Below are 55,454 nucleotides of genomic sequence, written 5' to 3' on the forward strand. Positions count from 1 at the left end.
GACGGCAAGTTGCTGCGGGCCGGCGACAGCGGCCCCGAAACCGTCGATGCGGCCGAACTGCACAAGGGGCGCGTCGCGATCTTCGGACTGCCCGGCGCCTTCACCGGCACCTGCACGAACGCGCATATGCCCAGCTTTGTCCGCACCGCCGACCAGTTCCGCCAGAAGGGCGTGGACCGGATCGTCTGCCTGACGGTGAACGACCCCTTCGTCTGCGCCGCCTGGGCGCAGGCGACCGGCGCGTCCGAGGCGGGGATCGAGGTACTGGCGGATGCCGATGGCAGCATCACCAAGGCCCTTGGGCTTGATTTCGACGCCCCGCCCGCCGGTCTTTACGGCCGCTGCAAGCGGTTCGCGGCACTGCTGCGCGATGGCAGGGTCGAGGTGATGGATGTCGAGGATTCGCCCGGCACGTGCAGCGTCAGCGCGGGCGAGGCCCTGCTGGAAAAGGTCTGAACCGCGCCGATCCCCGCGCGGGATCGGCGATCCGCACCTGTTTCGGCGCGCGGCCTAGCCCTGTTTGCGGAACGGGCCCCAATCGGTCAGCGCCTCGATCTCGTCGCCCATCGCCTCGCGTTCGCGGTCCAGATAATCGGCCAGCGCCCGCAGGAACCCCTCGTCCCGGACCCAGTGCAGCGAATGGATCGGGGCGGGCAGGTAACCGCGCGCCAGCTTGTGTTCGCCCTGCGCGCCGGCCTCGACCCGCGCCAGACCGTGGGCGATGGCATGGTCGATGGCCTGATGATAGCACAGTTCGAAATGCAGGAAGGCGTGATCTTCGACGCACCCCCAATAGCGTCCGTAAAGCGCATCGGGGCCGATGAAGTTCAGCGCCCCGGCAATCGGACGCCCGTCGCGTTCGGCCAGAACCAGCAGCACATCGTCGCGCATGGTCTGCTGCACGCAGTCGAAGAATTCGCGCGTCAAATAGGGCGTGCCCCATTTCCGCCCGCCCGTGTCCTGATAGAACCGCCAGAACGCGTCCCAGTGTTCGGGGCGCAGATCGTCGCCGCGCAGATGCCGGATCGTGCCGCCGAAATCCTGCGCGCGCTGACGTTCCTTGCGCAGCGCCTTGCGCTTGCGCGAGGACAGCTGCGCCAGAAACTCGTCATAGCTGGCATAGCCGCGATTGAACCAGTGGAATTGCTGCGTGACGCGCGGCAGAAACCCCGCATCGGCGCCCAGATCCGCCTCGTCCTCGGTGCAGAAGGTGACATGCACGCCCGACGCGCCGCCGCGTTCGGCCAATTGCGTCATGCCGGCCAGCAGGGACCGTCGGATATCGGGGTCGGGCGACAGCAGGCGCGTGCCGGATGCGGGGGTGAACGGGACCGCGCATTGCAGCTTGGGATAATAATGTCCGCCGGCCCGCAGATAGGCCTGCGCCCAGGCGTGGTCGAAGATGTATTCGCCCTGGCTGTGCGATTTCGCATAAAGCGGCGCGGCGCCGACGATCCGGCCCTCCCGCTCGATCGTCAGGTGCAGCGGCTGCCAGCCGGTCCCCCGCCCGACCGAACCCGAAACCTCCAGCGCGTGCAGAAAACGATGCGTCGTGAACGGATTGCCGTCTCCAAGCGCATCCCATGTCTCGGCGGGGATGGCGGCAATGTGGGGATGGGTGTTCAGGGTCAGCGCGGCGGTCATGCGAGGCAAGCTAGGCATTGCGCGCGGGTTTGTCAGCCCGCCGCGTGATCACGGGATGCGGCGTCGGGCACCGGCGGGGCAAACGGTGCTGCGCCGGTGCGCCCGATGACGCGGCGCGGGGATGCTCCGCCGCGCCGCCGGTGCCGGGGCGCCGTGGCACGGGTCACACCGCCGGGCGATACCCTTCGAAGGTGACGTTGTCGGCGATCATCCGGGCCGCGGCCTCTTCCTGATGCGACTGGACGGTCCAGCACAGGACCGGCACACCCTGCGCCTTCAGCGCATCGACGCGCGGATTGGTCAGGTCGGTCTTGTCGTGCGAGATGAAGGACGCGCCGATATCGGCAAAATCGTCGATATCGGCCAGACGCGCGCGGGTCTCGTCGTCCAGCGCCGGCCAGTCCTCGGCCGCAAAGCCGCAGGTGGTGATGCCCACCGGGATCTGCGGCGCCAGGTCGTGAAACGCCTTCACCACATGCGGGTTGAACGACATCACCGCGACCGGACCCTCATAGGACTTCAGCTGGTCGGCGACATGGCGGTGCACGTCGCCGAATTGCGGGCCAAGCCGGCCATCCTGATCCTTGATCTCGATCAGCAGCGGCACCTGCCCGTCGACCAGCCGCAACAGCGAGGCCAGCGTCGGGATCGCGTGATCCGTATCAAGAAGCCGCATCCGCGCCAGATCGTCGGGGTCGATATCGGCGATGAACGCCTCATCCCCGGCCAGCCGCGCCAGGTCATAGTCGTGAAACACCATCGGCACGCCGTCGGCGGCGGGCTGGATGTCCACCTCGATCGCGTATCCGGCCTCGATGGCGGCCTTGGCGGCGGCCAGGCTGTTTTCGGGCACGCCCGGCCCGTGCAGGCCGCGATGGGCGATGGGGATGCGGACAAGCTGCGGCGGCAGAACGGCCATCAGGCGACCTCGAAGATCGCTTCGACCTCGACCGCGACCCCAAGCGGCAGCGAGGCGGCCGACACGGCGGCGCGGGCGTGGCGGCCGGCGTCGCCGAACACCTCGACCATCAGGTCCGAACAGCCGTTGATGACCTTGGGCTGATCGGTGAAATCGGGGGTCGAGTTCACGAACCCGGTCAGCTTCACAACCCGTTTCACGCCGTCCAGATCGCCGATGGCCGCTTTCAGCTGCGCGATCAGCGACAGGCCGCAGCGGCGGGCGGCGGCGGCGCCGTCCTCGACCGACATGCCGTCGCCCAGCTTGCCGGTGATCAGCCCGTTCCCGTCGGCGCTGATCTGGCCCGAGACGAAGATCAGGTTGCCGCTTTTCACGAACGGCACGTAATTCGCCGCCGGTGCCGGCGCGTCGGGAAGGGTAATGCCTTTTTCGGCCAAGGTCGCTTCGATGCTCATGGGGTCCTCGTAAAGCTGCGCATCCGGAAGAAGGATTCGCACGTAGCCTAGCGCGGGCCGGGTCAGGCGACCAGAGCTTCGGCGCGTTTCAGATCGACGCTGACCAGCTGGCTGACGCCCTGTTCGACCATGGTGACGCCGAACAGCCGGTCCATCCGCGCCATCGTCACCGCATGGTGGGTGATGATCAGAAAGCGGGTGTCGGTGCGGCGCGTCATCTCGTCCAGAAGATCGCAGAAACGGCTGACATTGGCGTCGTCCAGCGGTGCGTCGACCTCGTCCAGCACGCAGATCGGCGCGGGGTTGGCCAGGAACACGGCAAAGATCAGCGCCAGCGCGGTCAAGGTCTGCTCGCCCCCCGACAGCAGCGACAGGGTGGACAGCTTCTTGCCCGGCGGCTGGCACATGATTTCCAGCCCCGCCTCCAGCGGATCGTCGGATTCTACCAGCACCAGCCGCGCCTCGCCACCGCCGAACAGGGTGGTGAACAGCGTGGTAAAATTCGCGTTCACCGTGTCGAAGGCCGACAGCAGGCGTTCGCGCCCCTCGCGGTTCAGGCTGCCGATGCCGGCGCGCAGCTTGCGGATCGCCTCTTCCAGATCGTGTTTTTCGGCCGCCAGCCGGTCGCGTTCCTGTTCCAGTTCGCGCTTGTCCTCGTCGGCGCGCAGATTGACCGCGCCCAGCCCGTCGCGCTGCGCGCGCAGCCGGGCGATGCGATCCTCAAGCGCGGCGGCGTCGGCTTCGGTATCGGCCTCGCCCAGATTGTCGCGCAGGGCCTGCGGCGTGTCCTCGGTCTCCTCGTGGATGCGGGCGCGGGCGGCAGCCTCGGCGTCGCGGGCCGCCTCGGCGCGCGCCTCGCGGGCGGCGCGGGTTTCGCGCGCTTCCGAGGCCGCGCGTTCGGCGTCGCGTTCCGCATGGGCCGCCGCCCGGGCGGCGCTGTCGGCGTCGGCCAGTGCTGCGCGCGCACGGGTCACGCGCGCCTCGGCCTCGGCCTCGCGTTCGGTCAGGCCGGCGCGCCTGTCGGCCAGGATCGCCGGCTGCGCCTCAGCCTGTTCCATCTCGGCGGCGGCGGCATCGCGGCGCGCGGCCAGTTCGGCGGCGCGGGTGCCCGCCTGTTGCAGGCGCCGTGTCCAGCCCGATTCCTCGGTCGCGATGTCCTGCAACCGCTTGATCCGGGCATTGCCCTCGCGGCGCAGCTCGTCCAGCGCGGCGCGGCGGGTCATGGTCGCGATGCGCGCGGCCTCGACCCCGGTGCGGGCATTCTCGACCGCCGCCGCCGCATCGCTGCGGTCGGGCAGATCGGCCAGCGCGCGTTCGGCCTGCACCAGCCGGGCGCGGGCGTCCTGCGCGTCGTGCCGGTGCCGCGCCAGTTCCGCCTCGGCCGATTCGGCGCGGCTGGCAGCCATCGCCAGATCCGATTCCGCCCGCGTCGCCGCGCGCGCGGCATCCGACAACAGGCGCTCGGCCTCGCGCCGCGCGTCGCGGGCGGATTTCTCGCGCCCCGACAGATCGGCAAGCCGGGCGCGGGCGGTATCGTGCGCGTCCGCGGCGTGGGCGGCGCGGGCCTCGGCTGCCTCGGCTTGTCGGGCGATGTCGCGCAGCTGGTTGACCTTCTGCAGATGCAGCGCGGCCGAGGATGCGGCCTCGCCCGCCATCACCCGCATCCCGTCCCAACGGAACAGATCGCCGTCGCGCGTCACCAGCCGCTGCCCCGGCGCCAGCCCCGCCTGCAGCGCGGCCCCCGCCGCCGCATCCGCGACCAGCCCGGTCTGCGACAGCCGGCGGTCCAGCACCGCCGGCGCCTCGACATACGCGGCCAGCGGCGAGGCCTCGTCGGGCAGCGCCTGCACTGCGCCCCCGTCCGGCAGCAGGTGCCAGCCCGTCTCGCCGTCCCCGGCCAGCCCGGCGCGCAGATCGTCGCCAAGCGCCGCCCCGAACGCGACCTCATAGCCGCTGGCGACCTGCACCCGGTCAAGGATCGCGTCGCCCCCCGACCGGCCGCGTTCGACCAGCCGGCGCAGCGCCGCCATCTCGGCCGCCAGCGCGCCGGATTCGCCTTCGGCCTCGGCGCGGGCGGCGCGGGCGGCGGCCTCGGTCGTTTCGGCCTCGGCGCGCGCGGCCTCGGCCCCGGCCAGCGCGTCTTCGGCGGCCTCGGCGCGGGCGCGGGCGGCTTCCTGCGCCGCGTCGGCGGTGCGCAGCGCCTGTTCGGCCTCGGTGCCTGCGGCGGCGGCGCGTGCGGCGGTTTCGCTGGCCTCTGCCGCCGCACGCTCGGCCCGGTCCAGCATCGCCCGCAGATCCGAAACCAGCCGTTCCGCCGATTGATGCCGTGCGGCCAGCCGCGCCGATTCGTCGGTCAGTTCCGCCAGCCGCGCCTCGACCTCGCGCAGCGCCTCGGCGGCCTCGTCGGCCTGCGCGGCGGCCATGTCCAGCCGGTCGTCATGCCCCTGCCCGGCCTGGTCCATTTCGGCCTTTTCGCGGGCCAGCCGTTCGACCACCTCGCCCGCATCGCGGTTCAGCGCCTCCTCGCGCTCGATGTCGCGATCAAGCTGGGCGATCCGCGCCGTCAGCGCGCGCACCGCGTCCGCCGCCCGCGTCTCGGCCTCGTCCAGCGCCTCGCGTTCGACGACCAGCCGCGACAGGATTGCCGCCGCCACCTGTTCCTCCTCGCGCAGCGGCGGCAATGCCGCATCCGCCGCCTCGCGCCGCGCGCCGGCCTGCTGCGAGGCCAGTTCGGCCGCCCCGGCCGTTTTCACCGCCTGCGCCAGCGCCTCGGCCGCCGCCAGCCGCGCGGCCTCGGCCTCGGCCCAACGGCGATACAGCAACACCCCCTCGGCCAGCCGCAGCGCCGCCCCGATCTCGCGATATTTCGCCGCCGCACGGGCCTGACGCGCCAGCGAGGCGGCCTGCGTGGACAGCTGGTCCAGCGTGTCGTCGACGCGCGACAGGTTGGTGGCGGCGCCGTTCAGCTTCAGTTCGGCCTCGTGACGGCGCTGATACAGGCCGCTGATTCCCGCCGCCTCTTCCAGGATCCGGCGGCGGTTCTTGGGCCGCGCGTTGATCAGTTCGCTGATCTGCCCCTGCCGCACCAGCGCCGGCGAATGCGCGCCGGTCGAGGCGTCCGCGAACAGCATCTGCACATCGCGCGCCCGCACGTCCTTGCCGGCGATGCGATAGGCCGAGCCGGCGTCGCGGGTGATCCGGCGCACGATGTCGAACCGGTCCTCGTCGTTGAACCCGGCGGGCGCCAGCCGGTCGCGATTGTCCAGCGTCAGCGACACCTCGGCATGGGCGCGCGCCGACCGGCGCGAGGTGCCGGCGAAGATCACGTCCTCCATCCCCTCGCCGCGCATGGCGGTCGGGCGGTTCTCGCCCATGACCCACCGCAGCGCCTCCAGCAGGTTCGACTTTCCGCAGCCGTTCGGCCCGACCACGCCGGTCAACCCTTCGCGGATCACCAGATCGGTCGGATCGACAAAGCTTTTGAAGCCGTTCAGGCGAAGACGGTCGAATCGCACCCCGGCACTCCGTTCTTGCTGCGCTCGATTGGCGAAGTGTTCCCGCTCGACCGCTACAAGTCAACCGAAACCCCATATATGGCGGATGCCGGGCGGGTGCCCACAAGATGCACCGGACGATTTGCGCCTCATGGCCACTGGCCTTGGACGCAGGGTGAAGATAGCGTCGCGCCATGATCGCGACCCTGGCCATCATCCTGACCTTCCAGCTTGTCGGCGAGATCGTCGCGCAGGCGCTGGACCTGCCTTTGCCGGGTCCCGTCGTTGGGCTTCTGCTGCTGGTCGGGACCTGCCTTGCCCGGCCCGCGCTGGCGCAGCGGATCAGGCCCGCGACACTGGGATTGCTGCAACATCTGTCGCTGTTCTTCGTGCCGGCGGGCGTCGGCATCGTGGCGCATTGGGACCTGCTGCGGGATGAGGGGGTGGGGCTGGCGCTGGCGGTCGTCGGATCGACGGTGCTGGCGATCGGCGCGGGCGCGCTGGCCTTTACCGCCGTTGCGCGGCTGACCGGGTCCGAGGACCCGTCCGCGCTGAAGGACGGGCGCGATGGCTGATCCGCTGCTGATCTGGTCCTATCTGGCCGAGGGGCCGCTGCTGTGGCTGACGGCGACGCTGGCCGCCTATCTGATCGGGGATGCGGTCTTTCGCGCAACCCGCCGGAAAAGCTGGGCAAATCCGGTTCTGATCGCGATCATCCTGCTGGCGATCCTGCTGATGGCGACGGGCACCGACTATGCCACCTATTTCGAGGGGGCGCAGTTCGTCCATTTCATGCTGGGGCCGGCAACGGTGGCCCTGGGCCTGCCGCTTTACGACAATCTGCCGCGGGTGAAGAAGGCGGCGTGGCCGATGCTGGCGGGGCTGGTCGCGGGGTCCACAGTGGCGGTCGTGTCGGCGCTGGCGATTGCGAAAGCCTTTGGGATTCAAGGCTCTGTGTTGGCATCCCTGGCGCCGAAATCGACCACCGCGCCGGTCGCCATCGGGATCGCGGAACGGATCGGAGGCCAGCCCACCGTGACCGCCGCACTTGTCCTGCTGACCGGCATCTTCGGCGCGATCGTGGTGACGCCGCTGCTGAACCTTCTTCGCGTAAAGGACTGGCGCGCAAGGGGTTTTTCCGTGGGCGTGGCCGCGCACGGCATCGGGACCGCGCGCGCCTTCCAGGTGAACGAGACGGCAGGCGCGTTTTCGGGCATCGGCATGGGGCTGAACGCGGTGCTGACGGCGATCATCGCGCCGCTGGCGCTGCGGCTGTTCGGCGGCTGAGCCGTTGCGCAACAGCGCGCGTTGCAGGCGCGCGGCGTCTGCGCCGCAGGGCCGGCGGGCCGGCGGGGCCAGCAAATGCTGGGATTTCGGCTGCACAAGGCGTGCAGCAGGGCGGCACAGCGCGTGCACAATGTGTGCACCGGCAACGCACGGTGGCGCGTGCGTCGCGCCCTGCCTCGGCCCAGTTTCTGACGCGGTCGTGATGTATTTCGCCGAAGACTTCCCATATAGAGGGCAGAGCACGGCACATCCGCCCGGGCGTCACACAGAGAACGCGATCATCGCCCGCCACAGGTGCCAGACCAACCGCAACGCCCTTCGTCATGCCACAGGGACCGCCCCGGTCCGCTGGCCCGGCGTCGATGCGCGCCCGTGCGCGGGTGCGATGAACCGGCCCGCCGCTGCGGCCGCGTCATGCCGCATCCACGTTCCGCAAGAATTTTCAGGGAGATCCGCGTGACACGCAAAAGCAAACCCAGCCCGCTGTTCGGCCAGTATTTCAAAGCGCCCGAAACCCTTCAGGACCGTACGACGGCGGCCGCAAGGCTGATCATCGACGAGGACCGCACCCGCCGCGAAGAACTGTCGGCCAAGCTGCGCAAGGCGCGACTGGAACGCGACGAACAACAGGCCGCCGAAGCCGAGGCCGAGGCGCCGCCGAAAAAGCGCGCCTCGCGGAAGAAATCGGGCTGACGCGGAGGAGTTCGTGCGGTGGCCCGGTAAGTTGCTGGCGGTCGATGCCGCGACGACCCGGCCGAGCATCCCGATAGGGTTCGACCGATGAAACCGGATGTCGTCGTTCATTGCGACTGGAGCAAGGACGCCGCCAAAAGATGGCAGGCGAAGGCAACCAGAGACGGCGGTTCGTGGCGCCTGGAACTGCCGCAGCGGGTCGGATCGACCGAGGATGTCCTTGACCGGATGAGAGAGGGCGCAAAGCCCGGTCGCCTGTTCGCGGGCTTCGATTTCCCGATCGGCCTTCCGCTAACCTATGGCGCCCGGACGGGTCTGGACGGCTTTCGCGAGGCCGTCGAGGCGTTCGGCTGCGCGGGGGCATGGCAGGACTGGTTTGCCGTTTGCGACGATGCAAGCCAGATCAGTCTGCACCGGCCCTTCTATCCGATGCGGCCCGGCGGACGGCGGCTTGCGCATCTGCTGGACGGTCTTGCGCTGGATGGCGTGTCGGCCCGCAGGCTTTGCGAGCGACGAACGGCCAGCAGGCCCGCGGCCTGCATGTTGTTCTGGACACTTGGCGGCAATCAGGTGGGGAAAGCGGCGGCGACCGGCTGGCAGGAAATCCTGAAGCCGAACCTGCCTCGGATCGGGCTGTGGCCCTTTGACGGCGACCTGCACAGCCTGCTTGCGCAGCGGGATATCGTCGTCGCGGAAACCTATCCCGGAGAGGTCTATGACCATCTGGGGATTCCGAGAAGACCGGTCTGGAGCAAACGAAAGCAGGCCGGCAGGGCAAGCGTCGGCGGCCATCTTCTGGCACGGACAACGCAGCGCGGTCATGGTCTGGCCGAGGGGCTGGCAGATGTCATCCGCAACGGATTCTCGGATCGCGCCGACGGCGAGGATCAGTTCGACGCGCTGGTCGGCCTTCTGGGGATGCTGGACGTGGTCGATGGGCATCGTCCGGAAGGTGCGCCAAGGGATCCGGCCATCTCGGGTTGGGAGGGCTGGATCCTTGGGCAGCAGCATCAGGCGGCATCTGGCTGAAGCCGTGCTTCGCTGCGCGACGTCGCCCGTCTATTTCCCCTTTGGCCTGAAGGCGGCGATCTTGTCGGGGTCCGTCTCGATCCGCGCCGCGCCCAGCAGGTCGAGGCAATAGGGCACGGCGGCGAAGACGGCGTTCAGGCAGGTGGCGATGGCCGAGGGTTTGCCGGGGATGGTGATGATCAGCGTGGCGTCGCGGCTGACGGCGGTCTGGCGCGACAGGATCGCGGTCGGCACCTCGCGCAGGCTGGCGCGGCGCATTTCCTCGCCGAAGCCCGGATATTCGCGGTGGGCCACGTCCATCACCGCCTCGGGCGTCTGGTCGCGGGGGGCGGGGCCGGTGCCGCCGGTCACCAGGATCAGGTCGGTGCCCGCCTCGACCAGTTCGCGCAGCCTTGCGGCCACGCCCTCGCGCCCGTCGGGGACGATGTGGCGCGCGATCTCGACCGGCGAGGTGATCGTGTCGCGCAGCCAGCTTTCGGCGCCGGGGCCGCCCTTGTCCTCATACTCGCCGGTCGCGGCGCGATCGGAGACGGTCAGGATGGCGATGCGGGCGGGGCGGGTCATGGGCGGGGCCTTTGTGTGTATCTGCCGGACTTCAGTAAAGGCCACGCCTGATCATAATCCATGATATGATTGTGTCTGGATTTCCAGTGCGCATCAATGCCGATCCAACCGTTCTTGAAGACCTTCCCGCACTCCGGACAACTGTTCGCGCTTTGATTCGTGCTCGTCGGCGAAGGCCATATCTTTCTTGCAGCCGCCTTGAAGGCTGCTACTCCAAGCTGCCCCCGCTCTCGCGCTTTGGAGCCGGGACGAGAAAGAATCTCGGCAATCGTGCCGTAAGGCGCTTCCCAGATTTCGATTGCGTCCAAGTCGTCATCAAGGAGAACCAGCATGACGACATCGCAGTCAGCGTTCTGTTTGATCGCGCCCACCCGCTGTCCCGGTGAGGGAGATCGTCCGACAACACGTCCCTTCACCTGAACGCGCTCTATCTTGCCGTCTTTCACACGCAGCGCATCGTAGCCTGGTGTCCGCGCGGACGCCAGTTCCAGCCCCAGCTTCTGTGCGACAACGTATTCGGCAATCTCACCAGTCACGCCCAATGGCTTACCGGTGATCCTCATATACTCGGATGCCAGCGGCTTGATCGTCGCAAGGATTTCTTCGACCCGTGTCTGCGGCATTCCAAAGCCCCTTCTTTGGCAAGGTCGGTAGCTGCATATAACGTAAACGAACGCTATTTCACCCGCGCGTTCCGGTTCGCCACCAGTTTCAGGCGCAGCGCGTTCAGGCGGATGAAGCCTGCCGCGTCCTTCTGGTCATAGGCGCCGGCGTCGTCCTCGAACGTGACATGGGCTTCGCTGTAAAGCGAGTGATCCGACCAGCGGCCGACGCAGGAGACGCTGCCTTTATACAGTTTCAGCCGGACGGTGCCGGTGACGTGTTCCTGGCTTTTGTCGATGGCGGCCTGCAGCATCTCGCGTTCGGGGCTGAACCAGAAGCCGTTATAGATCAGTTCCGCATAGCGCGGCATCAGGCTGTCCTTCAGATGGCCCGCGCCCGAATCCAGCGTGATCTGTTCGATGCCGCGATGCGCCTCCAGCAGGATCGTGCCGCCGGGGGTTTCATAGATGCCGCGCGACTTCATGCCAACAAAGCGGTTTTCCACGAAATCCAGCCGGCCGATGCCGTGCTTGCGGCCCAGCTCGTTCAAATCGGTCAGGATCGTGGCGGGCGACAGGTTCTTGCCGTTAATCGCCACCGCGTCGCCGCGTTCGAACGTCACCTCGACATATTCGGGCTGATCGGGCGCATCCTCGGGGGCGACGGTGCGCTGATAGACATGAGCCGGGGCCTCGACGGCGGGGTCCTCCAGCGCCTTGCCCTCGCTGCTGGTGTGCAGAAGGTTCGCGTCCACGCTGAACGGTGCCTCGCCGCGCTTGTCCCTGGCGATGGGGATCTGGTTCTGTTCGGCGAATTCGATCAGCTTCGTGCGGCTGGTCAGGTCCCATTCCCGCCAGGGCGCGATCACCCGGATGGCCGGGTCCAGCGCATAGGCGCTGAGTTCGAAGCGGACCTGATCGTTGCCCTTGCCGGTGGCGCCGTGGGCGACCGCGTCGGCGCCGTGCCGGTGGGCCAGTTCCACGAGACGCTTGGAGATCAGCGGACGCGCGATCGAGGTGCCAAGCAGATACAGCCCCTCATAGACCGCATTGGCGCGGAACATCGGAAAGACGAAATCGCGCACGAATTCCTCGCGCAGATCCTCGATATGAATGTTCTGGGGGGCGATGCCCAGCATCTCGGCCTTGGCGCGCGCCGGTTCCAGTTCCTCGCCCTGTCCCAGATCGGCGGTGAAGGTGATGACCTCGCAGCCATATTCGGTCTGCAACCATTTCAGGATGATCGAGGTGTCGAGGCCCCCGGAATAGGCAAGGACGACTTTCTTCGGCGCGTCGGACATGGCGGATCCCTTTGTCGAGTTTCGCGCCGGGATACGGCCAATCGCGCAGTCCCACAAGGGCGCGCTTGATCGCGGCGCGCGCGGCGGCAGGGGCGTGCGCGACATGCGCCGGTGAGGCGGGCGGGCGCGCTGACCTCTTGCCAAGCCGGCGCTTTCGCGGCATGGGCGTGGGCCATGGAAAACTTTGTCGCCTCTGTCCAGGATGCCGAGGCCGCCCTGCGCGACCTGTTCGACCCCACGCCGCTTCAGCGCAACGATCATCTGTCGGCGAAACACGGGGCCGATATCTGGCTGAAGCGCGAGGATCTGACCCCGGTGCGCAGCTACAAGCTGCGCGGCGCGTTCAACGCCATGCGCAAGCTGGTGGGCGGGCAGTCGGCTGCACGGGCGCATTTCGTCTGCGCCAGCGCCGGCAACCACGCGCAGGGCGTGGCCTATGCCTGCCGGCATTTCGCTGTGCGCGGCACGATCTTCATGCCGGTCACGACGCCGCAGCAGAAGATCCACAAGACCCAGATCTTCGGCGGCGACGCGGTCGAGATCGTGCTGAGGGGCGATTATTTCGACCAGACGCTGGCCGCCGCGCAGGCGTTCTGCGCCGAACGGCAGGCGCAGTTCCTGTCGCCCTTCGACGCCCCCGACATCATCGAGGGGCAGGCGACGGTCGGGCTGGAAATGCTGGGCCAGCTTGGCCGCGCGCCCGATCTGGTGGTGCTGCCGGTGGGCGGGGGCGGCCTGTCGTCGGGCGTCACCCGCTATCTGGGCGAGGTGGCGCCCGAGACGCAATTCGCCTTTGCCGAGCCGCTTGGCGGGGCCAGCCTGAAAGCCGCGCTGGAAACCGGCGCGCCGGTCGCGCTGCCCGCGATCGACAGCTTTGTCGATGGCGCGGCGGTGGCCCGGATCGGCGCCCTGCCCTTCGAGACGCTGCGCCGCTTTTCGCCCGCCGACGTGCATCTGGCGCCCGAGGACCGGATCTGCCTGACCATGCTTGAGATGCTGAACACCGAGGGCGTGGTGCTGGAACCGGCCGGCGCTCTGGCGCTGGACGTGCTGGGCGATCTGGGCGATCTGACCGGCAAGACGGTGGTCTGCGTCTGTTCGGGCGGTAATTTCGATTTCGAGCGCCTGCCCGAGGTCAAGGAACGCGCGCAGCGCCACAGCGGCGTCAAGAAGTATTTCGTGCTGCGGATGCCGCAGCGCCCCGGCGCGCTGCGCGATTTCCTGGAACTTCTGGGTCCCGATGACGATATCGCGCGGTTCGAGTATCTGAAGAAATCGGCGCGGAACTTCGGCTCGGTCCTGATCGGGATCGAAACGACGCAGCCCGCGAACCTGACCACGCTGGCGGCGCGGCTGGAACAGTCGGGCTTTGCCTTTCGCGACATCACCAATGACGGGATCCTGGCCGAATTGCTGGTCTGAAGGGTCGGGCGGACGGATGTCCGCAGCCGAGATGACGAAAATTGTCGCTGTTCGGCGCGGCTGATCGGGGCGGATTTACGGCTTCTTCACCCGCGACGGTCTAGATGTCGTGTCATGACATCGCCGAATCGATCCCCTGCCATCTCGTCCTTTGCCGGTGCCGTGCGCACCGCGCGACAGGTGCTGCTGGTCGATGCCAGCGCGGCGCAGCGGCGGCTGATCGGGACCCGGCTGCGCAAGGCGGGATACCGTGTCAGCGAGGCGGAATCGGTGGCGCAGGCGCTGGCCCTCTGCGACGCGGCCGAGCCCGATTTCGTGCTGTCGGACTGGAATGTGGCCGACATGTCGGGGCTGGATCTGTGCCGCGCGTTCCGCGCCCGCGACCGCAGCGGATACGGGTATTTCCTGCTGCTGACGGACACCGCGGACGAGGGCGACATCGCCCGCGGGCTGGAGGCGGGGGCGGACGATTTCCTGCGCAAGCCGGTCTCGGGGCAGGAATTGCTGGCACGGCTGTCGGCGGGCGAACGCATCCTGCGGGTCGAGGACGAACTGCGCGCCAGCAACGCGCAGCTGCGCCAGACGCTGGACAAGCTGCGCGAAACGCAGGCCGCCATCGACCGCGACCTGCGCGAGGCGCGCAAGCTGCAACAGGGGCTGGTGCGCGAACGCGCGGGGCGGTTCAACCAGATCCAGCTGTCGCTGCTGCTGCGGCCCGCGGGCCATATCGGCGGCGATCTGGTGGGGTTCTTTCCGATCACCGGGGACCGGGTCGGGCTTTACGCGCTGGACGTGTCGGGCCACGGCGTGACGGCGGCGCTGCTGACCGCGCAGCTGTCGGTGCATCTGTCGGGGGCGTCGGACCAGAACGTGGCGCTGCGCGCGGCGCAATCGGGCAGCGATGCGGTGCCGCCCGCAGCCCTGGCGCATTTCTTCAACAACATGATGCTGGAAGAGGTGAATACAGAAACCTATTTCACCATGATCTATGCCGAACTGAACCATGTCACCGGGCAGGTGCGGATGGTGCAGGCCGGCCACCCGCATCCGATGTTGCAAAAGGCCGACGGACAGGTGCTGCGGATCGGCAGGGGCGGGATGCCGGTGGGCGTGTTCGAGACGCCGATCTTCGATGAGATCGAGTTCCGGATGGAGCCGGGGGACCGGCTGCTGATCGCCTCGGACGGGATTACCGAGGCTGCGAACGCGGCGGGCCGGTTGCTGGGCGAGGACGGGCTGGAGGCGATCATGCGCACCAACGCCTTTCTGGGCGGCCACGCATTTCTGGAATCGATGGCCTGGTCGGTGTCGGAATATGGCCGGGGCGAGCGTCCCGACGACATGTCGGCGGTGCTGGTCGAATATCTGCGTCCCGCCGATCCGGTCGGCCTGACGCCCCGGTGACGCGGGCTGCGGCGGCGCACGGGCAGCCGCCGCGGCCGCGCGGGGGTGGCGAAACGCATCATCGTCAACGCCGCCTGCTGCTGGCCGGCCGCGTTGGCGCGTGCATCGGGCATCGCGGCTGCGCGCCGGGCGCCCCCTTGGGATCGGCGTCGAAACCCTTATATTGGGCGCGACACAGGCCCGCCCGACCCGGTCGGTGCGGGCCACCGACTTCAAGGATACGCCATGAGCATGATCAACCAGATCGCCTGGGACGACACGGTTCTGCCCTTCCAGCTGGACAGATCCTCGATCCGCGGCCGCGTCGCGCGGCTGGATGGCGTGCTGGACCACATCCTGTCACGCCACGATTATCCGCCGGCGGTCAGCGCGCTGGTCGCGGAACTGGCGCTGCTGACGGCGCTGATCGGGCCGACCGTCAAGCTGCGCTGGAAGCTGAGCCTGCAGGTGCGCGGCAACGGCGCGGTGCGCACCATCGCCACCGATTTCTATGCCCCCGAGGCCGAGGGCCAGCCCGCCCGCATCCGCGCCTGGGCCAGTTTCGACGCCGACCGGCTGGACGACCGCCCGCCCTTCGAGCAGATCGGCGAGGGATATTTCGCGATCCTGATCGATCAGGGTCAGGGCACCCATCCCTATCAGGGGATCACGCCGCTGTCGGGCGGGTCGCTGTCGTCCTGCGCGCAGACCTATTTCGCGCAGTCCGAACAATTGCCGACGCGATTCTCGGTCGCCTATGGCCGCTCGCAGCTGTCGGGCGAGCCCGAGCACTGGCGCGCCGGCGGCGTCATGTTGCAGACCCTGCCCGCCCAGCCCATGGGCATGGGCGAGGGCGGCAGCGGCGAGGACGGGCTGATCGAGGCCGCAGACATCCTGCAGGGCGCGGAATCCGAGAACTGGAACCGCGCCAACCTGCTGCTGGACACGGTCGAGACGCTGGAACTGATCGGCCCGACCGTGGGTCCGACCGATCTGCTGCTGCGCCTGTTTCACGAGGAAACGCCGCGCGTCTTCGACACGCAGCGGGTCGAGTTCGGCTGTTCGTGCACCGGCCAGCGGGTGCGCGAGACGCTGTCGATCTATTCGGCCAAGGACATCGCGCACATGACCACCGATGCGGGCATCGTGACCGCCGACTGCCAGTTCTGCGGCGCGCATTACGAATTCGACCCCGACAGCCTGGGATTCGAGGCGACGGTCGATGCCGAGGGCCAACCCATCGACCGCGACGGCGACGATGCCGGCGGCGCGCAGGACAGGGCCGCCGAGTGACGGCCGCCTGGTCCGAGGCGCGGCTGCGCGCGGCCCTGGCGGACATGGCCGGGCCAAGTTCGGATTACGATCTGGACGACATGCCCCTGCCCGACGCGCCGACCCGGTCCGCCGGCGTGCTGGCGGCGTTTCACGAGGATGACGGGCGGCTGGTGCTGACCAAGCGCGCCTCGGGTTTGCGCCATCATCCGGGCCAGATCGCCCTGCCCGGCGGCAAGGTCGATCCGGGCGATGCCGACGAGGTGGCGGCGGCGCTGCGCGAGGCCCGCGAAGAGGTCGGGCTGGACCCCGCGCAGGTCGATCTGGTCGGCGCGCTGGCGCCGCACCGGACCGTCACCAGCTTTGCGGTGACGCCGGTGATCGGCATCATCCGCGGCCCGTTCGTTCCGGTCGCGGAACCCGGCGAGGTCGATGAGGTCTTTGCCATGCCCTTCGCCCATATCGCCGATCCGGCCAGCTATCGCGTCGAAAAGCGGCGCTGGCGCGGCGGCTGGCGCAGCTATTACGTGGCGCCGTGGGGTCCGTATTACCTGTGGGGCGCGACCGCGCGGATGCTGCTGGGGCTGGCGGAAAGGTTCCGGTCGTGAGCGCGCTGACCGACGGCGATGCGCCGTGCAAGGCGCTGGCCCCCGTCCTGGCCGACCCGGCGCTGAGCGCGGTTCTGGACGCCATCGAGGCCGGGGACAGGCGCGGTTTCCTGGTCGGCGGCGCGGTGCGCAACGCGCTGATCGGGCGGGCGGTGGACGATGTGGACATCGCCACCGACGCCCGCCCCAGGGACGTGATGCGACTGGCCCGGGACGCGGGGCTGAAGCCGGTGCCGACCGGCATCGACCACGGCACGATCACCGTCGTGGCAGACGGACGCGGCTTTGAGGTCACGACATTCCGGCGCGATGTCGACACCGACGGGCGGCGCGCGGTCGTGGCGTTCTCGGACGATCTGGCCGAGGATGCGCGGCGGCGCGATTTCACCATGAACGCGCTGTATGCCGACCGCGCGGGCCGGGTGATCGACCCGGTGGGCGGCCTGCCCGATCTGATGGACGGGCGGCTGCGCTTTGTCGGCGATCCGCAGGCCCGCATCCGCGAGGATTACCTGCGCATCCTGCGCTTCTTTCGCTTTCTGGCCTGGTATGGGCGCAAGGCCGATCCCCGCGCCGTGGCCGCCTGCGCCGCGCTGAAGGACGGGCTGGCGCGGATCGCGCCCGAACGCATCGGCGCCGAGATGCGGAAACTGCTGGCCGCGCCCGACCCCTCGGACGCAGTGCGGCTGATGGCGGATACCGGCGTGCTGGCGCAGATCCTGCCCGGGGCGCAGGCGGACACGCTGCCCGCGCTGATCGCGGCCGAGGGCGGGCGGCCGCCTGCATGGCCGCGCCGTCTGGCCTGTCTGCGCGCGCCCGATGCGGCCCAGGCGCTGCGCCTGTCGCGCGAGGAGGCGCGGGTGCAGGATGCGCTGGCCGGCGCGCTGTCGGCCGGATGGTCGCTGAACGAGGCGGGCTATCGGCTGGGCCGCGATCTGGCCACCGATCATGCCCTGATCCGCACCGCATCGGGCCACGATCTGCCCGAGGGCTGGGCCGACCGGCTGGCCCACGCGGCGCAGGCGCGCCTGCCGATCGCGGCAAAGGATCTGATCCCCGATCTTCAGGGCCACCAGATCGGTCGCGGCCTGAAGGCCGCCGAGGCGATGTGGATCGCGGGCGATTTCGCGGTGCCGGCCCCGGCGCTGATCGACGCCGCCCTGCTGGCCGGAAAGGCCGCGCCATGAGCCTGCATCAACGCTTTGGCCGCATGGTCGATGCCTTTCGCCCCGCAGAGGGACCGCCGCCCGACACGTTGCTGGCGTTCTTCCGCTGGTGCCTGTCGGGGGCGTGGCGCGGTCTGGGCGTGGCCGCCGTGGCCTCGGCCATGGGGGGTGCGGCGGATGTCATCGCGGCGATCCTGCTGGGGCGCGTGGTCGATGCGGTCAGCGGCAACGCCACGGTCGGATTCTGGGCGCAGAACTGGCTGCTGATCGCGCTGTTCATCGGCTTTTTCCTGATCCTGCGCCCGGCGATCTTCGGATTGTCCACCGCCAGTTCCAGCGTCATCATCGGGCCGAACATCCTGCCGCTGGTCCTGTCGCGGCTGCATCGCTGGACGATGGGCCATGCGGTGACGTTCTTCGACAACGATTTCGCCGGGCGGCTGGCGCAGAAGCAGATGCAGACCGCCCGCGCCGTCACCGATGTCGCCAGCGAGATGGTGAACGTGGTCGCGTTCGCGCTGGCCTCGGTGATCGGGTCGGCGGCGTTCCTGCTGTCGGTCGATGGCTGGGGCGCAGTCGCGCTGGTCGTGTGGCTGCTGGCATATTTCGCGCTGATCCGGTTCTTTCTGCCGCGCATCCGGCTGCGGTCGGGGGCGCGCGCCTCGGCCCGGGCGATGGTGACGGGGCAGGTCGTGGACACGATCACCAACATCAAGACCGTCAAGCTGTTCGCCCATGCCGAGCACGAGGATCGCGCCGCCCTGGGGGCGATGGCGGGGTTTCGCGAACGGGCGCTGGATTTCGGGATCGTGTCGACGTGGTTCCGGCTGTCGCTGATGATCGTGGCGGGTATCCTGCCGGTGATCCTGGTGGGCGGGTCGATCCTGCTGTGGCGTCAGGGGCAGGCGACGCCGGGCGACATCGCCGCCGCCGGCGCCATCGCCATGCGGCTGAGCCAGATGACCGGATGGGTCAGCATGGCGCTGATGGGCGTCTGGGGCAGCATCGGCGAGGTCGAGGACGGGATGCGCACCCTGTCGCCGCCCCACGCGCTGACCGATGCGCCGGATGCCGTCACGCTGGACCGGGTGCGCGGCCACATCGTCTTCGATCACGTCGATTTCGCCTATGGCCACGAGGCGGGCGGCATCCGCGACCTGACGCTGGAGATCGCGGCCGGCGAAAAGGTCGGCATCGTGGGCGCGTCGGGTGCGGGCAAATCTACGCTGGTCGCGCTGCTGCTGCGGCTTTACGACGTCGAACGCGGCGCGATCCGCATCGACGGGCTGGACGTGCGGCAGGTCACGCAGGAAAGCCTGCGCCGGCAGATCGGCATGGTCACGCAGGAAACCGCCATGTTCAACCGCTCCGCGCGCGACAACATCGTCTATGGCCGCCCCGACGCCACCGACGCGGAGATCGAGGCCGCCGCGCGCGCCGCCGAGGCGCACGAGTTCATCCTGGGGCTTCAGGATCACGCCGGGCGCACCGGATACGATGCGCGTCTGGGCGAACGCGGCGTCAACCTGTCGGGCGGTCAGCGTCAGCGGATCGCGCTGGCCCGCGCCTTTGTCAAGGACGCGCCGATCCTGGTCTTGGACGAGGCCACCAGCGCGCTGGACAGCGAGGTCGAGGCGCAGGTGCAGGAGGCGCTGTCCCGCGCCATGCGCGGCAAGACGGTGCTGGCCATCGCCCACCGCCTGTCCACCATCGCCGAACTGGACCGGATCATCGTCATGGATGCCGGCCGGATCGTCGAATCGGGCTCTCACGCCGAATTGCTGGCGCAGGGCGGGCTGTATGCGCGTTACTGGAACCGCCAGTCGGGCGGGTTTCTGGGCACCGAAGAGGCCGCCGAGTGAGCCTGTGGCGGATCGCGCGTCTGGGACGGCGCGGCGACGGGGTGGCGGTGGGCGATGGCGGCCGCGCGCTGGCGCCGCTGACCCTGCCGGGCGAGACGGTCGCGGGCGAGGCCGTCGATGGCCGCATCGCCGCGCCGCGGATCGTGACCCCGTCGGCCGACCGGATAAAGCCGGTCTGCGGCCATTACCGCGCCTGCGGCGGCTGTTCGCTGATGCATGCGACAGGCGCGTTCACGACGGCGTGGAAATGTCAGGTCGTCGAAACCGCGCTGGCGGCGCAGGGGCTGGCGGCGCCGCTGGCGGGGGTGCATGTCTCGCCGCTGCGGTCGCGAAGGCGGGCGGTGCTGTCGGGGCGGCGCACGAAAAAGGGCGCGCTGGTGGGGTTTCACGCCCGCGCCTCGGAGGTGATCGTGGATCTGGCCGACTGCCACGTGGTGCGGCCCGAGATTATGGCCGCGCTGCCGCTGCTGCGCGCAATCGTGGCGGCGGGGGCGTCGCGGTCGGCGGAAATCGCGCTGACGGTGATCCACGGTCCCGCGGGGCTGGACGTGGCCGCGCAGGGCGGCAAGGCGATGGATGCGGCGCTGTTCCGGACCTTGGCGGCGCTGGCCGATCGGGGCGATCTGGCCCGGCTGGACTGGAACGGCGAGGCCATCACCCGCCGCGCGCCGGCCCTGCCGATGGGACGGGCGCAGGTGGTGCCGCCGCCCGGCGCGTTCCTGCAAGCCACCGCCGAGGGCGAGGCCGCGCTGCTGGCCGCGGTGCAGGAGATCCTGCGCGGGGCGGCCCGGATCGCAGATCTGTTTGCCGGCTGCGGCACGTTCGCCCTGCCGCTGGCCCGGTCGGCGCAGGTGCACGCGGTCGAGGGGCTGGCCGCGCCGCTGGCGGCGCTGGAGGCGGGATGGCGCGGCGCGCCCGGGTTGCAGCGCGTCACCACCGAGATTCGCGATCTGGCCCGCAACCCGTTGTTGCCGGACGAGATCGCGCGTGTTGACGCAATCGTGATCGACCCGCCGCGCGCGGGCGCCGAGGCGCAATGCCGCCAGATTGCGCGCTCGGACGTGGCCCGGATCGCGTTCGTGGCCTGCGATCCGGTGAATTTCGCAAGGGATGCGCGGATTCTGGCCGAGGGCGGGTTGCATCTGACGCGGCTGTGGGTGGTCGATCAGTTCCGCTTTTCCGCCCATGTCGAAACCGTGGCCGAGTTTCGCCGCCGCTAGCCCGACCGCGGCTTTCATGCTAATCAGAAGACATAAAAAGAAACCACCCGAGGCAGTGATGTATCGAGCGACACGCCGGACCGTCACCTTTTCGCTGCTGGCCCTGCTGGCGGCGTGTGGCGCAGGCAAATCCAAGTTCAAGACCTATAACGGCCCCCCCGTCACCCAGGTCGTGGTGAACAAGGGCAAGCGGCGGATGTATCTGCTGCACAACCAGACCGTTCTGAAATCGTTCGATATCGGTCTGGGCAATCAACCCCTTGGCACCAAGCGGTTCGAGGGCGACGGCAAGACGCCCGAGGGGATGTATTTCATCGACCGGTTCAACCCGCGCAGCAAATACCATCTGTCGGTCGGCGTCTCCTATCCCAGCGAGCGGGATGTGGCCTTCGCCGAGGCGTTGGGCCAGCGTCCGGGGGGCGACATCTTCATCCATGGCTGGGGACCCGAGGGCAACGCGCTGGCGCCCAAGAAACGGGACTGGACCGCCGGCTGCATCGCCGTGAAGGACGAAGAGATCGAGGAGGTCTATGCCATGCTGCGTCCGGGTACGCCGATCTTCATCCAGCCCTGACCGTCCGCGTTGGGCCGGAAAACCCGGTCCCCGCCAAAGTTTACGGGCGTCCGACAAGATATCGGACGCCCGTTTCAATTGACGGCGATGCGATTGCCGCGCGCCGGTGTCAGCTGCCGGTCAGCAGCGTCCACCAGATCTTGCCCGACGGTTCCTGATACCACGCCACGCCAAGCCCGGTCGCGGTCGGGTCCATGATGACGTCGCGGGTGTCGCGTTCGGACATCCAGGCGTTCAGCGTCTGGATGTCGTTTTCATAGGTCTCGGAGATGTTCTCTCCGATCAGGGTGCCGAAATAGCCCTGCGCGCGCGCCCGGTCCAGCGGCGACGACCCGTCCGATCCCCAGTGCCAGGCGCGGTTCTGCGCCGCCATGTCGCGCGAATGCGCCAGGGCGGCGGCATCCAGCTGCGGGTTCTGCATCAGGGGCGGCGCGCCCACATTGGCCCGCAGCATGTTGATTTGCTGCAACACCCGGGCGGGAATTTCGGCCGCCTCACGCTGGTCGATCCTGTAGGCGACGGGCAGCGGCTGGCCGTCGGGGCCAAGCTGGGGCATCGTGCGCGGCTGACAGGCGGCCAGCGCGATCAGCGACAGCACCGCAAACACCTTGAAATTCATCATGATCCACATTCCCCGGATTCCTTCTTGCTGATCTAGCGAAAAGGCGGCGGCGCTTCAAAGGCACGAAAGCGTGAAGCGAAGCCGCTGTTGCAGCCCTGCCGCTGGCGCGGGTTTGAATTGCCCGGATGCACGGCGCGGAGTATAGAATCGATCATCCGCATGAGGCGGAGCAGTCAAGGTCGTCCCAGAACGATCACGGAAACGAAGGACACATGCCATGAGCACATCGTCTGCCCTCAGCCGCCGGGCCTTCCTTGGCTCGGCCGCTGCGCTTGGCGCCGCCGGTCTGGCGGGGCCGTCCTTTGCGCAGCAGATCGACCCCTATACTGGACAGCAGGTGATCGGCGCGACGCCGGGCGCCACCCCCGATGCGGGCGCGGTCCAGTATGACAGCCAGGCCGACCAGCGCCACAACATCTCAAGCTTTCGGGCGCAGGACTGGCGGCCCTATTTCGACAATCTGACCAATGGCGCGATCCTGTGCGATCTGACCTCGCGCGCGGTGCATTTCTGGTCCGAGGATGAAAGCGTCTATCGCGTCTATCCGTCCTCGATCCCGGTTAGCGCCGATCTGACGCGCACCGGACGGACCGAGATCATCCGCAAGGTCGAAGGCCCGTCCTGGGCCCCCACGCCCGAGATGAAGCAGCGCAATCCCGAATGGCCCGATTTCGTGCCGCCCGGGCCGGACAACCCGCTTGGCACCCATGCGCTGTGGCTGAGCTGGCAGTATTACCGCATCCACGGCACCCACGACACGCGCAAGATCGGGCGCAAATCGTCGAATGGCTGCATCGGCCTGTATAATGAACACATCCAGGAACTGTTCGCCTTGTCCAATATCGGCACGCAGGTCCTGTTGCTGTAGAACTTGCGGCTTGTCCCGGATGTCAGCGCACAGCCGCCCCCATGGGCGGCTGTTTTCGTGTCACGGCTGCGGGTCGCCGAGCTGTGCGCCGTCGCGCCGGTGGCGTTCTGCGGTGGCGCGGTCGAGGGCTGCGGCAAGATAGTCCTGCTTGGTCAGCGTGCCCAGATTGCCCGAGGCGGGGGTGGCGCCCGACGGCTCTGCCTTGCCACGCGCCTCGCGGCCCTGACGCGCCGCCAGATCCCGTGCCCGGTCGCGCCGTCCGCGCAGAAGCGAGATCAGGTCCGACAACTCGCGATCGGACAGCTGCGCCAGACCGGGTTGCCGCGCCCGGTCGGCCAGGTCCAGCTCGTCCTTCGCCAGCGCGCGTTTTTCCTGATCGCTGGCGGGTTGGTCGGGGGCGGTCCTGTCGGGGGCGGGTCTGTCCGGCTGCGTCATTCGATCCTCCTGCGCTCACGCTGCGGCGGCAACGCGGGACGGGGGCCGATGTTCCCGGCGGGCAGGCTAGACCCATCCGCCGATATTGTCGCGGATGACGCCCATCATCACCTCGATATGGGCAGGATCGTCGTTCAGGCACGGAATATAGGTGAAATCGCGGCCGCCGGCATGTTCAAAGCTTTCGCGGATCTCTCCGTTGATCTCTTCCAGCGTCTCGATGCAGTCCGAGGCGAAGGCGGGCGAGATGACGGCGATGTCGGACACGCCCTGCCGCGCCAGATCCGCGACATGTTCGACCGTGTAGGGGCGCAGCCATTCCTCGGTGCCGAAGACCGACTGGAAGGTGGTGTCGATGATGCCGTCGGGCCAGTCCAGCGCCTGTTGCAGCAGGCGCGAGGTCTTCTGGCACTGGCAATGATAGGGATCGCCTTCCAGAAGATAGCGTTTCGGCATGCCGTGATACGAGGCGACCAGCTTCGTGGGCCGCCTGTCGCCAAGCGCGCGCCGCACGCTGTCGGCCAGCGCCCGGACATAGTCGGGCCGGTCGAAATAGGGATCGCAGGTCCGCACCGAGGGTTGCCATTTCTGCGCCATCAGCGCGCGGAACAGCTGATCGTTGGCGGTGGCCGAGGTGGCACCTGCATATTGCGGATAAAGCGGCAGGAACACGATCCGCCGGCAGCCCGCCTGCACCATGCGGTCCACCACCTCGGCGGTCGAGGGGTTGCCGTAACGCATGCAGAATTCCACCATCACCCGGTCGCCCCATTCCTCGGTGGCGCGCTGGCGCAGCGCCTGGGTCTGGTCGCGCGTGATCGTCATCAGCGGGCTTTCGCCCCGGTCGTGGTTCCAGATCAGCTTGTAGTTCGCGCCCGAGGTGAAGGGCCGTTTGGTCAGGATGATCCCCTGCAACAGCGGCTGCCATTTCCACGCCGGATAGTCGATCACCCGCTTGTCCGACAGAAACTCGTTCAGATACCGCCGCATCGACCAGTAATCGTAGCCGTCGGGCGTGCCCAGATTGGCGATCAGGATGCCGGTTCGGGCGGGTGTGATCGCGGGATGGTCGGTCGGCGCGTGGGCGGGCACGGTGGCTGGCGTCATGTCTTTTTCCTGATCTCGTTCAGCGCGTCTGCAAGAAGGGTCGTGGCCGAGCCGGGCCGCAGCGGTTTGGGCTGCGACGGCGCGGGTGCCCATCCGGTCAGAAAGACCAGATCGAAGGTGACGGCGATACGGGACGGATCGTCGCGGTCGGGGTGGTGTTCGGCCATGATCGCGCCCGCCCGCGCCAGGACCGCGCGGCGCGTGGGGCGGCGCAGGCGGGCGGCCATGGCGTTGCCCTCGCCCATCGCGCGCAGGTCGCGCGCCAGATGGATCAGGTCGCGATAGCTGGCGCGCTGGCTGACCAGATCCGCGACCGGCAGCGCCAGACCCGCCCGGCCCAGCAACGCGCCCATGTCACGGATCTCGCCCATCGGCAGGACGCGGGGCGACAGGCCGCCGGTGATCTCGGCCTCGGCCGCGGCCAGCGCGGCGCGCAGGCCAGACAGGGTCTGCCCGCCGGGACAGACGCCGATGAACAGCCCGTCCTGGCGCAGGGCGCGCGCGGAATGGACCATCTGGCCCACCGGGTCGTCGGCCCAGTGCAGCGCCATGGCGTGGATCACCAGATCATGCGCGCCCGGTTCCAGATCCAGCACCGGATCGTCGGCCACGATCTTCGCATCGGGAAACCGCGCGGCCCAGAAATCGGGAAAACCGGTCACGATGGCGGGGCGCGTAAACGATCTTTTAATCTCGGCCAGCCTATCCTGGATCTCGTCGGCGGCAAGCCGGTGCAGCACGTCGGCATGTCCCGCGCGCATCGCGCGACGTCGCTGGCGGGTCAGCGCCCGTCGGTCGGTCAGCGCGGGGCGGTCAGAGGCGGAAGGGGCGTTCATGGGCGGGGAACATAGGGTGCTTCGGGCGGCGATGAAAGGCGCGCTGCGCCTGATTTATCCGCCGCAATGCATCGGCTGCGGGCTGCCGGTGGCGGATGACGGCGACGGCAGCCTGCGCCTGTGTCCCGATTGCTGGCGCGAGACCCGGTTCATCGGCGCGGCTGCCTGCCATCGCTGCGGCGCGCCGCTGCCCGACGACGGCAGCGGGACGGGCGACGAATCGCTGATCTGCGACGATTGTCTGGCCATCGCGCGGCCCTGGCGGCACGGGCGGGCGGCGGTGGTCTATGCCGGGACCGGGCGCAGCCTTGTGCTGGCGCTGAAACACGGCGACCGGCCCGATCTGGCGCCCGCGCTGGCCGGCTGGCTGTCGCGGGCGGCCGCGCCGCTGATCCGGCCCGGCATGGTGGTGGCGCCGGTGCCCCTGCATCTGCGGCGGCTGATGAAGCGGCGGTATAATCAGGCGGCGCTGGTCTCGACCCATCTGGCCCGGGCGCGCGGTCTGCCGCATCTGCCCGACCTGCTGATCCGCCGCCGCCATACCGAGGGGCAGGACCACCGCAGCGTCAGCGACCGGTTCGCCAATATCGCCGGCGCGCTGGCGATCAACCCGCGCCGCGCCGCGCGGATACGGGGCAAGGCGGTGCTGCTGGTCGATGACGTGATGACCTCGGGCGCGACGATGGCTGCGGCGGCCGAGGCGCTGCTGGCGGCCGGATCGGGACCGATTTCGGTGGCGGTTCTGGCGCGCGCGGTCAAGGATGACTAGATTTGACGCATCACAATCACCGACCGGAACGCCATGACCCAGAAACCCACCGTCGAAATCTATGCCACCCGCACCTGCCCGTTCTGCACCGCCGCCAGGCAATTGCTGGACCGCAAGAACGTCGCCTATGCCGAGATCGATGTCGGCGCCGACCCCGCCCGGCGGGCCGAGATGATGCAGCGCGCGCAGGGCCGCCGCACCGTGCCGCAGATCTTCATCGGCGACACCCATGTCGGCGGCAGCGACGAACTGCACGCGCTGGAGCGCATCGGCAAGCTGGACCCGCTGCTGGAAGGGCGCGCCGCATGACCCAGGCCGCGGCGCTGCGGGTCGGGCTGGTGCAGCTGAACGTGGGCGACGACCCGCAGGCGAACCTGTCCGCGACCGTTCCGCTGATCCGGCAGGCGGCATCGGCGGGTGCCACCTTGGTGCTGACGCCCGAGGCCACGAACATCCTGTCGCCCGACCGCAAGCGGCAACAGGCCGTGCTGCGCGAACAGGCCGACGATCCGACCCTGTCCGCACTGCAATCCGAGGCGCGCAGGGCCGGGATCTGGCTGCTGATCGGGTCGCTTGCGCTGAAATCGGGCGATGACGACCGCTTCGTCAACCGCAGCTTCCTGATCGACCCTGACGGCGGGATCGCGGCCCGCTATGACAAGCTGCACATGTTCGACGTGACCATCTCCGAGACCGAGCAATATCGCGAAAGCGCCGCCTATCGCCCCGGCGACCGCGCGGTTCTGGCCGAGGCGGCGGGTGTGCCGGTGGGCATGACGATCTGCTACGATCTGCGCTTTCCGCATCTTTACCGGGCGCTGGCGCAGCAGGGGGCGCGTATCCTGACCGTGCCGTCGGCCTTCAGCCCGACCACCGGCGAGGCGCATTGGCAGGTCCTGCTGCGCGCCCGCGCCATCGAGACCGGCTGCTTCGTGCTGGCGCCGGCGCAATGCGGCATCCATGCCGCCCCGCACAGCCCCGACCGCCAGCCCCGCCGCAGCCACGGCCATTCCCTGGCCGTCGATCCCTGGGGCAAGGTGCTGGCCGACGGGGGCGTGACGCCGGGTCTGACCATGGTCGAGCTTGACCTTGGGGCAGTGGACAGGGCACGCTCTCGCATCCCGTCCTTGACCCATGACCGCCATTTCGACGGCCCCTGATCCCTTTCGCGCGATGAACAAACCCGTGAGCGACATCGACAGACCGCATTCCAACGACCGGCTGGCCGCCAGCCTGTTCGCCGAGGTGCTGATTGCCGACCAGCTGTCGCGCAACCTGATCAGCAAGGCGCTGCCGCGCGGGATGCAGATTTCGCATTTCTCGGTCCTGAACCTGCTGGCGCATGTGAACGAGGAACGCACCCCCGCGCAGCTGGCCGAGGCGTTTCACATCACCCGCGGGGCGATGACCAACACGCTGTCGCGGCTGGAATGGGCAGGCCATGTCCATATTCGCCCCGACTGGGACGATGCGCGGCGCAAATTCGTGTCGATCAGCCCGTCGGGGCGCGCGGCGCGCGATGCGGCCATCGCCGCCTTCATGCCGCTGATCGCCGATGTCGTGCGCGATATCGGCGCCGACCGGGTGCGCGGCGCCCTGCCCGTGCTGCGCGAACTGCGCCTGAGGCTGGAGGGCGGGCCGCTTTAGTCCGTCGTCTGCGGACTGCGCCGGGCGGTCATGACATAGTTCACCGACAGGTCGCGGTCGGACAGCCGCCAGCCGAAACCGACCGGGTTGAAGACCATGCCGCGCCGGTCCACCGCCGCGCACCCCGCCTGTTCGGCCATCGCGGCCAGCGCGTCCGGGGTGATGAACCGCCCCCAGTCATGGGTGCCGCGCGGCAGCCAGCGCAGGACCCATTCGGCCCCGACGATCGCCGCGCCAAAGCTTTTCGCGGTGCGGTTCAGGGTCGAGACGATGACCAGACCGCCGGGCCGGACCAGATCGCGGCAGGTGGCGATGAAGGCGGGCGGATCGGCCACATGCTCGACGATCTCAAGCGCCAGGACCACGTCGAAGACCTCGCCCGCCCCGGCCAGCGATTCCGCCGTGGTCGCGCGGTAATCCACCCGCAGCCCCTGCTGTTCGGCGTGCAGGCGGGCGACGGCGATATTGCCTTCTGCGGCATCGGCGCCCACGACCTCGGCCCCCAGGCGCGCCATCGGTTCGGCCACCAGCCCGCCGCCGCAGCCGATATCCAGCACGCGCAATCCCTGAAACGGTCGCGGGGCGCGGCGGTCGCGTCCGAACTCGGCCGCGATCTGGGTTGCGATATAGTCCAGCCGCACCGGGTTCATCATGTGCAGCGGTCTGAACTTGCCTTCGGGGTCCCACCATTCGGCGGCCATGGCCTCGAACTTGGCGATTTCCTGGGCGTCGATGCTGCTCATGCGTCGGTCCTTCTGGCGGGCGCTGTCGCTTGGGCTTATAGTGCCTGAATGGACCGAATGGCAGAGCAAAACTCCGCGACACATGGCCGCCTGCACCCGGCGGGCGAGCCGTTCGACCGGCGCATGCTGGATGTGGGCGACGGCCACCGCCTGTATGTCGAACAATGCGGCAACCCGGACGGCCGTCCGGTGCTGGTGCTGCATGGCGGGCCGGGCGGCGGATGCAGCCCGTTCATGCGGCGTTTCTTCGATCCCGAACATTACCGGGTGGTGCTGTTCGATCAGCGCGGCTGCGGCCGGTCGCGGCCCTCTGCCTCGGTCGAGGCGAACACGACCGCGCATCTGATCGCCGACATCGAACGCATCCGCGCCGATCTGGGCATCGCCGCGTGGCTGCTGTTCGGCGGCAGCTGGGGGGCGACGCTGGCGCTGGCCTATGCGCAGGCGCATCCCGGTCACGTCACCGGGCTGGTGCTGCGCGGCGTGTTCCTGGGCCGGCAGCGCGAGCTGGACTGGTTCTATGGCGGCGGCGCTGCGCGGTTCTTTCCCGATCTGTGGGCGCAGTTCCAGGACCCCATCCCCGAGGCCGAGCGCGACGACATGATCGGCGCCTATCGCCGGCGGCTGTTTTCCGACGATGCCGGGCGGCAGGGACGCTATGCCCTGCCCTGGCTGATGTGGGAAAACGCGCTGGCGGGTCTGCAATCGGCTCCGTCCAGCCACGCGCCGGCCGAATATGCCCGTGCCTTCGCGCGGCTGGAAAACCATTATTTCAGCCATCGCTGCTTTCTGGACGAGGGCCAGCTTCTGCGCGACCGGCACCGGATCGAACATCTGCCGGCGGTGATCGTGCAGGGCCGCTATGACATGGTCTGCCCGCCGGGCAGCGCGCATGAACTGGCCGAAGGCTGGCCGCGCTGCGAGTTGCGCATCGTCCCCGCCTCGGGCCACGCGCTGTCCGAGCCGCGAATCTCGGCCGAGTTGCTGCGCGTCATGGACGCAATCCGCGACACCGACCGGCAGGGGACCGGAGCCGGCGCATGATTTTCCTGCTGTTCCTGCTGGCCAGTGCCGCCGCCGCCGCGACCGGCGTGATCTTCAAGCCCGGCGCATGGTATGAGGGGTTGAGAAAACCCGGCTTCACGCCGCCGAACCGGCTGTTCCCGATTGCCTGGACCGCGATCTATCTGCTGTCGGCCATCGCCGCCGCCCGGGTCGCGGGCGTGCCGGGATCTGACCTGGCGCTGGCGCTGTGGGCGGCGCAGATCGCGCTGAACACGCTGTGGACGCCGGTGTTTTTCGGCGCGCATCTTATGGCTGCGGGCATGGCGGTGATCGCCATCCTGTGGCTGGTCGTGCTGGCCATGACGGTGACGTTCTGGCGAATCGACGTGCTGGCCGGGGTCATGCTGCTGCCCTATCTGGCGTGGCTGTGCGTGGCGGCGGCGCTGAACTGGCGCATCTGGCGCGACAACCGCACGACGGGCGCGGCCTGAATCCGGGCGCGCGGAACCGGCCCGCGACCGGGCAGATCCGCGATGATGCGCCCGGTCGCGCGGCGTGCTTGCAATTGCTGCGGACCCGGTCTATATGCCTGCCTAACAGCGGTGCAGGCTTCCACCCCCTGCCCACCGGACGCTTTCGCATGGGCCCGCTGCGGGCCCTTTTTCGTATCCAAAGGTTCTCATGTCGAACGACCTGATCGCCAAGACCGCCATCGACCGGCGCCTGGCCGAGATCATCACCCCGGTGATCGAGGATCTGGGCTTTGAGTTGGTGCGCGTCCGCCTGCAGGGCGGCAAGACCGCCACGTTGCAGATCATGGCGGACCGGCCCGAAGGCGGGATCAACGTCGACGATTGCGGCCAGATTTCGGTCGCCGTCAGCGCCACGCTGGATGTCGAGGACCCGATCGAGGAAGCCTATCACCTCGAGGTCAGCAGCCCCGGCATCGACCGGCCGCTGACCCGGCTGAAGGATTTCGAGGCGTTCGAGGGATACGAGGCCAAGCTGGAAACGAACCAGCCGATCGACGGTCGCAAGCGCTGGAAAGGCGTGCTGGCGGGGGTCGAGACCGGCACCGGCGGCGACGAGGTGCTGCTGAACATCGACGAGGGCGGCGAGGTGCAGACCATCGGGCTGAACTTCGACTGGCTTGCCGATGCCAAGCTGGTGCTGACCGACGAGCTGATCCGCGAGATGCTGCGCCAGAAGAAAGAGGCCGGCGTTGCGATCGACAATCTGGATGAAAGCGCCTTCGACGCGGTGGAAACCGAGGACGGCGGCGAAACCCGCGAACAGACAGGCGCCAACGGCGCCGATGCCAAGGAGTAAGCGATGGCGATCACCTCTGCCAACCAGCTTGAACTGCTGCAAACCGCCGAGGCGGTGGCGCGCGAGAAGATGATCGAGCCCGAGCTGGTCATCGAGGCGATGGAGGACAGCCTCGCCCGGGCCGCCAAGTCGCGCTATGGCGCCGAGATGGACATCCGGGTCAAGATCGACCGCAAGACCGGCAACGCGACATTCACCCGCGCCCGCACCGTGGTGACGGACGAGGAGCTGGAAAACTATCAGTCGCAGTTCACCCCGGATCAGGCGAAAACCTATTTCGAGCCGTCCAGGGACGGTCGCGGCACCTGGTGGCGCGACGGCACCCGGCTGGACGATTTCTCGGGCGCGCCGCAACCGGGCGACGTGTTCGAAGAGGTGGTGCCGCCCGTCGATCTGGGCCGGATCGCCGCGCAATCGGCCAAGCAGGTGATCCTGCAACGGGTCCGCGAGGCCGAACGCGACCGTCAATACGAGGAGTTCAAGGACCGCGCCGGCACCATCATCAACGGCATCGTCAAGCGCGAGGAATACGGCAACATCATCGTCGATGTCGGCCGGGGCGAGGCGATCCTGCGCCGCAACGAAAAGATCGGGCGCGAATCCTATCGCCCGAATGACCGCATCCGCACCTATATCAAGGATGTGCGCCGCGAGACGCGCGGGCCGCAGATATTCCTGTCGCGCACCGATCCGCAATTCATGGCCGAGCTGTTCAAGATGGAGGTGCCCGAAATCTATGACGGCATCATCGACATCAAGGCCGTGGCCCGCGATCCGGGCAGCCGCGCCAAGATCGCCGTCATCAGCTATGACAGCAGCATCGACCCGGTCGGCGCCTGCGTCGGCATGCGCGGCAGCCGGGTGCAGGCCGTGGTGGGCGAATTGCAGGGCGAGAAGATCGACATCATCCCCTGGAACGAGGATCAGGCGACCTTCCTGGTCAACGCGCTGCAGCCGGCCGAGGTCAGCAAGGTCGTGTTCGACGAAGAGGCCGGCAAGATCGAGGTCGTGGTGCCCGACGAACAGCTGTCGCTTGCCATCGGCCGGCGCGGCCAGAACGTGCGTCTGGCCAGCCAGCTGACCGGGCTGGACATCGACATCCTGACCGAGGAAGAGGAATCCAAGCGTCGTCAGGCCGAGTTCAACGCCCGCACGCAGCTGTTCATGGAGGCGCTGGACCTGGACGAGTTCTTCGCCCAGCTTCTGGTCGCCGAAGGCTTCACCGATCTGGAAGAGGTGGCCTATGTCGAACAGGACGAGCTTCTGTCGATCGACGGCGTGGACGAGGATACGGCCCGCGAATTGCAGGCCCGCGCCCGTGACGTACTGGAGGCCCGGGCCAAGGCCGCGCTGGACAACGCCCGCGAACTGGGCGCCGAGGACAGCCTTATTGAATTCGAGGGGCTGACCCCCCAGATGGTAGAGGCGTTGGCCAAGGACGGCGTCAAGACCCTGGAAGATTTCGCCACCTGCGCCGACTGGGAACTGGCCGGCGGCTGGACCACGGTGAACGGGCAGCGGGTCAAGGACGAAGGGCTGCTGGAACCGTTCGAGGTTTCGCTGGAAGAGGCGCAGACCATGGTCATGACCGCGCGCGTCATGCTGGGCTGGGTCGATCCGACCGAATTGGACGGTGGGGACGACCCGGACGCCGACGCCGAGGCCGACGGGGCCGAAGGCGGCACCGACGAGGAGGCCGGGGCGTGATGCCCCGGATTTGCCCCCTTGAGCCGCGGTGGACGCATAAAGCAACGCGATGAGCCCGAACGGCGCTGCATCGTCACCGGCGAGGTGCAACCCAAGCGCGGGCTGATCCGCTTTGTCGTCGGCCCCGATGGCACGGTGGTGCCCGACCTGGCCGAAAAGCTGCCCGGTCGCGGCATCTGGGTGACGGCCGACCGCGCCGCCATCGATAAGGCGGCGGCGAAGGGGCTGTTTTCGCGCGCGGCCAGGACGCAGGCAAGACCCCCCGAGGGTCTGGCCGATCTGGTCGAGGCCGCGACGGCCCGGCGGGTCGTCGAACTGGTGTCGCTGGCCCGGAAATCGGGCAAGGCGGTGGCCGGGTTCGAGAAGGTAAAGGGCTGGCTGTCCGAGGGTCGCGCGAAGGTGCTGTTACAGGCCAGCGACGGATCGGAACGCGGCAAGGGCAAGCTGTGGACGCCGACCGGCGGGCGCTGGTTCGGCTGCCTGACCGCATCAGAATTGGGTTTGTCCTTCGGACGCGATCATGTCATACACGGCGCGCTTGCGGCGGGTGGCCTGACGGACAAGGTGATCTTGGAAGCCGGCAGACTGACGGGTCTGCGCGGGCATGACGGTGGTAATACGGCCACCGGGAAGGAATGAAGACGCAGATGAGCGACAAAGACGGAAAGAAGACCCTGGGACTCGGCGGCGCTGGCCGTTCGGGTCAGGTCAAGCAAAGCTTCAGCCATGGTCGCACCAAGAACGTGGTCGTGGAAACCAAGCGCAAGCGCGTCGTGGTGCCCAAGCCGGGCGCCGCGCCGGGTGCGGCCGGCGCCGACAAGCCGAAATCCTCCTTGGTGTCGAAGCATGCCGGTGATCCGTCCAGGCGTCCGGCCGGCATCTCGGAAGCCGAGATGGAGCGTCGCCTGAAGGCGCTGGCCGCCGCCAAGGCGCGCGAGGTCGACGAGGCCGCCGCACGCGAGGCCGAGGAAAAGGCCCGCGAGGAAGAACGCGAACGCCGCCGCGCCGAGGCCGAGGCAAAGGAGCGCGAGGACCGCGAACGCGAAGAGGCGCTGAAGGCCAAGGCCGAGGAAGACGCCCGCCGCACCCGCGAGGCCGAGGACAAGACCCGGCGCAAGGACGAACCGAAGAAAGAGACGGCGAAAAAGCCGGCCGCGCCCGCCGCCCCCGATCAGGCCGCGATCGAGGCTGCCGCCGCACGCGCCGAGACCAAGGGCGTCACCGCCGCCGGTCCGCGCAAGACCGACCGCGACCGCGCCGACCGCGGCCCCGACCGCGATGCGCGCGGCAAGGGCGCCCGCGACGACAACCGCCGCGCCGGCAAGCTGTCGCTGAACCAGGCACTGTCGGGCGAAGGCGGCCGTCAGCGCAGCCTGGCCGCGATGAAGCGCAAGCAGGAACGCACCCGCCAGAAGGCGATGGGCCAGTCGGTGCGCGCCGAAAAGCAGGTGCGCGACGTGCAGCTGCCCGAAACCATCGTGGTGCAGGAACTGGCCAACCGGATGGCGGAACGCGCCGCCGACGTGGTCAAGTCGCTGATGAAGATGGGCATGATGGTCAGCATGAACCAGGCCATCGACGCCGACACGGCGCAGCTTGTGATCGAGGAATTCGGCCACAACGCGGTGCGGGTGTCGGACGCCGACGTGGAACAGGTCATCGCCGATGTCGAGGACAAGGCCGAGGATCTGCAACCGCGCCCGCCGATCGTCACCATCATGGGTCACGTCGATCACGGCAAGACCTCGCTGCTGGATGCGATCCGCAACGCCAATATCGTGTCGGGCGAAGCCGGCGGCATCACCCAGCATATCGGCGCCTATCAGGTGCAGACCGAATCGGGGGCGACGCTGACCTTCCTCGATACGCCGGGCCACGCCGCCTTCACCTCGATGCGGGCGCGCGGTGCCAATGTCACGGATATCGTCGTGCTGGTCGTGGCCGCCGACGACGCGGTCATGCCGCAGACGGTCGAGGCGATCAATCACGCCCGCGCCGCCGGCGTGCCGATGATCGTGGCGATCAACAAGGTCGACAAGCCGGCCGCCGATCCCGACAAGGTGCGCAGCGCGCTGCTGCACCAGGAGGTGATCGTCGAGAAGCTGTCGGGCGACGTGCAGGATGTCGAGGTGTCGGCCAAGACCGGCCAGGGGCTGGACGAACTGCTTGAGGCCATCGCCCTGCAATCCGAGATCCTGGAACTGAACGCCAACCCCGCCCGCGCCGCACAGGGCGCGGTGATCGAGGCGCAGCTTGACGTGGGCCGCGGCCCGGTCGCGACGGTTCTGGTCCAGAACGGCACGCTGCGGCGCGGCGACATCTTTGTCGTCGGCGAACAGTGGGGCAAGGTCCGCGCGCTCATCAACGACAAGGGCGAGCGCGTGGACGAAGCCGCGCCCTCGGTCCCGGTCGAGGTTCTGGGTCTGAACGGCACGCCCGAGGCCGGCGACGTGCTGAACGTCGTCGAGACCGAGGCGCAGGCGCGCGAGATCGCCGATTACCGCATGCAGCAGGCCAAGGACAAACGCGCCGCGGCCGGTGCGGCGGTGACGCTGGACCAGATGCTGGCCAAGGCCAAGGCCGATCAGACCGTGGCTGAACTGCCGGTGGTCGTGAAGGCCGATGTGCAGGGCTCGGCCGAGGCGATCGTGCAGGCGCTGGAAAAGGTCGGCAACGACGAGGTGCGCGTCCGCGTGCTGCATTACGGCGTCGGCGCGATCACCGAATCCGATATCGGCCTGGCCGAGGCATCCAAGGCCCCCGTCATCGGCTTCAACGTCCGCGCCAACGCGCCCGCCCGCAGCAGCGCCAACCAGAAGGGCGTGGAGATCCGGTACTATTCGGTGATCTACGACCTGATGGACGACATCAAGGCGGCGGCGTCGGGCCTGCTGTCGGCCGAGGTGCGCGAGAACTTCATCGGCTATGCCGAGATCCGCGAGGTCTTCAAGGTCACCGGCGTCGGCAAGGTTGCGGGCTGTCTGGTCACCGAAGGCGTTGCCCGCCGGTCCGCAGGCGTCCGCCTGCTGCGCGACAACGTGGTGATCCACGAAGGCACGCTGAAGACGCTGAAGCGCTTCAAGGACGAGGTCAAGGAAGTGCAGTCGGGTCAGGAATGCGGCATGGCGTTCGAGAATTACGACGACATCCGCCAGGGCGATGTCATCGAGATCTTCGAGCGTGAAGAGGTCGAACGCACGCTGTAACCCAAGCGGATGCCGTGAGAACGTCAAGGGCGGCCCGGTGGGGTCGCCCTTTTTCCGTGCTCGGGGTCCATCAGGGCCGGACAGCGGCAGGTTTCATCGGGCGAAGGGTCGGCCCGCTGCAAGCCCGGCTTTTACAGCCACATCTGCAAGGCCGGGATCAGCGGGATGTCGGCCGGCGGCATCGGGTAGTTCCGCAGATCGGCGGCCCGCACCCATGTCAGCGCCTGCCCCTCGCGCGGCTGCACGATTCCCTGCCATTTGCGGCAGGCAAAGACCGGCATCAGCAGGTGAAAATCGTCATAGCCGTGGCTGGCGAAGGTCAGCGGCGCAAGGCACGAGGTCCAGGTGTCGATCCCCAGCTCCTCGTGCAGTTCGCGGATCAGCGCGGCTTCGGGCGTTTCACCGGGTTCGACCTTGCCGCCCGGAAACTCCCACAGCCCGGCCATCGGCTTGCCCCTGGGGCGCTGCGCCAGCAGGACGCGGCCGTCGGGGTCGATCAGGGCGACGGCGGCGACAAGGACGGTTTTCACGACCGGTAATCGGCGTTGATGTCGATATAGCCATGGGTCAGATCGCAGGTCCACACGGTCTGCGCGCCCTGCCCCAGCCCCAGATCGACCGAGATCACCAGTTCGCGGTTCTTCATATAGGCGCTGGCCGCATCCTCGTCGTAATCGGGTGCGCGCCATCCGTCCCGCGCCAGCACCATGTCGCCAAAGCCGATGGTCAGGCGGTCACGGTCGGCCTCGGCCCCCGATTTGCCCACGGCGGCCACGATCCGGCCCCAGTTCGCGTCCTCGCCCGCGATGGCGGTCTTGACCAGCGGCGAATTGGCGATGGCCATGGCGACCTTTTTCGCGTCGGCATCGGACTGCGCGCCGGTCACGCGCAACTCGACGAATTTCGTCGCCCCCTCGCCGTCGCGCACGACCAGTTGCGCCAGTTCGCGCATGACGCCGTGCAGTGCCTGCACGAAGGCTGTCCCCTCGACCGTCTCCAGCGACGCGATGGGCGAAGCCGGACTGCGCCCCGTCGCCGCGCAGATCAGCGCGTCCGAGGTCGAGGTGTCGCTGTCCACGGTGATGGCGTTGAATGTGGTCCCAAGCCCCGACGACAGCGCCTGTTGCAGCAGTTGTGCGTCGATTGCGGCGTCGGTGAACAGATAGACCAGCATCGTCGCCATGTCGGGCGCGATCATGCCCGACCCCTTGGCGATGCCGGTAATGCGGATCTCGCCGCCCTTGCCCGCGACGGTGGCGGAGGCGCCTTTGGGGAAGGTGTCGGTGGTCATGATGGCGCGCGCCGCGTCGGCCGCGCCCCCCTGATCCAGCCCGGCGACCAGATCGCCCACCACCGCAACGATACGCTCATGCGGCAACGGCTCTCCGATCACGCCGGTCGAGGATGAGAAGACCCGCGTTGCCGGAACGCCGGTGGCATCCGCCACGGCAGCCGTCACCGCATCGACGGATTCCTGCCCGCGCGCGCCGGTGAAGGCGTTGGCGTTGCCCGAATTGACGATGATCGCCGCGCCGTCGGGGGCATCGCCGCCCCCGGCCAGCTTGTCCTGGTTGTCCAGCACGCAGGCCGCGCGGGTCGAGGACCGGGTGAACGCGCCCGCGACCGTCGATCCGGCCGCGATCCGGATCAGGGTCACATCGGTGCGGCCCTGATACTTGACGCCCGCCGCGGCGCTGGCGAATTCGACGCCGGCGATCACCGGCAGGTCGGGAAACCCGGCCGGGGCCAGCGGCGACACCGGCAGTCCGGCCTTGGCCATCACTCGGCTCCCAGAAGGTCGTCGTCGTTCATCAGCGCGGGATCGAGGCCCTCGGTCTTTTCGACCGTCGCCTCGTCCACGATCTTTTCGATGGCGGCTTCGACCTTTTCGCGGCGGACAAGCTGGGCCAGTTCGTCGCGCACCTCGTCCAGCTGCGGCGCTTCCTTGACGCGGGTGTCGTTCAGCCGGATGACGTGCCAGCCGAAATCGGTCTGCACCGGGTCCGACACCTGGTCCTTTTCCATGCCCTGCACGGCCTCGGCGAAGGGCGGCACCATCTGGTCGGCGCTGAACCAGCCCAGATCGCCCTTGTTCGGGCCGCTTGGCCCGGTCGAGTTCTCTTCGGCCAGCGTGCCGAAATCGGCGCCCTCATCCAGTTGCCGTTTCAGATCCTTGGCCTTTTCCTCGCTGTCCACAAGGATATGGGCGGCCGAATATTCGGTCACCGCCTCGGCATCGGCGAACAGCCTGTCGTAAGCCGCCTTGATCTCGTCCTCGGTCGGCTCCGGCTCGGCGATCCGGCTGACGGCGGCGGTGGCCAGCGTGTTGCGCCGCTGCAGTTCCAGCTGCGCGCGGGTGCCGGCGGTTTCGGTGCCGGTCGCGGCCACGGCGGTCTGGCGGATCAGCTGGTCCAGCATCATGTCCCACAGCGCCTGATCGGGCAGGTTCGCCATCTGCGGGTCCTGGACCGACTGTTTCATCACGATCATCTGTCCAAGCGTGATGTCCTGGCCGTTCACCGTGGCCACGACCGTGTCCGCACCCTTGTCCTGCGCCAGCCCGGCCACGGGCGCCATCAGCGGGGCCGCGATGACGGCGGCGGCCAGAATCGAACGTTTCAGCATGAAAATTCCTTTGCAAGTCACACCCGGTCCCAGGACGGGACAGGGCCAGCGTTGACAGTCAGGCGGCCGAGGCATACATCCCGACGCAACCGTGGAAGGCGCCGCCGCCGCTTTCGTTCAGGCCTCTGATACGGCAATGCGGAAGGGAGGGGCAAGTGGGCCCCCTCTGACGGACTTTCCCAAGAACGTGATTGCGAAGGTAATATGCTCGGCATCGGAACTATGGCGAAGAAGGTCTTTGGCACGCCCAATGACCGCAAGGTGAAATCGACCCGCCCGCTGGTCGCCCGGATCAACGCGCTGGAGGATCAGTTCACCGCGCTGTCCGATGAGGGGCTGATCGACAAGACCCGCGAATTCCAGAAACGTGTTGCCGATGGCGAGGCGCTGGACGCGCTGCTGCCCGAAGCGTTCGCGAACTGCCGCGAGGCGGCCCGCCGCGCCCTGGGCCTGCGCGCCTTCGACGTGCAACTGATGGGCGGGATCTTTCTGCATCAGGGCAATATCGCCGAGATGAAGACCGGCGAGGGCAAGACCCTGGTCGCGACCCTGCCCGCCTATCTGAACGCGCTGACCGGCAAGGGCGTACATATCGTCACCGTCAACGACTACCTGGCCAAGCGCGACGCCGAATGGATGAGCAAGGTCTTTGCCGCACTGGGCATGACCACCGGCGTCGTCTATCCCTTCCAGGCCGAGCCGGAAAAGCGCGAGGCCTATGCCGCCGACGTGACCTATGCCACCAACAACGAGCTTGGCTTCGACTATCTGCGCGACAACATGAAGGGCAGCGTCGAGGAAATGGTCCAGCGCGGCCACAATTTCGCCATCGTGGACGAGGTGGACAGCATCCTGATCGACGAGGCGCGCACGCCGTTGATCATCTCCGGCCCCAGCCAGGACCGCAGCGAACTGTATCGGGTGCTGGACAGATACGTGCCGCTGATGGACGAAACCCATTACAAGCTGGACGAAAAGGCCCGCAACGCCACCTTCACCGAGGAAGGCAACGAGTTTCTGGAACAGAAGCTGTGGGCCGATGGCGTCCTGCCCGAGGGGCAGACGCTGTATGACCCTGAATCCACCACCATCGTCCACCACGCCAGCCAGGCCCTGCGCGCGCACAAGCTGTTCATGAAGGACCAGCACTACATGGTCCGCGACGGCGAGGTGATGCTGATCGACGAATTCACCGGCCGGATGATGAAGGGCCGCCGTCTGTCGGACGGGCTGCATCAGGCGATCGAGGCCAAGGAAGGCGTCGATATCCAGCCCGAGAACGTGACGCTGGCCAGCGTGACGTTCCAGAACTATTTCCGGCTTTACGACAAGCTGTCCGGCATGACCGGCACGGCCTCCACCGAGGCCGAGGAATTCGCCGAAATCTACAAGCTGGGCGTGGTCGAGGTTCCGACCAACCGCCCGATCCAGCGTCTGGACGAACATGATCGCGTCTATCGCACGGCGCAGGAAAAATACGCCGCCGTGATCGAGGCGATCAAGGAGGCGCACGAGAAGGGCCAGCCCACCCTGGTCGGCACCACCAGCATCGAGAAATCCGAGATGCTGTCCGAAATGCTGAAGAAGGACGGCATCCCCCACAACGTCCTGAACGCCCGCCAGCACGAGGCCGAGGCGCAGATCGTGGCCGATGCCGGCAAGCCCGGCGCCGTCACCATCGCCACCAACATGGCCGGCCGCGGCACCGACATCCAGCTTGGCGGCAATGTCGAGATGAAGGTGATGGAGGCGCTGAAGGCCGATCCCGACGCCAATCCCGACGAATTGCGCGCCCGGATCGAGCAAGAACACGCCGCCGACAAGCAGAAGGTGCTGGATGCGGGCGGGCTGTTCGTTCTGGGCACCGAACGCCATGAAAGCCGCCGGATCGACAACCAGCTTCGCGGCCGCTCGGGCCGGCAGGGCGATCCGGGGCGGTCGCTGTTCTTTCTGTCGCTGGACGACGACCTGATGCGGATCTTTGGATCGGAACGGCTGGATTCGGTCCTGTCCCGTCTGGGCATGAAGGAAGGCGAGGCCATCGTTCACCCCTGGGTCAACAAGTCGCTGGAACGCGCGCAGGCCAAGGTCGAGGGGCGCAACTTCGACATCCGCAAGCAGTTGCTGAAATTCGACGACGTGATGAACGATCAGCGCAAGGCGATCTTCAGCCAGCGCCGCGAGATCATGGACAGCGACGAGGTGGGCGAGATCGCCGCCGACATGCGCCACCAGGTGATCGAGGATCTGATCGACCAGTTCATGCCGGCCAAGTCCTATGCCGATCAGTGGGACACCGAGGGGCTGAAGGCCGCGGTGCGCGAAAAGCTGAACATGAACCTGCCAATCGAGGCCTGGGCCGATGAGGAAGGCGTGGATCAGGACGCGATGCGCGAACGGATCGAGCAGGCCACCGACGCCTATATGGCCGAGAAGGAACAGGGTTTCGGCCCCGAAAACATGCGCATGATCGAAAAGCAGGTCCTGTTGCAGATGATCGACCAGAAATGGCGCGACCATCTGCTGACGCTGGAACATCTGCGCAGCGTCGTGGGCTTTCGCGGCTATGCGCAGCGCGACCCGCTGTCGGAATACAAGACCGAGGGGTTCCAGCTGTTCGAAAAGTTGCTGGACGGCCTGCGCGGCGACGTGACGCAGCGTCTGGCGCAGATCCGCCCGCTGACCGACGCCGAGCGCGAAGAGATGCTGCGCCAGATGGCGCAGCAGCAGAAGGCCGGGCAGGAACATCTGACGATGGAACACGGCGCCGACCGGCAATCGGACGACGATCCCGACAAGCCCACACCGCTGATCGAGGGCTTCGACGAGACGGACCCCGCAACCTGGGGCAACCCCTCGCGCAACGACCCCTGCCCCTGCGGTTCGGGCAAGAAGTTCAAGCACTGCCACGGCGCGATCTGAAAACGCCGCGCCGCTGACAACATGCGCCGCGCCCGCGCTGCGGCGGCCGCGCGGGATGCGGGCGCTGATGGACAATCATTCGACGGAAGACGCGCCGCAGCCGTGTGATGTCAAGGCGGGACCGTTGCGTCGAAGACCCCCAGCTTTTCTCCCCCTTCACAAGTTCTGCCCATCGCGCCGGCCCCTGCCGGCGCGATGTTTTTACATTTGTTTACCCTGTCCGCCCTTGCCTCGGCGACAATAATCATCCATATACCATCCACACGGATGGCGATTGAGATGAGTAATGTCAGGCAGCTGCGCGACAAGCAGCCGGAAAACGAGAAGATCACGATCAATCTGGGGTTCGTGGATCTTGGGCGGATCGACCTGCTGGTGCAGGAAGGGTTCTATTCCAACCGAAGCGACCTGATCCGCACCGCGATCCGCAACCAGCTTGACAGCCATACCGAGGTGGTCAGCAGATCGCTGGAACGCCACACGATGGAGCTGGGCCTGCGCGATTACTCGGTCGCCGATCTGGAGGCGATCCGCGACGCGGGCGAGATGCTGCACGTCAAGGTCGTGGGCCTTGCCCGTATCGACCCGGACGTGACGCCCGAACTGGCGCGACAGACCATCGGCTCGATCACCGTGCTGGGCGCCTTGCAGGCCAGCGCGGCCATCAAGAAGGCACTTGCCGACCGCATCGGATAACGTGCGGAACATCTGACAAAGGAACAGAAGATGAAACTTTTCAACGCCGACGCCTTGCGTCGGGCGACCGATGGCGAACGTCTGTCGGCTGCCAACGATCTTGTGCAACGCACGCTGGCGCAGCACGGGCTTGCCCCCTCGACCGGCCAGGCCGAGACCGGGGAAATGCCCACCATGCCCGCAATGCCGTCGCTGGACGACATGCTGGCGCGGCTGGGCGGGGCGCGCATCAATGCCGGTGCGGCCGCGATCACGCTGCCCGAAGGGGCGGAGTTCCGGCAGGACAGCTTTACCTGCGAGGCCGGGACGCGCAGTTTCCGCACCTATGTTCCCGCCTCGGCGGCCAGCGGGGTCACGGGCGTCGTAGTCATGCTGCACGGCTGCACGCAGACGCCCGAGGATTTCGCCGCAGGCACCGGCATGAACGCGCTGGCCGAGCGGCACGGCTTTGTCGTGGTCTATCCGGCCCAGTCGCGGGGCGACAACGCGCAATCCTGCTGGAACTGGTTCAGCCGCGGCGATCAGCGGCGCGGACAGGGCGAACCGGCCATCCTTGCGGGCCTGACCGCGCGCGTCTGCGCCGAATTCGGCGTCGGACGGCAGAATACCTTCGTGGCCGGCCTGTCCGCCGGCGCGGCGATGGCGGTCATCCTGGGCGAAACCTATGACGACGTCTTCGCGGCGGTCGGCGCCCATTCCGGGCTGCCCCGGGGCGCGGCAAAGGATGTCCCTTCGGCCTTCGCCGCGATGGCCGGCAACGCGCTGGACGCCCACGACCTGCCCGCAAAGGCCGGCAGCGTGCGCAGCATCGTCTTTCACGGATCGGCGGACAGCACCGTGCATCCGTCGAACGGCGCGGCCATCGCCCGGCGCGCGCTGGCCGGCACCGCCGAAAGCGTGCAGACCACCGCCAAGGGCGAAACCGGGGGCCGACGATTCACGCGCGTCGTGTCCAGCGATGCGGACGGCGCCGCGCGGGTCGAACACTGGGTGATCGAGGGTCAGGGACATGCCTGGTCCGGCGGGCAGGCTGCGGGGTCATACACCGATCCGGCCGGCCCCGATGCCAGTGCCGAGATGATCCGCTTTTTCTTCGACAACACCGACAAGGCGCTTTGACATGACACAGATGACCATGACGTTCGATGCCGTGGACGAAGCCGCGCCGGGTCCGAAATGGGCGGCGCGCTGGTCCCGGTCGTGGCCCGCATACGAGGCCTGGTTCATCGCCCGCGGCGGCGATGCCGGGCCGTCGCGGACCGAATGCCGCGCGGCCCTGCACCGCCATATGCCCGAACTGGTGCCCACCTATGACCGGCTGGTCGAACTGGCCGGCGGGTCGGACCGGGCGGCGCGGTTCCTGTCCGGCTGGTGCCCGCCGGCCTATCTTGGCGGCTGTTCCATCGCGGCGGTTGCCGACGGGTCGGACGTGCGGCTGGTGCGCAACTATGACCTGTCGCCCGACCTGAACGAGGGGCTGCTGCTGCGCACCGAATGGACCGGCCGCGCGGTGATGGGCATGGTCGAGTTCCTGTGGGGGCTGTCGGACGGGATCAACGATGCCGGGCTTGCCGTGGCGCTGGCTTATGGCGGCCGCCAGAAGGTGGGCGAAGGGTTCGGCATCGCCACGATCCTGCGCTATGTCCTGGAAACCTGCGACACCGTCGATCAGGCGCTGGCGGCGCTGCGGCGGATTCCGTCGCACATGGCCTATAACCTGGTTCTGGCGGATGCCGATGGGAACACCGCCAGCGTCGAGGTCGCGCCGGGCGGCGGGATCACCGTGATGCCGCAGCCCATCGCGACCAATCATCAGGGGGCGACAGCCGTTGCGGTTCGGCCGGACTTCACCCGCACGCGGAAACGCCACGCGCATCTGGCCGCCTTGCGCGTTCCCGCGCGCAAGCTGAACCGCCATTTTTTGCGCAAGCCGCTGTTGCAGGACCGCTATCGCGCCGGGTTCGGCACGCTGTTCACGGCGGAATACGATCCACAGGCGCGCGCGCTTGGCCTGACGATCACGGGCCAGCGGTGGGATCAGACGCTGGCTGCGTTCCACGAGGGACAGCGTCACGTGGATTATTCACGCAACGAGCGGCTGACCGGCGCCAGCAACGCCCAACCCGCACCCTGCCATGACGTGGACTGGTCGCAGGCGGGCCGGATCGACTGGCGGCGCGTCGCCGCCGATTACGCCAGCGGGCGCGGCCAGGCGATCCACGCCTATCTGCCGTCGCGGCAGCCGTCCTGTCGCAGCGCGGCCTGACATGACAAGGGAACAGGGGGCCGGCGCGGTCCCCTTTTCCCTGCCAGCGTCCATTTCGCAACGCAGGCCGTCAGACGGCGGCCTTGTTGATGCCGCCCGTCGCCAGTTCGGTCATCGTCCGATCCCCCTCGCGGCTGCTGTCCAGACAAGCTTGCAGCGCGGTGACGTCCTCGGCCAGTTCCAGCCGTCGGGCGAAGGCGGCAAGGCAGCCGTAGCCGGCCAGCGCATAGTGCACAAGCCGCTGATACTGGGTGACGATCATGGCGTCGCGGATCGCGTCCCCGCCGAATTCCGCCTCCAGCACGTGGGCCCGCGCCTCGGCGGCCAGCCCCTCCATTCCCTTGCACTGAACGCCGTCAAGCGTCTCGTCGTGGCGCTGGCCGATCGCCAGCAGCGCGTCGATGCCGTCCCGTATGCCGTCGGCGCCGGCCTCCAACGCCCGCACAAGATCGGTGTCGGTCGCCGCGTCCGCCAGTTTCGTGGTGATGTCCAGCGCCTGCCGGTTCGCGCTGTGCAGGTCCTTCAGTTGCTCCAGATAAAGATCTTCCAGTGTGTCGATGCTCATGGGTCAATCCTTTCAAGACTGCCTCAGGCTAACGAACCGGGTAGCGATCACCAAAACCAATCGCCCGCCTGAACCCACGGACATCCAAAGCGTTAACACAGATTAATCGCGTCACCGGCTGAATATGCCACGTTGTTTGCAGGTAACTTTCAATCGGAGGCGATGCCGTCGCCGTCAGATAAGGAATCCGTGATGCACAATATCTTCTATCTCATCGGCGTGGTCGTCGTGGTTCTGGCGCTTATCGGTTTCGTTTTCTGATCACTGAAGGAGGAAATTCACATGCCAACGAACAAGACGTTTTCACAAGACAACACGACGCAGTCCGGAACCGGCAGCAGCCCGGCGGACCGGCCTGACCAAGACATGTCCGCGAAGGACAAGTCTGGTCAGGACATGTCCGCCAAGGATGTCGCGGGCAAGGCCGGCGACATGGCGCAGGACGCGGTCAAGCAGGCGTCGGACGTAGCCCGCAAACAGGGCGATGAGGCCAAATCGGCCGTCGCGGACGAGCTGTCGTCGGTGTCGTCGGCCCTGCGCAAGGCCGCCGACGAGATGCGCAGCGGATCGCCGCAGGAACGCACTTTCGGCCAGATCGCCGAAAGCCTGGCCGATGCGTCCGACGCGCTGCGCGACAAGGATCTGGGCACGATGGTCGGCGATGTCAGCCGCTTTGCCCGCGCCAACCCGATGGTGTTTCTGGGCGGCGCGGCGCTGATCGGCTTTGCCGCCACGCGCTTTGCCAAGGCATCCGCCGACGGCGAGGGCACGACGCCCGGCGGTTCCACCACATATCGCGGAGGTTTCTGATGCGCGAAGATCACAGCACCAAATCCGCCGGCGGCCTGGTTCAGGACGCCATGAGCAATGTCAGCGCGCTGGTCCGCAACGAGGTCGATCTGGCGCGGGCCGAGATCAACGAGAACCTGACCAAGGCGGGTGTCGCCGCCGGCATGATCGCCGCCGGCGCCATCGTCGTTCTGGTCGCGCTGAACGTGCTGGCCGCCGCGCTGGTCGCGGCGCTGACCGAGGCCGGGCTGGACGGCGGATGGGCGGCGCTGATCGTCGGCGTGGTTCTTGCCGTGATCGCCTATGTGATGATCCAGAAAGGCATGAACGATCTGAAGCTTTCAAGCCTCGCACCCACGCGGACGGCGAAGAATGTGCGCCGCGACGCCGAAGCCGTAAAGGATGTCTATGATGACAAATGAAACCCGCTCCCCCGAGGAAATCGAGCGCGAGATCGAACAGCAACGGTCCGAGTTGACCTCGACCCTTGACGATCTTCAGGACAGGTTCTCGATCGACGGCCTCGTGCGCCAGATCGGAGAGCAGTTCCGCGAACATGGCGGCGACATGAGCCGGTCGATCACCAACCAGATCAAGGCCAACCCGATCCCGCTGGCGCTGACGGGCATCGGCCTTGCCTGGATGATGTTCGGCAACTCGCGGCCTCCCGCCCCCGCCAGCCCCGGCCGGGTCGAGGAAGATTACCGCCGCGCGCGTCTGGATCACGACCGCCCCTATACCCGGCCGACATCGCAGGTCGCGCCCACGCGTGCAGGCCCGGCATGGGCACGCGACGACCACGACGTGCAGGGCGGATCGGATGGCTATGGGTCCTCCATCGGCGACACGGCCCGGTCGGGCGCGCAATCGGTCAAGGACGGTCTGTCCTCGGCCGGGTCGGCGGCAAGCGACGCGGCATCCTCGGCCGGCTCGACCATTGCCGAGGGGGCCGAGTCGGTGCGCGACAGCGTCGCCGCCGCCGGCAACCGGATCGCCGAAGGCACCGAGGCGCTGACCGAGGAAGGCCGCAAGCGGGTGATCGCCGCCCGCCAGAAGGCGTTGGAGATGCGGCGCAGCACGTCGCAATCGGTCGCGCAGGGCGCCGACGCGGCGGCGGATTTCTATGACCGTCAACCGCTGGTCGTGGGCGCGCTGGCGCTGGCCTTCGGCGCGGCACTGGGCGGCGCGCTGCCGCGCACGCGGGTCGAGGACGACCTGATGGGCGAGCAGAGCGATCATCTGATCGAAGAGGCCGAACGCATCTTCGAGGAAGAGAAGGCCAAGGCGAAACAGGTCGCTGAAAGCGTCACCGACGAGGTCAAGGATATCGCATCCGAAACCAAGTCGCAGATCGACAGCGACGCACCCGGCGACAAGACCGCAGCCGAGGCCCTTGGCGACAAGGCGAAAGACGCCGCGCGCCGGGTCGAGGATACGGCGAAAACCGCCGCGAAAGACGAAAACCTGGGCAAGCCCAGGACGGATTGACCCATCCCCGTGCCGGTCCCGGCGGCGTGCCGTCGGGTCCGGCATGAATGAACGGAGACGCCATGACACGCGGCCACGACGCGACGACGCCCGCACAGATTCCAAAGACCGGCTGGTTCGACATCGCGATGCGCGTCAATGATGAGATCGCCGAGGATCGGGTCAGCCTTCTGTCCGCGGGGGTGGCCTTTTACGGAATGCTGGCGCTGTTTCCCGCCATCTCGGCTGTGATGGCGCTGGGCGGCCTGCTGTTCGAGCCGGACCAGATCGTGGCGCAGATCGACCGGTTATCCGGGCTGGTCCCGGACGAGGTCATTGCCATCGTCAAGAACCAGGCGACGGCGGTCGCCGGCGCGGATTCGGGCGGGCTTGGCTTTGCGTTGTTTCTGGGTCTGGCGGTCGCGCTTTATTCCGCATCCAAGGGGATGGCCAGCCTGATGCAGGGGCTGAACGCCGCCTATGACGAGGAAGAAACGCGCGGTGTGGTGCGGCGGATTCTGGAGACGCTGGCGCTGACACTGGTTCTGATCGCGGGCGTTCTGGTCGCGTTGGGCGCGGCGCTGGCCCTGCCCGTCCTGCTTGCCTTCCTGAATCCGGGTCCGGTCGTCACCACGCTGATCACGGCGGGGCTGTGCATCGCGCTGATCGCGCTGACTATGCTGGGGCTGTCGATCCTGTATCGCTTTGCACCCTCGCGCGAATCGGCGGAGTGGAAATGGGTGTCGGTGGGCGCCGTCACCGGATGCCTGCTGTGGATCGCCGGATCGGCCGGATTCGCGTTTTATGTCGGCAATTTCGGCTCATACAACGAAAGTTTCGGGACGGTGGCCGGCGTCGTGGTGCTGTTGATGTGGTTCTGGATCTCGGCCTTCATCATCCTTCTGGGCGCCGAGCTGAACGCCGAAATGGAAGCCCAGACCCGCACGGACACCACCACCGGCAAGGATCGGCCGATGGGGCAACGCGGCGCGGTCAAGGCGGACACGGTCGCCGAATCGCAGGGATAGCGACGGCTGATCTGCAACGCGGGTTCGAGGATCGCCCCGTTCATAAGACAGTCAGGATTCCGGCGCCGCCGGGCGCACAAAAAAACCGCCGTCCCGGTCAGGGGACGGCGGTTCCTGTATTTGGCCGGCCCGTTTCGGGCCAGGCGCGTCAGTTGGCCACCAGGTCCGACACGGTGCCGGTGCCGTCAGAGAGGGTGACCTCGCTGGTGTTGTATTCCGGCATCGTTTCCAGCTCGGCCTCGCTGGTCTGGGGCAGATAGACCTCGCCGTCGCGCAGGCGCAGACGGTCGATGGGCAGGGCGATCTCGCGTTCGCCCAGACCCAGGAAGCCGCCCAGACCAAGGATCACGACGACGGTTTCGCCGCGCACGCCGACATTGTCGATATCGCCGACATCCTCGCCGCCTTCGCTGCGGACATTCATGCCGATCAGTTCCGAGACCGGCATTCCGGCAAGCGGGCTGGCCGCCAGCGTGTCGCGATAGGTCTGACGATCCTCGTCGGATGCCATCATCCCCTGCTCGTCCGCCTCGTATTGCTGAACGTCGATCTGCGCCTCGTCCTGCTGGACGTCAACCTGCGCCTCGGGGGCGTCGCTGACATTGACCTGAGGTTCTTCCTCGGCCGCCAGAACGTCGACATCCGCGCTTTCCTGCTGCTGAACCTCGACATTCGCCTCGGCCTGCTCGACCGAGATGTCGGCGTCGTCGGCCTGATCGACCTGCACCGTCGGCTCGGCCGATTGCACGTTCACCTGCGGTTCCGATTCCTCGATGGTGATCTTGGGTTCGGGGCGCACGAAACGCACGACCGGGTCGGGCTGTCTGACGCTGACCTCGGGATCGGCGGTATCGACATCGACCTGCGGTTCGGGGATGCGCACGGTGACGATCGGTTCGGGGATCACCACCGTGACGATCGGCTGCGCCTGTTCGACCGTGATCGTCGGCGCGACCTGCTGGACCGTCACCTGGGGTTCGGGCACCTCGACGGTGATTTCGGGTTGCGGCTGTTCGACCGTGACTTCGGGCGCGGCCTGATCGACGGACACGTCCGGTTCGGGGACGTTCACGTCAACCGTCGCATCCTCCTGCTCGACCACGACCTGACCGCCCTGGGTCGGCACGACCGTTTCTTCGGCAGGCGCGGTTTCGGCGGGCGCCGCGTCGGCGGGGGCAGTCTCGGTCTGCGCAAAGGCGCCGCCTGCAAGAAGCGCGCCAAGCGCCGCCGAGCCAAGTATGTTCATCCTGAATTTCATGATCTTTTCCCTGTAAATTGACCGTTCGGCCGCGATGGATCGCCAGCCTTGTGCCGGCGCGCAAAGTCCGGCGCGCAGGCAAGACTGGCCGCCTGGACCGGCAAATCGCCGATCCTTGAAGCATGACCCATCCTAGGGTCTGGGGCGGCGGCGCGAACTAATCTCTGACAGGGTTCGGCGCATTTCTGGCCCGCAGAACGGTCGCGGCACCGGTTCGGCGGCCGTGTCGGACCCGAATCGGCGTCAGACGGACGCCAACCCCTCCAGCAATTCCGGGTCCACCGAATCGCCGTGCAGGACCGAGACATCGCCGGTGGTTTCCAGCACCACCGCCCGCACCTTCGACAGATCCAGCGCGTTCGCTTCGCGCAGTTTCGCCATCAGATCGTCGCGGCCGACGCGCGTCTGCCGCAGCGCATCCTCCAGCACGACACCGTCCCGCATCAGCAGGACCGGCGTGTTCTGCACCAGATCCTCGATCCGGTCCGAAGCCTGCCGCAGCCGCGCGACCCCGTATTGCATCCCGAACAGGCTGGCCATCGCGGCAAGGGTCTGCCCGAACCCGGACCAGTCCGAACTTTGGCTGGCCCCCGCCAGCAGCGACCCCATGGCGACGGTCATGACGAAATCGAAATTGGTCATCTTGGAGAAGGATCGCAGCCCGACCAGACGCACCAGCAGGATGATCCACAAAAGCCCCAGGACCGAAAGCAGCGTCCCGCGCAGCAAGACATCGAGAATCTGGTTGTCTACGAACATGACGCCTCCTGTCGGGCCGTGCCGGGTGTTCGACGCGGTCGAGACGCGGCCCGGCGATCATGACTCCACGATGACGGGCGCGGCGGCAAGCATATTCGGTCCCGGGCTTTCCGGACCGGCGTCGCGGCTGCAACCGGCCGGTGCAAAGAAGGGCGCAGGACGCAGATCACAAATCCGGGAACAAAAGCCCGACCCGGCACGTTCATTGCCGAAACGTCGGCCGGATCTGCGCGGGATGATCCGCTGCGGTTCGGGATATCGGCGCTGTCGGCGCCATGACAGGAGGGGGGACGCATGACCCAGTTTACCAGACGCAGCCTTTTGGGGATGATCGGGACGGCCGCCGGCAGTTCGGCGATGTATTACGCGATGACCGCGATGGGTCACGCCGCCCCCTCGGACTATACCGGGCCGATCAAGCTGGACGGCGATCCGCAGGGGACCAAGGTTCTCATCCTCGGGGCCGGGCTGGCGGGCCTGACCGCCGCGCTGGAGTTGCGCGCCGCCGGCTATGAGGTCGAGGTTCTGGAGTATCGCGAGAAAGCCGGCGGACGTTGCTGGACGCTGCATTCGGGCGATGAATATACCGAACTTGGCGGCGACCGGCAGACCGTCGATTTCGCCGAAGGCAATTACATCAATCCCGGCCCGTGGCGGATCCCGCATAACCACTATGCGCTGATGGATTACTGCAAGCGCCTGAAGGTGCCGCTGGAGCCGTTCGTCCAGACCAACTACAACGCCTTTGTCCATCGCAGCGACGCATTCGATGGCAAGCCGCAGCGGATGGGCAAGATCCTGACCGACTATCGCGGCCACGTGTCGGAATTGCTGGCCAAGGCCGTCGATCAGGGCAAGCTGGACGAGGAGGTCAGCGCCGAGGATCGGGAACTGCTGATCGAAAGCCTGCGCAGTTTCGGCGTGCTGAACGGCGACAACGCCTATGTCAAAAGCCTGGAGACAAGCACGTATCGCGGATACGAGAAACAGCCGGGCGGCGGTGTGGGCGCCGCGCCGATCCCATCGGATCTGTACGATCCGCAGCAGGTGATCCAGTCGCAGCTGTGGCAGTATCTGGCCGTCCATGAAACCTATGAACACTGGGCGCCCATGTTCCAGCCGGTCGGCGGCATGGAGGAGATCGCGGTCGCTTTCGCACGCGAGGTCGGCGATGTGATCACCTACAACGCCAAGGTGGTCTCGCTGCAACAGGACGATAACGGCGTCACCGTCACATGGGAGGATATCGGCGGGGGCGGCGGCACCAACACCAGCACCGCCGATTACTGTGTCTGCACGATCCCCTTCTCGATCCTGGGCCAGATCGACCACAACCTGTCGGCCGGCCTGTCCAGCACCATCAGCTCGATGTTCTACAACGGCTCGACCAAGGTCGGGCTGGAGTTCAAGCGGCGCTTCTGGGAACAGGACGACCAGATCTATGGCGGGATCAGCTATACCGACGAGGCGATCACGCAGATCAGCTATCCCTCGACCGGATACCAGTCGGACGGGCCGGCGGTGTTGCTGGGCGCCTATACGTGGCGGGGCGCGAATTCCTACAAGTTCAACGCGATGACGCCTGCCGAACGGATCGAATGGGCGCTGCGCATGGGCGAGAAGATCCATCCGCAGTATCGCGAGGAATTCAAAGCCGGCGTCGCGGTCAGCTGGCACAAGGTACCCTGGGTTCTGGGCTGTTCCGGGATCTGGGAGGATCGCGAGGCGCAGGGCTACGACGAGGCCGTCAAGATCGACAACCGCGTCGTCTGTGCGGGCGAACACCTGTCCTATATCCCCGCCTGGCAGGAAGGCGCAATTCTGTCGTCGCTGGACGCGATCTCGCGTCTGCACGACAAGGTCATCAACGGGTGAAGTCATGAAAAACATTCTGATAACGACCGCCATCCTGTTCGCAGCCGGCCCGGTCGCCGCGCAATCGACCGATGTCGAGGTGACGGCAAGGCCGCAGGAACGCGCCATCAGCGCGTTGGCGGATGAGCAAAGTTTCGGCCCGGAAGGGTACAGTTCGACCGATGGGGAAACCCTGTATCAGACGCTGTGTGCGGGATGTCACATGGCCGATGGCAGCGGCGCCGTCGGTGCGGGCGAATATCCTGCGCTGAAAGAGAACCCAAATCTGGAATTCGCGGCCTATCCGGTCATGCTGATCGTCAACGGCCAGGCCGCGATGCCCGGATTCGGATCGTTTCTCAACGATGAGCAGGTCGTCGCCGTGACCTCGTATATCCAGACGCATCTTGGTAACGATTACACGCCGGACGCGACGGTCGAAGACGTCGCGATTACGCGTCCGGTCGATCCTGCAGACCCCAACACAGCGGAGCACGAATGAGACACCATCTGACAGCCCTCGCCTCGACCGTCCTGATCCTTGGCACGACCGCCGCCTCGGCCGAGGTGACGCGACACCCGATCCCGGATTCGGACTTTCCGATCCTGCAGGCGGTCGAGATCCCGGCCGATGCCACGCTGGTCTATCTCAGCGGCACGGTGCCGCAGGTGATCGACGAAGCCGCCGAAGACGGCTCGGCCGAGCAATATGGCGACACGGCGGCGCAGACCGAAAGCACGCTGGCCTCGATCGAGGAAAAGCTGGCCGGGCTGGATCTGACCATGGGCGACGTGGTCAAGATGCAGACCTATCTGGTGCGTCCCGAGGGGGCCGACGGAATGGATTTCCAGGGCTTCATGGAAGGCTATACCAAGTTCTTCGGCACCGAGGATCAGCCGAACCTGCCGACGCGCTCGGTGTTCGAGGTCGCCGGTCTGGCCAACCCCGCCTGGCTGGTCGAGATCGAGGTCGTGGCCGTCCGCCCCTGACCGGGCGCACGCAAGGCCGGTGATCGCCGGCTTTCATATCGGCGGTTCAGGCGAAGGCGCTGCAAGCCTTTGCCTGAACCGGGAAGAAGACTGGCAAGCTGCGGTTTTCCGCAGCTTTTTTGCCTGACGTTCAACCTTGAACCGCAGTCAGACCCGGACCCTCTGTCACACCCGCTGGACCGGCGCGCACGGCTCCTCTGACCCGCGCGCCGACATGCAACACCCTGCAAGAAACATCGCATGCCCGGCCTTCGGCGGAACAGACGCTGTTGGCAAGCGCGGTGCTGCAATGTCAAGGTGAGGATCGAAGCCGACCCGATGCAGGTCCGCCGTCAACAGAGAGGAAGCCATGAAACATCTTGTCATTGGGGCCATGGCCCTGACCGCCGCGACCGCGGTTCACGCGCAGAACTGGGACATGCCCACCCCCTATGGCGACAGCACGTTCCACACCCAGAACATCATGCAGTTCGCCGACGAGGTGCGGACGGCGACGGATGGCGGGCTGGACATCACCATCCATTCCGCCGGCTCACTGTTTCCCCATTCGGAAATCAAGGGCGCCGTGCGCAACCGCTCGGTTCCCATCGGCGAATTGTTCCTGTCCACCCTGTCGAACGAGGACATGGTCTTCGGCATGGACAGCCAGCCTTTCCTTGCCACCAGCTATGACGACGCGCAAAGGCTGTGGGATGCCCAACGTCCGGTCATCACCGAGCTGCTGGCCGAACAGGGGCTGATGCCGCTGTTTTCCGTGGCCTGGCCCGCGCAGGGTCTTTACACCAATGGCGAGATCAAGACGGTCGAGGATCTGAACGGGCTGCGGTTCCGCGCCTACAACGCCGCGCTTGAGGAATTCGCGACGCTGGCGGGGGCCGCGCCGGTCCAGGTCGAGGCGCCCGATATTCCGCAGGCATTCTCGACCGGCCAGGTGTCGGCGATGATCACCTCGCCCTCGACCGGTGTCAATTCCACGGCGTGGGATTTCGTGACCCATTACAGCCCGATCAACGCATGGGTGCCCAAGAACATCGTCATCGTGAACCAGCGCGAATTCGACCGGCTGGACGAGGAAACCCAGACCGCCGTTCTGGAAGCCGCCAAGGCCGCCGAGACGCGCGGCTGGCAGATGTCGATGGAAGAGGCCGAAACCCAGACCGCCGCGCTGGCCGAAAACGGCATCACCGTCTATGAGCCCAGCGAAGAACTGGTGCAGGGCTTGCAGGCCATCGGCGATACGATGCTGGAAAGCTGGCAGCAGGAGGCTTCCGACAGCGCCAGGGCCGTGCTTGAGGCGTATCGCAACTGAACGGCAGATCGGGACCGGCAGAATTTCTGCCGGTCCTTTCGGTTTCGGGCAACAAGGGCGGGCGCATGGGCCATCTGTTTCAAAAGCTGTATTCAATCTGCGGCGCGTTGGCGGGGGGGCTGATCCTGTGCATCTGCCTGCTGATTTCGGCGCAGATCGTTCTGAACGGGGTGGGGCGTTTCGCGCCCGGCGCATTCCCCTCGACCATTCCCTCCTATGGCGATTTTTCGGGGTTCATGCTGGCGGGGGCCACGTTTCTGGCGCTGGCGCATACGCTGCGGGCCGGCGGGCATATCCGCGTCAATCTGGTCACCGCCCGGATGCCGCTGCGCGCGCAGGTCGTGGTCGAGGCCGCGGTCCTGCTGATTTCCGCCGCGCTGGCCGGTTACCTCACCTGGTTCATGATCGACCTGACGCTGGAAAGCCTGCACTACAACGATCTGTCCACCGGCATCGTCCCGGTTCCGCTGTGGATTCCGCAAAGCGTGGCCACGTTCGGAATGGCGCTGTTCCTGATCGCGATCCTGCACACGCTGGCCGATCTGGTCCGGGCGGGCAGACCCGTGCTGACAACCCCGGATGAGGTGTGATCATGTCCGATCCGATGATCGCCGTCGTTCTTCTGTCGCTGCTGATCGGGCTGCTGGCGTTGGGCGTGTGGGTTGCCGTCTCGCTGACGCTGGTCGGGCTGGCAGGGCTGGTGCTGTTTTCCAACGCGCCGTCCGGCCTGGTGCTGGCATCGACCTTCTGGGGCCATTCGCACAGCTGGGCGTTGACCGCTCTGCCGCTGTTCATCTTGATGGGAGAGATCCTGCTGCGATCGCGGATGAGCGATGACATGTTCACCGGGCTTGTGCCCTGGCTCAGCCGCGCGCCGGGGCGGTTGCTGCATGTGAACGTGTTCGGCTGCGCCATCTTTGCCGCCGTCTCGGGCTCTTCCGCCGCGACCGCCGCCACCATCGGCCGGATGTCGGTGCCCGAACTGACGCGGCGCGGCTATCCCGAGAACCTGATCCTGGGGACGCTGGCCGGGTCGGCCACGTTGGGCCTGCTGATCCCGCCCTCGATCATCCTGATCGTCTATGGCGTCGCGACCGAGCAATCCATCGCCCGGCTGTTCATCGCGGGCGTGCTGCCGGGGATCATGCTGATCGTGC

The 55,454-nt window shown here is 67.4% G+C and carries 56 protein-coding genes (2 of these 56 only partly in view); 38 read left to right on the forward strand and 18 right to left on the reverse strand.

From position 1 onward, the window contains the following. Window positions 1–456 carry the 3' portion of a peroxiredoxin gene (locus JHW45_RS14675; RefSeq protein WP_272858337.1) on the forward strand. It extends 30 nt beyond the left edge of the window, so 456 of the gene's 486 nt are visible here — the last part of the coding sequence; its start codon lies off the left edge, out of view; the stop codon is at window positions 454–456. Window positions 457–510: 54 nt separating this feature from the next. On the opposite strand, the gene JHW45_RS14680 is transcribed toward JHW45_RS14675, so the two are convergent. The 4 genes from JHW45_RS14680 to smc all read right to left on the reverse strand — a co-directional run bounded on the left by JHW45_RS14680 (window position 511) and on the right by smc (window position 6,533). Then, window positions 511–1,644: a GNAT family N-acetyltransferase gene (locus tag JHW45_RS14680; protein ID WP_272858338.1), complete on the reverse strand. Its 1,134-nt coding sequence runs from the start codon at window positions 1,642–1,644 to the stop codon at window positions 511–513. 163 nt (window positions 1,645–1,807) lie between these two features. Next, window positions 1,808–2,563: a glycerophosphodiester phosphodiesterase family protein gene (locus JHW45_RS14685; RefSeq protein WP_272858339.1), complete on the reverse strand. Its 756-nt coding sequence runs from the start codon at window positions 2,561–2,563 to the stop codon at window positions 1,808–1,810. Further along, complete coding sequence (locus JHW45_RS14690; protein ID WP_272858340.1) at window positions 2,563–3,018, reverse strand: RidA family protein; 456 nt, start codon at window positions 3,016–3,018, stop codon at window positions 2,563–2,565. Before JHW45_RS14690 ends, JHW45_RS14685 begins: the two co-directional genes overlap by 1 nt. 62 nt (window positions 3,019–3,080) lie before the next feature. Beyond that, on the reverse strand, window positions 3,081–6,533 hold the full coding sequence (smc, locus tag JHW45_RS14695; RefSeq protein ID WP_272858341.1) for a chromosome segregation protein SMC: 3,453 nt from the start codon (window positions 6,531–6,533) through the stop codon (window positions 3,081–3,083). A gap of 173 nt (window positions 6,534–6,706) precedes the next feature. On the opposite strand from smc, the gene JHW45_RS14700 reads away from it, so the two are divergent. The 4 genes from JHW45_RS14700 (at window position 6,707) to JHW45_RS14715 (ending at window position 9,521) form a co-directional block, all read left to right on the forward strand. Further along, complete coding sequence (locus JHW45_RS14700) at window positions 6,707–7,087, forward strand: CidA/LrgA family protein (RefSeq protein ID WP_272858342.1); 381 nt, start codon at window positions 6,707–6,709, stop codon at window positions 7,085–7,087. After that, the gene (locus tag JHW45_RS14705; RefSeq protein ID WP_272858343.1) at window positions 7,080–7,799 is read left to right on the forward strand and encodes an LrgB family protein; all 720 of its coding nucleotides are present in this window, start codon (window positions 7,080–7,082) and stop codon (window positions 7,797–7,799) included. Before JHW45_RS14700 ends, JHW45_RS14705 begins: the two co-directional genes overlap by 8 nt. Before the next feature lie 456 nt (window positions 7,800–8,255). Then, window positions 8,256–8,492 (forward strand): hypothetical protein, encoded by a 237-nt coding sequence (locus tag JHW45_RS14710; RefSeq protein ID WP_272858344.1) that lies wholly within the window; start codon window positions 8,256–8,258, stop codon window positions 8,490–8,492. Between the two features lie 87 nt (window positions 8,493–8,579). Beyond that, complete coding sequence (locus tag JHW45_RS14715; RefSeq protein WP_272858345.1) at window positions 8,580–9,521, forward strand: DUF429 domain-containing protein; 942 nt, start codon at window positions 8,580–8,582, stop codon at window positions 9,519–9,521. Between the two features lie 30 nt (window positions 9,522–9,551). On the opposite strand, the gene mog is transcribed toward JHW45_RS14715, so the two are convergent. Genes mog through JHW45_RS14730 form a run of 3 tightly spaced genes read right to left on the reverse strand, consistent with a single transcriptional unit; the run spans window position 9,552 to window position 11,988 of the window. Beyond that, a complete protein-coding gene (gene mog / locus JHW45_RS14720) occupies window positions 9,552–10,085 on the reverse strand; it encodes a molybdopterin adenylyltransferase (protein ID WP_272858346.1) in 534 nt (177 codons plus the stop codon). Further along, complete coding sequence (locus JHW45_RS14725) at window positions 10,082–10,708, reverse strand: DUF6998 domain-containing protein (RefSeq protein ID WP_272858347.1); 627 nt, start codon at window positions 10,706–10,708, stop codon at window positions 10,082–10,084. The genes mog and JHW45_RS14725 overlap by 4 nt, the downstream gene beginning before the upstream one ends. A 53-nt stretch (window positions 10,709–10,761) precedes the next feature. Beyond that, the gene (locus tag JHW45_RS14730; protein ID WP_272858348.1) at window positions 10,762–11,988 is read right to left on the reverse strand and encodes an argininosuccinate synthase; all 1,227 of its coding nucleotides are present in this window, start codon (window positions 11,986–11,988) and stop codon (window positions 10,762–10,764) included. A 174-nt stretch (window positions 11,989–12,162) separates the two neighbouring features. On the opposite strand from JHW45_RS14730, the gene ilvA reads away from it, so the two are divergent. From ilvA to JHW45_RS14770, 8 genes are all read left to right on the forward strand, one after another. Next, complete coding sequence (ilvA, locus tag JHW45_RS14735; RefSeq protein ID WP_272858349.1) at window positions 12,163–13,410, forward strand: threonine ammonia-lyase IlvA; 1,248 nt, start codon at window positions 12,163–12,165, stop codon at window positions 13,408–13,410. A 114-nt stretch (window positions 13,411–13,524) separates the two neighbouring features. Next, window positions 13,525–14,814 carry a PP2C family protein-serine/threonine phosphatase gene (locus JHW45_RS14740; RefSeq protein ID WP_272858350.1) on the forward strand — a complete coding sequence of 430 codons (1,290 nt, stop codon included), beginning with the start codon at window positions 13,525–13,527 and terminating at the stop codon, window positions 14,812–14,814. A 225-nt stretch (window positions 14,815–15,039) separates the two neighbouring features. Then, a complete protein-coding gene (gene hslO / locus JHW45_RS14745) occupies window positions 15,040–16,086 on the forward strand; it encodes an Hsp33 family molecular chaperone HslO (protein WP_272858351.1) in 1,047 nt (348 codons plus the stop codon). Continuing rightward, window positions 16,083–16,673, forward strand: a complete 591-nt coding sequence (locus JHW45_RS14750) for an NUDIX hydrolase (RefSeq protein ID WP_419181809.1) — start codon at window positions 16,083–16,085, stop codon at window positions 16,671–16,673. The genes hslO and JHW45_RS14750 overlap by 4 nt, the downstream gene beginning before the upstream one ends. After that, window positions 16,670–17,860, forward strand: coding sequence for a CCA tRNA nucleotidyltransferase (locus tag JHW45_RS14755; RefSeq protein WP_272858352.1), 1,191 nt, complete (start codon window positions 16,670–16,672; stop codon window positions 17,858–17,860). Before JHW45_RS14750 ends, JHW45_RS14755 begins: the two co-directional genes overlap by 4 nt. Next, window positions 17,857–19,701 (forward strand): ABC transporter ATP-binding protein, encoded by a 1,845-nt coding sequence (locus JHW45_RS14760; RefSeq protein ID WP_272858353.1) that lies wholly within the window; start codon window positions 17,857–17,859, stop codon window positions 19,699–19,701. The genes JHW45_RS14755 and JHW45_RS14760 overlap by 4 nt, the downstream gene beginning before the upstream one ends. Next, window positions 19,698–20,921, forward strand: a complete 1,224-nt coding sequence (locus JHW45_RS14765; protein ID WP_272858354.1) for a class I SAM-dependent RNA methyltransferase — start codon at window positions 19,698–19,700, stop codon at window positions 20,919–20,921. Before JHW45_RS14760 ends, JHW45_RS14765 begins: the two co-directional genes overlap by 4 nt. A gap of 58 nt (window positions 20,922–20,979) precedes the next feature. Next, window positions 20,980–21,495 (forward strand): L,D-transpeptidase family protein, encoded by a 516-nt coding sequence (locus JHW45_RS14770; RefSeq protein ID WP_272858355.1) that lies wholly within the window; start codon window positions 20,980–20,982, stop codon window positions 21,493–21,495. 109 nt (window positions 21,496–21,604) lie between these two features. Here the strand turns inward: JHW45_RS14770 and dalA are convergent, their stop codons facing one another. Further along, window positions 21,605–22,117, reverse strand: coding sequence for a divisome-associated lipoprotein DalA (gene dalA / locus JHW45_RS14775; protein ID WP_272860630.1), 513 nt, complete (start codon window positions 22,115–22,117; stop codon window positions 21,605–21,607). Window positions 22,118–22,334: 217 nt separating this feature from the next. On the opposite strand from dalA, the gene JHW45_RS14780 reads away from it, so the two are divergent. Then, window positions 22,335–22,985 (forward strand): L,D-transpeptidase, encoded by a 651-nt coding sequence (locus JHW45_RS14780; protein ID WP_272858356.1) that lies wholly within the window; start codon window positions 22,335–22,337, stop codon window positions 22,983–22,985. Between the two features lie 60 nt (window positions 22,986–23,045). Here the strand turns inward: JHW45_RS14780 and JHW45_RS14785 are convergent, their stop codons facing one another. From JHW45_RS14785 to JHW45_RS14795, 3 genes are all read right to left on the reverse strand, one after another. After that, the gene (locus tag JHW45_RS14785; RefSeq protein ID WP_272858357.1) at window positions 23,046–23,420 is read right to left on the reverse strand and encodes a hypothetical protein; all 375 of its coding nucleotides are present in this window, start codon (window positions 23,418–23,420) and stop codon (window positions 23,046–23,048) included. A 66-nt stretch (window positions 23,421–23,486) separates the two neighbouring features. Then, complete coding sequence (gene hemH, locus JHW45_RS14790) at window positions 23,487–24,527, reverse strand: ferrochelatase (RefSeq protein WP_272858358.1); 1,041 nt, start codon at window positions 24,525–24,527, stop codon at window positions 23,487–23,489. Continuing rightward, complete coding sequence (locus tag JHW45_RS14795; protein WP_272858359.1) at window positions 24,524–25,363, reverse strand: SAM-dependent methyltransferase; 840 nt, start codon at window positions 25,361–25,363, stop codon at window positions 24,524–24,526. The genes hemH and JHW45_RS14795 overlap by 4 nt, the downstream gene beginning before the upstream one ends. Here JHW45_RS14795 and JHW45_RS14800 point away from each other — a divergent pair. From JHW45_RS14800 to JHW45_RS14815, 4 genes are read left to right on the forward strand one after another with little or no spacing between them, the layout of a single operon-like run. After that, window positions 25,362–26,132: a ComF family protein gene (locus JHW45_RS14800; protein ID WP_272858360.1), complete on the forward strand. Its 771-nt coding sequence runs from the start codon at window positions 25,362–25,364 to the stop codon at window positions 26,130–26,132. The genes JHW45_RS14795 and JHW45_RS14800 overlap by 2 nt on opposite strands. A gap of 33 nt (window positions 26,133–26,165) precedes the next feature. Beyond that, the gene (gene grxC, locus JHW45_RS14805) at window positions 26,166–26,441 is read left to right on the forward strand and encodes a glutaredoxin 3 (protein WP_272858361.1); all 276 of its coding nucleotides are present in this window, start codon (window positions 26,166–26,168) and stop codon (window positions 26,439–26,441) included. Between the two features lie 14 nt (window positions 26,442–26,455). Beyond that, window positions 26,456–27,292, forward strand: a complete 837-nt coding sequence (locus JHW45_RS14810) for a carbon-nitrogen hydrolase family protein (protein WP_272860631.1) — start codon at window positions 26,456–26,458, stop codon at window positions 27,290–27,292. A 25-nt stretch (window positions 27,293–27,317) separates the two neighbouring features. After that, the gene (locus JHW45_RS14815; RefSeq protein WP_419181810.1) at window positions 27,318–27,779 is read left to right on the forward strand and encodes a MarR family winged helix-turn-helix transcriptional regulator; all 462 of its coding nucleotides are present in this window, start codon (window positions 27,318–27,320) and stop codon (window positions 27,777–27,779) included. Here JHW45_RS14815 and ubiG read toward each other — a convergent pair. After that, a complete protein-coding gene (gene ubiG / locus JHW45_RS14820; RefSeq protein WP_272858362.1) occupies window positions 27,776–28,522 on the reverse strand; it encodes a bifunctional 2-polyprenyl-6-hydroxyphenol methylase/3-demethylubiquinol 3-O-methyltransferase UbiG in 747 nt (248 codons plus the stop codon). The two genes, JHW45_RS14815 and ubiG, sit on opposite strands and share 4 nt — an antisense overlap. 48 nt (window positions 28,523–28,570) lie before the next feature. Here ubiG and pip point away from each other — a divergent pair, with 48 nt between their 5' ends. The 6 genes from pip to infB all read left to right on the forward strand — a co-directional run bounded on the left by pip (window position 28,571) and on the right by infB (window position 35,769). After that, window positions 28,571–29,566 carry a prolyl aminopeptidase gene (gene pip / locus JHW45_RS14825; protein WP_272858363.1) on the forward strand — a complete coding sequence of 332 codons (996 nt, stop codon included), beginning with the start codon at window positions 28,571–28,573 and terminating at the stop codon, window positions 29,564–29,566. Beyond that, the gene (gene tspO / locus JHW45_RS14830) at window positions 29,563–30,018 is read left to right on the forward strand and encodes a tryptophan-rich sensory protein TspO (protein WP_272858364.1); all 456 of its coding nucleotides are present in this window, start codon (window positions 29,563–29,565) and stop codon (window positions 30,016–30,018) included. Before pip ends, tspO begins: the two co-directional genes overlap by 4 nt. Before the next feature lie 190 nt (window positions 30,019–30,208). After that, complete coding sequence (gene rimP, locus JHW45_RS14835) at window positions 30,209–30,856, forward strand: ribosome maturation factor RimP (protein WP_272858365.1); 648 nt, start codon at window positions 30,209–30,211, stop codon at window positions 30,854–30,856. A gap of 3 nt (window positions 30,857–30,859) precedes the next feature. Further along, a complete protein-coding gene (gene nusA / locus JHW45_RS14840; protein ID WP_272858366.1) occupies window positions 30,860–32,563 on the forward strand; it encodes a transcription termination factor NusA in 1,704 nt (567 codons plus the stop codon). A gap of 18 nt (window positions 32,564–32,581) precedes the next feature. After that, window positions 32,582–33,202 (forward strand): RNA-binding protein, encoded by a 621-nt coding sequence (locus JHW45_RS14845; protein ID WP_272858367.1) that lies wholly within the window; start codon window positions 32,582–32,584, stop codon window positions 33,200–33,202. A gap of 8 nt (window positions 33,203–33,210) precedes the next feature. Beyond that, a complete protein-coding gene (gene infB / locus JHW45_RS14850; protein WP_272858368.1) occupies window positions 33,211–35,769 on the forward strand; it encodes a translation initiation factor IF-2 in 2,559 nt (852 codons plus the stop codon). A gap of 131 nt (window positions 35,770–35,900) precedes the next feature. Here infB and JHW45_RS14855 read toward each other — a convergent pair whose 3' ends face one another. From JHW45_RS14855 to JHW45_RS14865, 3 genes are read right to left on the reverse strand one after another with little or no spacing between them, the layout of a single operon-like run. Further along, window positions 35,901–36,299: a (deoxy)nucleoside triphosphate pyrophosphohydrolase gene (locus tag JHW45_RS14855; protein ID WP_272858369.1), complete on the reverse strand. Its 399-nt coding sequence runs from the start codon at window positions 36,297–36,299 to the stop codon at window positions 35,901–35,903. Continuing rightward, window positions 36,296–37,549: a bifunctional glutamate N-acetyltransferase/amino-acid acetyltransferase ArgJ gene (argJ, locus tag JHW45_RS14860; RefSeq protein WP_272858370.1), complete on the reverse strand. Its 1,254-nt coding sequence runs from the start codon at window positions 37,547–37,549 to the stop codon at window positions 36,296–36,298. Before argJ ends, JHW45_RS14855 begins: the two co-directional genes overlap by 4 nt. Continuing rightward, on the reverse strand, window positions 37,549–38,394 hold the full coding sequence (locus tag JHW45_RS14865) for a peptidylprolyl isomerase (protein WP_272858371.1): 846 nt from the start codon (window positions 38,392–38,394) through the stop codon (window positions 37,549–37,551). Before JHW45_RS14865 ends, argJ begins: the two co-directional genes overlap by 1 nt. 204 nt (window positions 38,395–38,598) lie before the next feature. On the opposite strand from JHW45_RS14865, the gene secA reads away from it, so the two are divergent. From secA to JHW45_RS14885, 4 genes are all read left to right on the forward strand, one after another. Beyond that, window positions 38,599–41,316 (forward strand): preprotein translocase subunit SecA, encoded by a 2,718-nt coding sequence (secA, locus tag JHW45_RS14870; protein WP_272858372.1) that lies wholly within the window; start codon window positions 38,599–38,601, stop codon window positions 41,314–41,316. 279 nt (window positions 41,317–41,595) lie between these two features. Continuing rightward, window positions 41,596–42,012 (forward strand): CopG family transcriptional regulator, encoded by a 417-nt coding sequence (locus JHW45_RS14875; protein ID WP_272858373.1) that lies wholly within the window; start codon window positions 41,596–41,598, stop codon window positions 42,010–42,012. 30 nt (window positions 42,013–42,042) lie between these two features. Continuing rightward, entirely contained in the window at window positions 42,043–43,131 is a 1,089-nt protein-coding gene (locus JHW45_RS14880; protein ID WP_272858374.1) for an extracellular catalytic domain type 1 short-chain-length polyhydroxyalkanoate depolymerase, read from the forward strand. 1 nt (window position 43,132) lies between these two features. Further along, window positions 43,133–44,278: a C45 family autoproteolytic acyltransferase/hydrolase gene (locus JHW45_RS14885; RefSeq protein WP_272858375.1), complete on the forward strand. Its 1,146-nt coding sequence runs from the start codon at window positions 43,133–43,135 to the stop codon at window positions 44,276–44,278. Between the two features lie 70 nt (window positions 44,279–44,348). Here JHW45_RS14885 and JHW45_RS14890 read toward each other — a convergent pair whose 3' ends face one another. Beyond that, window positions 44,349–44,843 carry a DUF892 family protein gene (locus tag JHW45_RS14890; protein WP_272858376.1) on the reverse strand — a complete coding sequence of 165 codons (495 nt, stop codon included), beginning with the start codon at window positions 44,841–44,843 and terminating at the stop codon, window positions 44,349–44,351. 366 nt (window positions 44,844–45,209) lie between these two features. Here JHW45_RS14890 and JHW45_RS14895 point away from each other — a divergent pair, with 366 nt between their 5' ends. The 4 genes from JHW45_RS14895 (at window position 45,210) to JHW45_RS14910 (ending at window position 48,127) form a co-directional block, all read left to right on the forward strand. Further along, window positions 45,210–45,653 (forward strand): hypothetical protein, encoded by a 444-nt coding sequence (locus JHW45_RS14895; RefSeq protein ID WP_272858377.1) that lies wholly within the window; start codon window positions 45,210–45,212, stop codon window positions 45,651–45,653. After that, window positions 45,653–46,054 (forward strand): phage holin family protein, encoded by a 402-nt coding sequence (locus tag JHW45_RS14900; protein WP_272858378.1) that lies wholly within the window; start codon window positions 45,653–45,655, stop codon window positions 46,052–46,054. The genes JHW45_RS14895 and JHW45_RS14900 overlap by 1 nt, the downstream gene beginning before the upstream one ends. After that, window positions 46,044–47,120, forward strand: a complete 1,077-nt coding sequence (locus tag JHW45_RS14905) for a DUF3618 domain-containing protein (protein WP_272858379.1) — start codon at window positions 46,044–46,046, stop codon at window positions 47,118–47,120. The genes JHW45_RS14900 and JHW45_RS14905 overlap by 11 nt, the downstream gene beginning before the upstream one ends. Window positions 47,121–47,182: 62 nt before the next feature. Then, entirely contained in the window at window positions 47,183–48,127 is a 945-nt protein-coding gene (locus tag JHW45_RS14910) for a YihY/virulence factor BrkB family protein (RefSeq protein ID WP_272858380.1), read from the forward strand. Window positions 48,128–48,275: 148 nt separating this feature from the next. On the opposite strand, the gene JHW45_RS14915 is transcribed toward JHW45_RS14910, so the two are convergent. Further along, window positions 48,276–49,385 carry a PRC-barrel domain-containing protein gene (locus JHW45_RS14915; protein WP_272858381.1) on the reverse strand — a complete coding sequence of 370 codons (1,110 nt, stop codon included), beginning with the start codon at window positions 49,383–49,385 and terminating at the stop codon, window positions 48,276–48,278. A gap of 243 nt (window positions 49,386–49,628) precedes the next feature. Then, complete coding sequence (locus JHW45_RS14920; protein ID WP_272858382.1) at window positions 49,629–50,144, reverse strand: DUF421 domain-containing protein; 516 nt, start codon at window positions 50,142–50,144, stop codon at window positions 49,629–49,631. 294 nt (window positions 50,145–50,438) lie between these two features. Here JHW45_RS14920 and JHW45_RS14925 point away from each other — a divergent pair, with 294 nt between their 5' ends. From JHW45_RS14925 to JHW45_RS14950, 6 genes are all read left to right on the forward strand, one after another. Next, window positions 50,439–52,019 (forward strand): flavin monoamine oxidase family protein, encoded by a 1,581-nt coding sequence (locus tag JHW45_RS14925; protein WP_272858383.1) that lies wholly within the window; start codon window positions 50,439–50,441, stop codon window positions 52,017–52,019. Between the two features lie 4 nt (window positions 52,020–52,023). Next, window positions 52,024–52,500 (forward strand): c-type cytochrome, encoded by a 477-nt coding sequence (locus tag JHW45_RS14930; RefSeq protein ID WP_272858384.1) that lies wholly within the window; start codon window positions 52,024–52,026, stop codon window positions 52,498–52,500. Further along, window positions 52,497–52,988: a RidA family protein gene (locus JHW45_RS14935; RefSeq protein WP_272858385.1), complete on the forward strand. Its 492-nt coding sequence runs from the start codon at window positions 52,497–52,499 to the stop codon at window positions 52,986–52,988. Before JHW45_RS14930 ends, JHW45_RS14935 begins: the two co-directional genes overlap by 4 nt. A gap of 349 nt (window positions 52,989–53,337) precedes the next feature. Then, window positions 53,338–54,297, forward strand: a complete 960-nt coding sequence (locus JHW45_RS14940) for a TRAP transporter substrate-binding protein (protein ID WP_272858386.1) — start codon at window positions 53,338–53,340, stop codon at window positions 54,295–54,297. Window positions 54,298–54,362: 65 nt separating this feature from the next. After that, the gene (locus tag JHW45_RS14945; protein ID WP_272858387.1) at window positions 54,363–54,887 is read left to right on the forward strand and encodes a TRAP transporter small permease; all 525 of its coding nucleotides are present in this window, start codon (window positions 54,363–54,365) and stop codon (window positions 54,885–54,887) included. Window positions 54,888–54,889: 2 nt separating this feature from the next. Then, window positions 54,890–55,454 carry the 5' end (the start) of a TRAP transporter large permease gene (locus JHW45_RS14950; protein WP_272858388.1) on the forward strand. It continues 737 nt past the right edge of the window, so the window shows 565 of its 1,302 coding nt (coding positions 1–565); its start codon is at window positions 54,890–54,892; its stop codon lies beyond the right edge, outside the window.

Origin of the sequence: Paracoccus stylophorae (assembly GCF_028553765.1) — a bacterium.
Lineage (GTDB): Bacteria > Pseudomonadota > Alphaproteobacteria > Rhodobacterales > Rhodobacteraceae > Paracoccus > Paracoccus stylophorae.

Bases quoted from the DNA above. Each gene is read 5' to 3' on its own strand.
- JHW45_RS14680 (WP_272858338.1), bottom strand. From the start codon at position 1,644: ATGACCGCCGCGCTGACCCTGAACACCCATCCCCACATTGCCGCCATC.
- JHW45_RS14685 (WP_272858339.1), bottom strand. From the start codon at position 2,563: ATGGCCGTTCTGCCGCCGCAGCTTGTCCGCATCCCCATCGCCCATCGC.
- JHW45_RS14690 (WP_272858340.1), bottom strand. From the start codon at position 3,018: ATGAGCATCGAAGCGACCTTGGCCGAAAAAGGCATTACCCTTCCCGAC.
- JHW45_RS14700 (WP_272858342.1), top strand. From the start codon at position 6,707: ATGATCGCGACCCTGGCCATCATCCTGACCTTCCAGCTTGTCGGCGAG.
- JHW45_RS14705 (WP_272858343.1), top strand. From the start codon at position 7,080: ATGGCTGATCCGCTGCTGATCTGGTCCTATCTGGCCGAGGGGCCGCTG.
- JHW45_RS14715 (WP_272858345.1), top strand. From the start codon at position 8,580: ATGAAACCGGATGTCGTCGTTCATTGCGACTGGAGCAAGGACGCCGCC.
- mog (WP_272858346.1), bottom strand. From the start codon at position 10,085: ATGACCCGCCCCGCCCGCATCGCCATCCTGACCGTCTCCGATCGCGCC.
- JHW45_RS14725 (WP_272858347.1), bottom strand. From the start codon at position 10,708: ATGCCGCAGACACGGGTCGAAGAAATCCTTGCGACGATCAAGCCGCTG.
- JHW45_RS14730 (WP_272858348.1), bottom strand. From the start codon at position 11,988: ATGTCCGACGCGCCGAAGAAAGTCGTCCTTGCCTATTCCGGGGGCCTC.
- ilvA (WP_272858349.1), top strand. From the start codon at position 12,163: ATGGAAAACTTTGTCGCCTCTGTCCAGGATGCCGAGGCCGCCCTGCGC.
- JHW45_RS14740 (WP_272858350.1), top strand. From the start codon at position 13,525: ATGACATCGCCGAATCGATCCCCTGCCATCTCGTCCTTTGCCGGTGCC.
- hslO (WP_272858351.1), top strand. From the start codon at position 15,040: ATGAGCATGATCAACCAGATCGCCTGGGACGACACGGTTCTGCCCTTC.
- JHW45_RS14760 (WP_272858353.1), top strand. From the start codon at position 17,857: ATGAGCCTGCATCAACGCTTTGGCCGCATGGTCGATGCCTTTCGCCCC.
- JHW45_RS14770 (WP_272858355.1), top strand. From the start codon at position 20,980: ATGTATCGAGCGACACGCCGGACCGTCACCTTTTCGCTGCTGGCCCTG.
- dalA (WP_272860630.1), bottom strand. From the start codon at position 22,117: ATGATGAATTTCAAGGTGTTTGCGGTGCTGTCGCTGATCGCGCTGGCC.
- JHW45_RS14780 (WP_272858356.1), top strand. From the start codon at position 22,335: ATGAGCACATCGTCTGCCCTCAGCCGCCGGGCCTTCCTTGGCTCGGCC.
- JHW45_RS14785 (WP_272858357.1), bottom strand. From the start codon at position 23,420: ATGACGCAGCCGGACAGACCCGCCCCCGACAGGACCGCCCCCGACCAA.
- hemH (WP_272858358.1), bottom strand. From the start codon at position 24,527: ATGACGCCAGCCACCGTGCCCGCCCACGCGCCGACCGACCATCCCGCG.
- JHW45_RS14800 (WP_272858360.1), top strand. From the start codon at position 25,362: ATGGGCGGGGAACATAGGGTGCTTCGGGCGGCGATGAAAGGCGCGCTG.
- JHW45_RS14795 (WP_272858359.1), bottom strand. From the start codon at position 25,363: ATGAACGCCCCTTCCGCCTCTGACCGCCCCGCGCTGACCGACCGACGG.
- grxC (WP_272858361.1), top strand. From the start codon at position 26,166: ATGACCCAGAAACCCACCGTCGAAATCTATGCCACCCGCACCTGCCCG.
- ubiG (WP_272858362.1), bottom strand. From the start codon at position 28,522: ATGAGCAGCATCGACGCCCAGGAAATCGCCAAGTTCGAGGCCATGGCC.
- pip (WP_272858363.1), top strand. From the start codon at position 28,571: ATGGACCGAATGGCAGAGCAAAACTCCGCGACACATGGCCGCCTGCAC.
- tspO (WP_272858364.1), top strand. From the start codon at position 29,563: ATGATTTTCCTGCTGTTCCTGCTGGCCAGTGCCGCCGCCGCCGCGACC.
- rimP (WP_272858365.1), top strand. From the start codon at position 30,209: ATGTCGAACGACCTGATCGCCAAGACCGCCATCGACCGGCGCCTGGCC.
- nusA (WP_272858366.1), top strand. From the start codon at position 30,860: ATGGCGATCACCTCTGCCAACCAGCTTGAACTGCTGCAAACCGCCGAG.
- infB (WP_272858368.1), top strand. From the start codon at position 33,211: ATGAGCGACAAAGACGGAAAGAAGACCCTGGGACTCGGCGGCGCTGGC.
- argJ (WP_272858370.1), bottom strand. From the start codon at position 37,549: ATGGCCAAGGCCGGACTGCCGGTGTCGCCGCTGGCCCCGGCCGGGTTT.
- JHW45_RS14865 (WP_272858371.1), bottom strand. From the start codon at position 38,394: ATGCTGAAACGTTCGATTCTGGCCGCCGCCGTCATCGCGGCCCCGCTG.
- secA (WP_272858372.1), top strand. From the start codon at position 38,599: ATGCTCGGCATCGGAACTATGGCGAAGAAGGTCTTTGGCACGCCCAAT.
- JHW45_RS14875 (WP_272858373.1), top strand. From the start codon at position 41,596: ATGAGTAATGTCAGGCAGCTGCGCGACAAGCAGCCGGAAAACGAGAAG.
- JHW45_RS14880 (WP_272858374.1), top strand. From the start codon at position 42,043: ATGAAACTTTTCAACGCCGACGCCTTGCGTCGGGCGACCGATGGCGAA.
- JHW45_RS14885 (WP_272858375.1), top strand. From the start codon at position 43,133: ATGACACAGATGACCATGACGTTCGATGCCGTGGACGAAGCCGCGCCG.
- JHW45_RS14890 (WP_272858376.1), bottom strand. From the start codon at position 44,843: ATGAGCATCGACACACTGGAAGATCTTTATCTGGAGCAACTGAAGGAC.
- JHW45_RS14895 (WP_272858377.1), top strand. From the start codon at position 45,210: ATGTCCGCGAAGGACAAGTCTGGTCAGGACATGTCCGCCAAGGATGTC.
- JHW45_RS14900 (WP_272858378.1), top strand. From the start codon at position 45,653: ATGCGCGAAGATCACAGCACCAAATCCGCCGGCGGCCTGGTTCAGGAC.
- JHW45_RS14905 (WP_272858379.1), top strand. From the start codon at position 46,044: ATGACAAATGAAACCCGCTCCCCCGAGGAAATCGAGCGCGAGATCGAA.
- JHW45_RS14910 (WP_272858380.1), top strand. From the start codon at position 47,183: ATGACACGCGGCCACGACGCGACGACGCCCGCACAGATTCCAAAGACC.
- JHW45_RS14915 (WP_272858381.1), bottom strand. From the start codon at position 49,385: ATGAAATTCAGGATGAACATACTTGGCTCGGCGGCGCTTGGCGCGCTT.
- JHW45_RS14920 (WP_272858382.1), bottom strand. From the start codon at position 50,144: ATGTTCGTAGACAACCAGATTCTCGATGTCTTGCTGCGCGGGACGCTG.
- JHW45_RS14925 (WP_272858383.1), top strand. From the start codon at position 50,439: ATGACCCAGTTTACCAGACGCAGCCTTTTGGGGATGATCGGGACGGCC.
- JHW45_RS14930 (WP_272858384.1), top strand. From the start codon at position 52,024: ATGAAAAACATTCTGATAACGACCGCCATCCTGTTCGCAGCCGGCCCG.
- JHW45_RS14935 (WP_272858385.1), top strand. From the start codon at position 52,497: ATGAGACACCATCTGACAGCCCTCGCCTCGACCGTCCTGATCCTTGGC.
- JHW45_RS14940 (WP_272858386.1), top strand. From the start codon at position 53,338: ATGAAACATCTTGTCATTGGGGCCATGGCCCTGACCGCCGCGACCGCG.
- JHW45_RS14945 (WP_272858387.1), top strand. From the start codon at position 54,363: ATGGGCCATCTGTTTCAAAAGCTGTATTCAATCTGCGGCGCGTTGGCG.